Consider the following 56,580-nt stretch of genomic DNA (forward strand, 5'->3'; position numbering starts at 1 on the left):
AACCCACGCTCCAGTTCCAACCACCAACCCTCTCAGGCCAGTAGCCAAACGCCACCAACGTATCCCTTCCTAGCCTATTCACAATCCTCAAAGAACAAAGCCTTCGTTGCGGTCTTACCCGCTCCGTCGGGCGCCGCCTCGTCAGCGGTGAACGGGCTTTTAGGCCCCAGCCCGGGGGCTGTCAACGGCCACCAAACGCCCTCCCGAATTTCTCAAAAGCCAATGAAATAAAAGGGGTTTTTGGCGAGAAGGGGATTCCGCACCTGCGAAATCGGCAAAAAATCTGGAAAGCAGCCCGGCCATGCACAGAACGCATGGACCGGGCCGTTGCCATGCAATCAGGCCGCGGCGGCAAGGCCGCCAGCGATCGCCAGCCCCTCGTCATCGACGGTCACGTTGACGATCTCGCCATCGCGGATCGCGCCTTCGAGCAGCCTGGTTGCCAGCTTGTTCTGCAAGGCGCGCTGGATCACCCGCTTGAGCGGCCGCGCCCCGTAGACCGGATCATACCCCTCATTCGCCAGCCAGTCGCGCGCTGGCTGGTCGAGATGCAGGGTGATTTTCCGGTCGGCCAGCAAGGCTTCCAGGTGACGGAGCTGGATCTCGACGATCCGCGCCATATCCACGCGCTGGAGCCGGCGGAACAGGATCACCTCGTCGAGCCGGTTCAGGAATTCCGGCCGGAAATGCTGGCGCACGATCCGCATCACCTGGGGTTCGGCCAGTACGACATCCTCGCCTTCAGGCTGGGCGGCCAGCACCTCGCTGCCGAGATTCGAGGTGAGAACGATGATCGTGTTCTTGAAGTCGACCGTGCGGCCCTGACCGTCGGTCAGGCGGCCATCGTCGAGCACCTGCAACAGGACGTTGAAGACGTCTTCATGCGCCTTCTCGACCTCGTCGAACAGGATCACCTGGTAGGGCCGGCGCCGCACCGCTTCGGTCAGCACCCCGCCTTCCTCGTAGCCGACATAGCCCGGCGGGGCGCCGATGAGCCGGGAGACCGCGTGCTTCTCCATGAATTCGCTCATGTCGATCCGCACCATGGCGCGTTCGTCATCGAACAGGAATTCGGCCAGCGCCTTGCAAGTTTCGGTCTTGCCGACGCCGGTCGGGCCGAGGAACAGAAAGGAGCCGATCGGCCGGTTCGGGTCCTGCAATCCGGCCCGCGCGCGTCGCACGGCATCCGAAACCGCCCGTAATGCGGCTTCCTGCCCCACCACGCGCTGGCGCAGCTCATCTTCCATGCGAATGAGCTTGGCGCGCTCGCCTTCCAGCATCCGGTCGACCGGGATGCCGGTCCAGCGGGCGACGACCTGGGCGATCTGCGCCTCCGTCACCGCCTCGTTGACCATGGCGCCCTCGGCCGGCTCCGCGGCGAGCTTGCGCTCGATATCGGGGATCACGCCATACATCAGCTCAGACGCCCGGGTCAGGTTGCCGGAGCGCTGCGCCATTTCCGCCTCGCCGCGCGCCTGGTCGAGCTGTTCCTTCAGCTTTTGGGTGGCGTTCAGCCGGTCCTTCTCGGCCTTCCACGACGCCGTCATCGCGTCGGATTTCTCCTCGAGCTCGGCGATCTCGCCCTCGAGCCGGTCCAGCCGCTCACGGGACGCGGGATCCTGTTCCTTGCGCAGCGCTTCCCGCTCGATCTTGAGCTGCATCAGCCGCCGGTCGAGCTCATCGAGCGCCTCGGGCTTGGAATCCACCTGCATCCGCAGCCGCGAGGCGGCCTCGTCGACAAGGTCGATCGCCTTGTCCGGCAGGAAGCGGTCGGTGATGTAGCGGTTCGACAAGGTCGCCGCCGCGACCAGCGCCGAATCCGAAATCCGCACGCCATGATGCAGCTCGTATTTCTCCTTGATCCCGCGCAGGATCGAGATCGTGTCCTCGACGCTCGGCTCATCGACGAAGACCGGCTGGAACCGCCGGGCCAGCGCCGCGTCCTTCTCGATGTATTTCCGATATTCGTCGAGCGTCGTCGCGCCGACGCAGTGCAGCGCGCCGCGGGCAAGCTCGGGCTTGATCAGGTTCGAGGCGTCCATCGCGCCATCCGCGCGACCGGCACCGACCAGCGTGTGCATCTCGTCGATGAACAGGATGATCTCGCCGTTCGAGCCTTCGATCTCCTTCAGCACGGCTTTCAGCCGCTCCTCGAACTCGCCGCGATATTTCGCGCCCGCGACCATGGCGCCGAGATCGAGCGCGAGCAGCCGCTTGCCCTTCAGCGCCTCGGGCACGTCGCCATTGACGATGCGCAGTGCCAGCCCTTCGACGATCGCGGTCTTGCCCACGCCGGGCTCGCCGATCAGCACCGGGTTGTTCTTGGTCCGCCGTGCCAGAACCTGAATTGCGCGGCGGATTTCCTCGTCCCGCCCGATCACCGGGTCGAGTTTCTGGGCGCGCGCGGCCTCGGTCACGTCACGGGCGTATTTCTTGAGCGCGTCGAAAGTCTGCTCGGCATTCGCGCTGGTGACGGTGCGACCCTTGCGGATATCGGCCACCGCCTTTTCCAGCGCCTGCGCCGAGGCGCCGGCGCCGCTCAGCGCCCGCCCCGCCGGCGTGCTGCTGGCGGCAAGCGCGACCAGAACCCGGTCTTGCGCCACATATTCGTCGCCAGCCTTCTGCGCCATCTGCTGCGCCGCATCGAGCACGCGCACGAGATCCGGCGTGATCTGCGGCTGCCCGGCACCCGCACCCTGCACTTTCGGCAGCTTGCCGATCGCGGCATCGACAGCAAGGCGCACCGCCGCCGCATCGCCGCCGGCGGCGCGGATCAGCCCGCTCGCCGCCCCTTCCTCATCGTCGAGAAACGCCTTGAGCAGATGCTCGGGGGTGATCTGCTGGTGATATTCGCGCACCGCGATGGTTTGCGCGGCCTGCACGAAACCGCGGGCACGTTCGGTGAATTTTTCAAAATCCATTGTATTCGATCCCTTTCATCAGGCGACCTGGCCGGATCATCCCTCACGAGGCGATGATCCAACCTTGTCTGGTGGACATGGTTGCTGCATTGATCCTGCTCAAGAGGAACCGCACCCATGACCATGCTCGTCGACCAACTCTTCCGCTATCCGGTCAAGGGGCTGACCGGCGAGGCGCTGGCCGGGGCCGATCTCGAAACCGGGCGGGCGATCGCCTGGGACCGCGCCTTCGCGCTGGCGCAGGGCGATTGCGGTTTCGATCCGGCAGCGCCGGACTGGCGCCCGAAGACGGAGTTCCTCTGCCTTGCCCGCAATCCCAACGCCATCGGCATCGACTGCCGGTTCAACGACGCCACTTGCATGCTCACCCTCATCGCGCCGGATGGCGCCGCGATCGACGCCTCGCCGCTGACCGAGGCCGGACGGGATGCGCTTGGCGCGTTCCTCGCCGCTGCGCTGCCGGCGGAAATGCGCGGGACGCCGCGGTTCCACCATGTCTCCGGCCACAGCTTCTCGGATCATCGCAATCAGGTGATCAGCCTGATCGGCCTGTCCAGCCTGCGGGCGCTGGAGGCGGCGACGGGTGCGCCGCGACACAGGCTGCGGTTTCGCGCGAATGTCTATTTCGAGGGGGCCGAACCTTGGGCCGAACTCGGCTGGGTCGGCCGCACGCTCGCGATCGGCGCGGTGCGGCTGCGCGTGACCGCCCGGATCGACCGCTGCGCGGCCACCACGATCAACCCCGAAACCCGGGCGCGCGACGCCAATCCGGTCAAGGAGTTGATGACGCATTTTGGTCATGTCGATTGCGGAATTTATGCCGAAATCGTCCATCCCGGCCGGATCGCGCCCGGCGATCCGATCATTCTCCTGCCATGAGCATGTCGCGACGGGTGACGCGGGCTGAAAAATCGGCTTAACGTCCCGAAATGCTGACCGACTTACCGAATATGCTGACCCTCTCGCGCATCGCGGCGATCCCGCTGCTCGTCGTGCTGGTCGCGATCGGCTCGCCGCTCGCCGATCTGCTGGCCGCGCTGCTGTTCGTCGCCGCCGGAATCACCGACTGGCTCGATGGCCGTCTGGCCCGCAGCCGCCGGCAACTCTCCGATCTCGGGCGGATGCTGGACCCGATCGCGGACAAGCTGCTGGTCGGCGCGACGCTGATGCTGCTGGTCGGGTTCCACCGGCTGACCGCATACGGGATCTACCCGGCGATCGTGATCATGCTGCGCGAGATCCTGGTTTCGGGGCTGCGGGAATATCTGGCGGGGATCAAGGTCGGCATGCCGGTCACCCGGCTGGCGAAATGGAAGACGGCAACGCAGATGGTGGCCCTCGGGGTTCTGCTGCTCGGCGATTCCGGGGCGGCGCAACTCGGCATTTCGTGGCTTCCGGCCGGCATCATCGGCGGCGCGCTGCTCTGGATCGCCGGCGGCCTGACGCTGATCACCGGCTGGGATTATCTGAATGCGGGCCTGCGGCATATCACCCAGCCCGGCACAACCGGCTGACAGGCGCGGACATGCCCCCCCTCCCCTTGCGCGGCCCACAGGGCGCGCCGGTTCTCGCCCTTGTCGGCTGGTCGGGCAGCGGCAAGACGACGCTGCTGGCCGCGGCGCTGCCGCTGCTCATCGATGCAGGGCTGCGCGTATCGACGCTGAAACACGCCCATCACAAGGTCGACCCCGACCAGCAGGGCAAGGACAGTTTCCGCCATCGCGCGGCCGGCGCGCATGAGACGATGCTCGCCACCTCGGAACGCTTTGTGCTGTTCCACGATCATCACGCCGGCACCGACGAGCCGGACCTGCCCTCCCTGCTGGCCAGGATGGCGCCGGCCGATCTTTTCATCGCCGAGGGCTTCAAGTCCGCCAGCGTTGCCAAGATCGAGGTTCACCGCCCGGCACTCGGCAAGCCCGCGCTCTGGCCTGAGTTCAGGGATATTGTGGCGGTGGCCAGCGACGACCCGCTGGAGGCTGGCGGCTTGCCGGTTCTGCCGCTCAACCGCCCGGCGGCGGTTGCGGAGTTCATCCTCCGCTGGCACGCGGATGCGATTGCTTGAGGTTCACCGCCAATCCGGCGCATAACCATCCGGAACATTTTCAAGGAAGAAAGATGCGGTCATTTGTCCGTTCCGCCCCGCCCCGTATGGCCTTGCCAGGCCCGACCGGCCTGCGCCGCGCGGCGATGGCCGTGGCCTCGGGTGGGATTGTGCTGCTCCTCTCCGGCTGTGCCGGGGTCGGCAATTATCTGAGCAGCACGCTGAATCCCTTCGGCGACCCGAACGCGCCGGCCGGCGATGCGGTCAACATGCAGCGCGCGCGGGGCGATAATGTCGCCGTCCAGCCGTTGCGCCCCGAACCCGGCGATGTCTGGCCCGGCAAGGCCGCGCCCATTCCCACCCTGGGCGAGATTCAGAAACACATGAACGTGCCTCTTGGCGCGGCGTATCGGGGCCTCTACAGCGCGCCATCGGCGGGCTCACCGCAGGCGACCTACTCGGTGCCGCCGGGGGCGAAGGCGCGGGGGCTGCCCTCGGACCGCCAGGGCGGCGAGGCGACGGATCTGGTCGGCAGCGCGGCGGCGACGTTGCACACCTCGCCACAGTCGGGCGAGGCGGGGAAGCTGGTGCCGCGCGCGCCGGCGGTGCCGGAATCCCGCGCGCGCGCGGCAAAGCCGATCATGCCGGATGCCGGCCTGCCCGTCGGGCAGACGGTGATGGGACCGCGCGGGCCGCTCGGCATTGTCAGCACGCCAAGCAACGGGCGCTACCAGACCGTGGCGCCGATTGCCGGCAAGGGGGGGGGCATCCTGATTTCCAATGGCAACGGGACGGCAACGCTGGTGCAGGCGAATGGCCAGGTCGTCACTGTCCAGACCCGATGACGCCAGCGACGCGCACTACAATATAAGAGAGATGAAGATCCTGTATTTCGCATGGCTCCGCGAGCGCATCGGCCTCGCCGAGGAAGAGATCGACCTTCCCGCGGAGGTGGCGACCGTCGGCGAGCTGGCCGAGTATCTGGCCGGCCGCGGCCCCGCGCATGCCCGCGCCTTCGCCGCGCGGCAGGCGATCAAGGCGGCGGTCGACCAGCGCTTCGTGCCGCCGGAAACGCCGCTGGCCGGCGCGACCGAGATTGCCTTCTTTCCCCCGTTCACCGGCGGCTGAGCCCGAAGCCCGTGCCGCGCATCCTCGTTTCGCTGGCGGATTTCGACATTGCCGCCGAACTTGAACGCCTGCAGGCGGATGCCGGTGCGGTGGCCAGTTTCGTGGGCGTGGTGCGCGGCCAGGTGGACGGACGCCCCCTCGCGGCACTGACCCTCGAACATTACCCGGGGATGACCGAGGCTGCCCTGACCGGGATTGCCGAGATGGCGATGGCGCGGTGGACGCTGACCGATTGCACCATCATTCACCGGGTCGGCCGGCTTGAGCCCGGCGCGCGGATCGTCCTTGCCGCGGCTGCCAGCGCGCATCGGGCGGACGCAATTGCAGCGACCGCTTTTCTCATCGACTGGCTGAAGACCGACGCGCCGTTCTGGAAGCGCGAGGATTTCGCCGACGGCGCATCGCAATGGGTCGATGCGCGCGACGACGACATTCTATCACGCAACCGCTGGTAGTCTGACCGCCCGACCCGGGCTGACGCTGCACTTGACAGCAATTTGTTCGCTCAGCGCACAAAAATCGTGTGTGATGGCGCATAAACCCTGTGGTTTGTGCGATACGGTGTCAGAAAAATTTCCAGAATGTCACGTTTAATCTATTTTCATGGCACTGAGTTTATTATTCAATCGATTGCCAGTTCCTTAAAATTATTTTATTGACGGCCTCCTCTTGTGGTTGTATTGAATTTCCAAGTTAACTGGGGGTTGCAATGAAACTTCTCATTTTTGGAAATCCGGTCGACAATCGGGACATCCTGACGACCTTCTTCCGCTCGAAGCTGGTGGTCGTGGACGAGACGTCCGATCTTGAAGAAGCTCTGGATCTCACACGATTCTATGAATACGACGCGGTCGTGCTGCGGGTGACCGACACGAGGCCGGCAGAAATCGAGCTCATCCGGCGGTTGCATCTCAGCGGCCTGCGCTGCCCGATCCTCGCGGTTTCACAACTTCTGAGTGAAGCAACCAGGTTGCGCATTCTCGAAGCAGGTGTCGATGACCTGATCGTCAACGCGATCTCGCATGAGGAAACCTTCCTCCGCGTGCAAAACCAGGTTCGCCGCAGCAGAGGCTTCCAGAGCCCGTCCCTCGCTGTCGGCAATATCGAGATCAACATGAACGCGAAGAAAATCTTCGTCGGTCAGGATGAGATCAGCCTCACCAAGAAGGAATACCAGATCGTCGAGATCCTTGCGCTGCGCAAAGGCTGCGTTCTGAGCAAGGAGGCGATCCTCGATCACCTCTATGGTGGGCTCGATGAACCGAACCCCAAGATCATCGATGTGTTCATCTGCAAGATCCGCAAGAAGCTGATCTCGGCCGGCGCCGACGACCTGATCCAGACCAACTGGGGTCGTGGCTACATGATCGTCGATCGCCGGGAAGCCGAAGCGCGGATTACCGAAACCCCCATGACCTCACGCGTGCCGTTTTCCCCACGGGAACGGAGCATCGCGGGGTGAAGCCGGGATAAACCTGCCTTGCCCGCCTTATTCGGCGGGTTCGGCAGGCTCCGTCTGGCCGTGAATTTCAGCCATCTTGCTTTCGACGTGACGTGAAAACACGAATTCCGCGGGGCGCTGCTTGTCGAGCGGGATATCAGCCGCCATCGGGCCTTCGGTGCGAATGCCCTGGATGGCCAGCTTGGCAAGTTTCCAGGGCCGCTTGACGGAATCGACCACCGAGGTCGCCTCAAAGCCGGAATGCACCATGCAGTCGGCGCATTTTTCGTAATTGCCGACCCCGTACTTGTCCCAGTCGGTGGTTTCCATCAATTCCTTGTAGGTCTTGGCGTAGCCTTCGCCAAGCAGGTAGCACGGACGCTGCCAGCCGAACACGTTACGGGTCGGGTTGCCCCAAGGCGTGCACTTGTAGGTCTGGTTGCCGGCCAGGAAGTCGAGGAAAAGCGGAGACTGGTTGAATTTCCAGTGAACGCCGCGCGCCTTGCGCTCCTTGCCATAACGGAAGATCGCCCGGAACAGTTCCTTGGTGCGCTGCCGGTTGAGGAAATGTTCCTGATCCGGGGCGCGCTCATAGGCATAGCCGGGCGATGTCATCACACCATCGACCCCGATCTCGTTCACGGTATCGAGGAATGACGCCACACGAGCGGGATCGGCGCCATCGAAAAGCGTGCAGTTGATGGAAACGCGGAAACCCTTCGCCTTGGCGAGTTTGATTGCCGCAACAGCGCGCTCATACACGCCTTCCTGGCTCACCGCGTGATCGTGCATCTCGCGGTCGCCATCGAGATGGATATCCCAGCAGAAATTGGGATGCGGCTTGTACTGGTCGATCTTCTTCTCAAGAAGAAGAGCGTTGGTGCAGAGATAGATGAACTTGTCCCGTGCGAGAATCTTCTCGACGATCTCGGGCATCTCGCGGTGCAGCAGCGGCTCGCCGCCGGCAATCGCGACAACCGGCGCGCCGCATTCATCGACCGCCTCGAGCGCATCGGCGACCGACAGCCGCTGATTGAGGATCGGCGCGGGATAATCGATCTTGCCGCATCCCGCGCAGGCGAGGTTGCAACGGAACAGCGGCTCGAGCATCAGCACGAGCGGATAACGCTTGTTCCCGGTCAGGTGCTGCTTCAGCACATAGGCTCCGACCTTGATTGCCTGTTTCAGCGGCACGCCCATCTGTAACTCCTGCTAATGATCACCCGACCGGGACGCCGATCAGGCGTCGCTTACTTCGGCGGGAAGCTTGAACCTTACGTCTTCCGGCGTGCCGGCGAGCGTGTCGATCTCGATCGGGCCGAACTTTCTCAGCCCGTCGATCACACCCTTGACGAGAACCTCGGGGGCCGAGGCGCCGGCCGTCAGGCCGACCGTCCGCGCCCCCTCGAACCACGAGGGATCGAGATGGCTGGCATCGTCGATCAGGTAGGAGGGACGCCCGAGTTCGGCGCCGATTTCCCGAAGCCGGTTGGAATTCGAGGAATTGCGGCTGCCGACCACCAGAATGACGTCGACGAGCTCGGCGAGATGGCGCACCGCCTCCTGGCGGTTCTGCGTCGCGTAGCAGATATCGCGCACATCGGGGCCGACAATGCCGGGAAAGCGTTCCACGAGAGCGGCGATGATGCCCCGCGTGTCATCGACCGAAAGCGTGGTCTGGGTGATATAGGAGAGCTTGTCCGGATCCGCGACTTCCAGCGAGGCGACATCCTCGACGGTCTGGACGAGATAGACCTTGCCGTCGATCTGGCCGATCGTGCCCTCGACCTCGGCATGGCCGGCATGTCCGATCAGGACGATTTCCCGCCCCTGCCCGGCATAGCGCCGCCCCTCGGAATGCACCTTGGCGACCAGCGGGCAGGTCGCGTCGATCACCGGCAGGGAGCGGTCGGCAGCATCCTTCTGCACCTTGCGCGCGACGCCATGCGCCGAGAACACGGTGATCGCCCCGTCCGGCACTTCGGCGATCTCGTCGACGAAAACCGCGCCTCGCGCGCGGAGATCTTCGACGACATGGCGGTTGTGAACGATTTCGTGGCGGACATAGATCGGCGGGCCGAACTTCACGAGGGCACGCTCGACGATCTCGATCGCCCGCTCGACGCCGGCGCAGAACCCGCGGGGCTGCGCCAGCACCACCTTCATGGCGGGCGTGGCGGCCGCAGGATCGGCACGGTCGGTCGTGGTGAGAGACAGATCCATCGTCCGTCGCCTTTCAGAACTCTGAATGTCGCAGTACGGACCGTCTGCCCCGGGCACACGTATCCACCCGCCAATTAGGGTATCCTGCGGCAGTTTCGCAAGGGATGGCGCGGACAGGGCACGCCGTCCGCCGACACTGTTGCGCGCTTGCATCGCAAGATGCCAATCTGTCGCTCGGATCGCGGGTCACGTTCATGAGACTTTTCATGACGGCCGCATCGCCCCCATCTGCCAATCAGGGGTCTATCGCTTCCCGCGATCACCGTATAAAGGGCGCTTCGCCGGAACGATCCGGACGCAAGGGTCGCAACGACGCAGAGTATAAGGAACCAGCATCATGGCTTACCGCTCCAGCGAGACTCCCGCACAACGCCTGGGAGAGACCGCCTGATGCCGCCGCAGACCCCCTTGCTCGATCGCGTGCGGGTTCCGAGCGACATGCGCAACCTCTCGGCCGAGCAGCTGCGCCAGCTCGCCGATGAACTGCGCGCGGAGACGATCGACACGGTTTCCGTCACCGGCGGCCATCTCGGCGCGTCGCTCGGCGTCGTCGAGCTGACCGTGGCGATCCATGCCGTGTTCGAAACTCCGCGGGACAGGCTGATCTGGGATGTCGGCCACCAGACCTATCCGCACAAGATCCTCACCGGACGGCGCGACCGGATCCGCACCCTGCGCCAGCCGGGCGGGCTCTCCGGCTTCACCCGCCGCTCGGAAAGCGAATACGACCCGTTCGGCGCCGCCCATTCCTCGACCTCGATCTCCGCCGGGCTCGGCATGGCCGTGGCGCGCGACATCAAGGGCGAAACCCCGAAGCGGAACGTGATCGCGGTGATCGGCGACGGCGCGATGTCGGCCGGCATGGCCTATGAGGCGATGAACAATGCCGGGGCGAGCAAGTCCCGCATGATCGTCGTGCTCAACGACAACGACATGTCGATTGCCCCGCCCGTCGGCGCCATGAGCGCCTATCTGTCGCGGCTGATCTCCTCGCGCAGCTTCCTCTCGATCCGCGATTTCGCCGCACGGATGGCGAAGCACTTCCCCCGCACGATCGAGCGGACCGCGAAACGCGCCGAGGAATATGCCCGCGGCATCCTGACCGGCGGAACGCTGTTCGAGGAGCTGGGCTTCTATTATGTCGGCCCGATCGACGGCCATAATCTCGACCACCTGCTGCCCGTGCTGCGCAACCTGCGCGACAGCGAGGGCGACGAGCCGATCCTGCTGCACGTCGTCACCCAAAAGGGCAAGGGCTATGCGCCGGCCGAGGCCTCGGCGGACAAATATCATGGCGTGTCGAAGTTCAACGTCGTCACCGGCGAGCAGGCCAAGGCGCCGCCGGGTCCGCCGTCTTATACGAAGGTATTCGCGCAGGCGCTGATCGCGGAAGCGGAACGCAATCCCTCGGTCGTCGCGGTGAATGCCGCCATGCCGAGCGGCACCGGGCTCGACGCCTTCGCCAAGCGGTTTCCCGATCGCTGTTTCGATGTCGGCATTGCCGAGCAGCATGCCGTGACCTTCGCCGCCGGGCTGGCGACCGAGGGCATGGCGCCGTTCTGCGCGATCTATTCCACCTTCCTCCAGCGTGCCTATGACCAGGTGGTGCATGATGTCGCCATCCAGTCGTTGCCGGTGCGCTTCGCCATGGACCGGGCGGGGCTGGTCGGCGCCGATGGCGCAACCCATGCCGGCGTCTACGACCTTGCCTATCTCGGCTGCCTGCCGGGCATGGTGATCATGGCGCCGTCGGACGAGGCGGAACTCGTCCACTGCGTCGCCACGGCCACCGCGATCGACGACCGTCCCTCCGCCTTCCGCTATCCGCGCGGCGAGGGAACCGGAATCGCCCTGCCGGAACGCGGCGTGCCGTGGGAGATCGGCAAGGGACGGATCGTTCGCGAGGGCAGCAGCGTCGCCGTGCTGGCGCTCGGCCCGCGACTGGGCGATGCGCTGCGCGCGGCCGACGAGCTTGCCGCGAACGGCTTCACGGCGACAATCGCCGATGCCCGCTTCATGAAGCCGCTCGATACCGCGCTGATCGACCAGCTAGCCCGCCATCACGAAGTGTTGATCACGATCGAGGATGGCGCCAGCGGCGGCTTCGGGGCCGCGGTCGCCCATCATCTCGCCTGGTCGGGCGCTTTCGATTCCGGGCTGCGCTTCCGGCCGATGGTGCTGCCGGACCGCTTCATCGACCATAACACACCCGCGGCCCAGCTGATCGATGCGGGCCTGACCGCGAAGGATATCGTGGCGCACGCGCTGGGCGCGCTCGGCCGCGGCGCCGTGCCCAAAAATGCCCAAGGTTCCGTCGCAATTCCGGCACGGTGAACACTATATCTCAGGGCATGAAACGTCGTGGTCTCCTGGCGGCTGCAGCCGCCACCTCAATCGGCCTCGCCCTGCCCCAGGCGCGCGCGGCCACGCCGCCGGAAGCGCTGCCGGTCGACTCGCTCGATTCGGCGCTGATCGCGGTGATGAAGGCAGCCAGCGCCGGCAAGAGCTTCGCCGCGCGCTATGCCATGCTCAAGCCGGTGGTGGAGGCGAGCTTCGATCTCGAGCTGATCCTCCAGAATTCCGCCGGCCTGCTCTGGCCGCAAATTCCAGCCGCCCAGAAAACCGAGCTCGGCAAGCTGTTCCGGCAATACACGATCGCGACCTATGTCAGTAATTTCAACGCCTATGGCGGGCAGCATTTCACCACCGATCCGGACATCCGCCGCGCCGGCGACAGCCGGATCGTGTCCACCACCCTGAACGAGCAGGACGGCAAGGCGGTCAAGCTCGCCTACGTGATGCGCGAGGCCAGCGGCGCCTGGAAGATCACCGACGTGCTCTTCGAGGGCACGATCAGCAAGGTTGCCGCACAGCGCTCCGATTTCAGCGGACTGATCGACCCTGGCAACGCCGCGCGGCTGATCGAGGCGCTGAAGAAAAAGATCGCGATGCTGTCCGGCGGGGCGATAAGCGACTGACATGGCCGCGATCCTGCCCGTCTTCGCCGAGGCGCTCTGCGCGGTCGGTCTGATCCAGCAGGCGATCGGCGCCTGCCTCGTCAGCCCGCAGCGGGGTTCTGCGACGATCCCGGACCAGGCGCCGCCGGTTACCGTGTTCAAGCCGTTGCACGGGGTCGAGCCGCTGCTCGATACCGCGCTCGAATCCTTCTTCCTGCTCGATTATCCGCACTTCCAGCTGGTCTTCGGCGCCGCCGACCCGGACGATCCGGCGATTGCCATCGTCGCCCGGCTGCGGCAGCGCTATCCGCAGGTGGATGTGGCGGTGGTGACCGGCCCCCATCGCGAGGGGCGCAATCGCAAGGTTGCCAATCTGATCGCGATGCGCGGCGCGGCGCGCCACGATGTGTTCGTGGTCTCCGATGCCGACATACACGTGGCGCCGGATTTCCTCGCCGCGATCGTCACAACGCTGGCACGGCCGGAGGTCGGACTCGTCACCACGTTCTATACCGGCCTGCCCGCGACCGACACACTCGCCGGCCGACTTGGGGCGATGCAGATCAATCATGGATTTCTGCCCGGCGCCGCCATCGCCCGCGCCCTCGGCCGGCAGGACTGCCTCGGCGCCACCATGGCGTTGCGGCGGCGCGATCTCGACGCGATCGGCGGCTTCGCGGCGCTGCTCGACCATCTCGCCGACGACAATGTGCTCGGCCAGCGGATCCGCGCGATCGGCAAACAGGTGGCCCTTGCCCCGGCGATACCGGCAACCTCGGTGCCGGAGATCACGCTCCGCGCACTGCTGCGCCACGAGTTGCGCTGGGCCAGGACCGTCCGCGCGCTGGTGCCGCTCAGCTATGCGGGGATCGTGACGCAATTTCCGCTGTTCTGGGCGCTGTTCGCCCTGTTGCTGAGCGGTGGCGCCATCTGGGCCTGGATCTGCCTTGCCCTTGCCGCCGGGCTGCGCCATGGCATTGCCCGCCTGTTCGAGCGGCGCCTCGGGTTTGGCGGGGGGAGCGGCGGCGTGCCGTTGCTGATGACCCCACCGCCGCCCTGGCTTTTCCTCTTGCGCGACACGGCTTCGGCCGCCATTTTCGCGCTGAGTTTCTGGAGCGACACGGTGGAGTGGCGTGGCCAGACGCTGCAGGCCGATTCCGGCCGCAGCACTGGTGGGAACGGAATTGGTGCCGTCCCGCGGCACATGAGTTAGGACCGAAGCAATGATGAAGACCCTGTTCCTGCAACCGCCCTCCTTCGACGGGTTCGACGGCGGCGCCGGCTCCCGCTACCAGGCCCGACGGGAGATCCGCTCGTTCTGGTTTCCGACCTGGCTTGCCCAGCCGGCAGCCCTGATCCCCGGCTCGAAGCTGATCGACGCGCCGCCGGCCGGCCAGACGATGAAGGACGTGATGCCGCACGCCCGCGCCGCCGAGCTGGTCATCATCCACACCTCCACCCCCTCCTTTGCCAACGACGTGAAGGTCGCCGCGCAGATCCGGGCGGAAAATCCCGGCGTGAAGATCGGCTTCATCGGCGCGAAGGTCGCGGTGCAGGCCGGCGAAAGCCTCGAACGCGCGACCCCGGTGGATTTCGTCGCCCGCAACGAGTTCGACTTCACGATCAAGGAGATCGCCGAGGGAAAGCCGTTCGCCGAGGTCGACGGCATTTCCTGGCGCAACGAGGAAGGCGAGATCGTCCACAACAAGGACCGCGCCATCCTCGAGGACATGGACAGCCTCCCCTTCGTCGCGGATGTCTATCAGCGCGACCTGAAGATCGAGGATTACTTCATCGGCTATCTGATGCACCCTTATGTCTCGCTGTATACGGGGCGGGGCTGCAAGTCGCGCTGCACCTTCTGCCTCTGGCCGCAAACGGTGGGCGGGCATCGCTACCGCACCCGTTCGGTCGAGCACGTGATCGCCGAAGTGAAGCAGATTCAGCGCGATTTCCCGCAGATGCGCGAGCTGTTCTTCGACGACGATACGTTCACCGACAACCTGCCCCGCGCCGAGGCGATCGCGCGTGAACTCGGCAAGCTCGGCGTCACCTGGTCATGCAACGCCAAGGCGAACGTTCCCCGCGACACGCTGAAGGTGCTGCGCGACAACGGGCTGCGCCTGCTGCTCGTCGGCTATGAAAGCGGCAACCAGCAGATCCTTCACAACATCAAGAAGGGCATGCGGGTCGAGGTCGCGAAGCAGTTCACGAGGGATTGCCACGATCTCGGCATCAAGATCCACGGCACCTTCATTCTGGGCCTGCCCGGCGAAACCCAGGAGACCATTCGCGAGACGATCGATTTCGCGAAGGAGATCAACCCGCACACCATCCAGGTGTCGCTCGCGGCCCCCTATCCGGGAACCTTCCTCTACGACCAGGCGGTCGAGAACGGCTGGCTCGATGCCACGCATGCCGAACTGATCGACGATCACGGCATCCAGATCGCGCCGCTGCATTATCCTCACCTGACGCATACCGAAATCTTCGACAGCGTCGAAACCTTCTACCGGCAGTTCTATTTCCGGGTGCCGAAAATCGCCTCGATCGTGGGCGAGATGGTGCGCAGCCCGCAGATGATGAAGCGCCGGCTGCGCGAGGGCGTTGAATTCTTCCAGTTCCTGCGCGAACGCCACGCCGCCTGATCGCCAGAGGCGTCCGCGGCCATGCGGAGGGACGCCGAGGTCATTTTCTCGGCCGATGATTTCGGGCTGACCGAAACCGTCAACGAGGCTGTCGAGCGCGCCCATCGCGAGGGCGTGCTGAGCCAGGCCAGCCTCATGGTAGCCGCCCCGGCGGCGGCAGACGCGGTGGCCCGGGCGCGACGCCTGCCCGGGCTGAATGTCGGGCTGCATCTGGTCCTGGTCGAGGGCGCCTCGATCCTCGGTCATGCCGCTTTGCCGACCATCACCGGGGCGGATGGCCGCTTCGGCTCGGATCAGGTGGCCCGCGGCTTCCGCTACTTCTTCTCGGCCGCGGCGCGGCGCGAGCTGGCGGCCGAAATCCGCGCGCAGTTCGAGGCCTTCGCCGCCACCGGCCTGCCCCTGCACCACGCCGACAGTCACAAGCACATGCACATGCATCCGACCGTCGCGGCGCTGATGATCCGCATCGGCCGGGAGTTCGGCCTGACCCGGATCCGGATTCCGGCGGAACCGCCCGCCGTTCTGGCGTCATGTGGTGACCGGCCCGGATTTGCCGCCCATGCTCTTCATGCGTGGTCGCGGGTGCTGCGCACCCAGGCGCGGCGCGCCGGGCTGGCAAGTCCGGACCATGTTCTCGGCCTCCGCCATTCGGGCCACATGACACTGGAGCGGGTGCGCGCCTATCTCGAAGCGCTGCCACCAGGGCAAACCGAAATCTATTTTCATCCCGCAACGCAGCACTGCGCTACCCTCGCTCATTTGATGCCGGATTACGAACACGCGGCGGAATTTGACGCGCTGCTCCGGCTGCGCACGGGGTATCCGGCCTGGTTAAAACGCGATATAAGATGAGTAGAATTTAATTTTGCAATGTGACATTGAAAGGGGCTCCTTGATCGGAAAAACACCTCCTTGTTGATTGACTGGTAATTTTTTAAAACTAACTGTTTGTGAGCGCAGCAGGATACGGAGCATAACGTGTCATCTTCAATATCTTATGGAACTGTTTCAATAACGACCGGCTTGAATGGAACGACCAATCTTTTCTCTGTCGACCAGTCGATCCAGTCGATCGTTCAGCAGCAGCTGAACAACAACATAAACAATATCGTTACCCTGCAATCGGCCTATTCCGGGGCGAGTGTTACGCCCCTGTCCCTGAACAGCGCTGGCACCACGGCTTCACCCCTTCCGCCGGCACCGACCAGCACGAATTTCTATATCGATACCCTGATTACCGGCACGGTCACAGGTGGGGGCAGCATATTGTCTCTTCCCAATGGCCAGACTAACGGGGCCCCGACCAATGGCGGCATCAAAGGCATTGTCGCCGGCTTCAGCGGCAATGAAACCATCACCGGCGGCTCCGGGTATAACGCTCTCATCGTCACCGGCAACACAACCAACCTGACCTTCGACCCGCAGGGCGGCTCGGGCATCGACACCATTTATGCCGGCGGGGGCAACAACAATTTCACCCTCGACGGTTATTGGTACGATGTTGTCGCACCGAGCGGCAACAACACCATCACGGCGGCTCCGAATGTCAATGGCAGCGCAAGCTACGACCACATCACGACCACCGGCGGCAACAACACGCTCAATCTGAATGCCGGCTTGGACACAGTTGTGTCCGGCGGCAACGACACGATCAATGTGGGAACCGCGAAGGCCGCCATCACGGCTACGGGCAAGGCCCTGGTCAAGCTGAAGCGGGTGGATACCGGATATAACTCGGTCAACGCCTCCGGCGCGACAACGGTGTGGGCGAATGGCACGCACGATTCAGCCACGATCAGCGGGCAAGGTGGCCTCTGGTCCGATGGCAGCGCCAACACGATTACCGATTCGGGCACCGGCCAGGCCCTGATTACCGGCAAGAACAACTCGATCACCGCCAGCGCCGCCGCCCCTGTCGCCATTTTCGGGCAGAACAACGCGGAAACCGCTACGGGGTCGAATGTTCTCCTAGCCTACGGGTCGAATAACACTGTCTACGCCACCGGCGCTGATACCGTCGTTGCCGACGGCAGCAACAATACGATCACTGCGTCGGGAACGAGTGACATCTTCGTCAACGGCTCGCAAAACGCGGCGATCACCACGAGCAACAGCAACAGCTTCGTCTTTATGGCGAGCACGACAGGCGCGGGTAACTCTGCAACGCTTGGCGGCACATCCTATGCGCTTGCGGCTGGCAACAGTTCCATTGTCAGCGCCGGGCAGAATTTTACCCTCTATGTCAGCGGCAACAATAGCGAGACGTTGAACGGCGGCTCAAAGGCTTTCCTGTTAGGTGGCAACGAGACGATCACTGCGACCGGAACGAGCGCGGCCAGCGTCTATGGCGGCGTGGGGACGCTGGATTTCATCGGCGGCAATGGCCAGGGCGTGATCACCCGCGGCACCGGAAGCGTCACCGCCCTTGGCGGGTCGGGCGGGCTGGTGGCCTTTGGCGGCTCGAGCGGCAACAACTCGCTGACCGGCTCCACCGGCTCGGTGACGCTGTATGGCGGCGGTAGCGGCGACACGCTGACCGGCGGTTCGGGGACCAATTACCTCTTTGCCGGCGCCGGGAACGAAACGCTCGTCGGCGGCGCGAAGGCAACCGCGAACTACTTCACGTTCGACAGCGGATCTGCCAACAAGTCTGACCTGATCAGCAATTTCCGGAGCGGTACCGACAAAATCAACCTCTCCGGCAATGTCTCCGTCAGCAGCCAGTCCGTCGTCTCGGGCGGCCTCAACCTGCTTCTGAACGACGGAACCCAGATTCTCGTCAGCGGGCTCAGCAACAAGCTCAGCGCCAATCTTTCCGGATCGACCACCACTCTTTCCTGATCCCGGCACGGTCGCCCTCCCGCCCGGAGGGCGACCGCTCTTACGAGAAAACCGGCGATGGGGCGCCCGCGCCTGCCCCGCGCTCGGGCGGTTATCCACCTTATCCACCTTTTCCACAGCCCTGTGGCCCGCATCGCGTGCTGTCGCGCGCCGGGATGACGCGCTAAGAGCGGCAGATGGACATCTCCGAGCTTGCCCGGCCGGGCGCCGCGCCGAAACTACCCCCTGCCAATCTCGAGGCCGAACAAGCCCTGCTCGGCGCCCTGCTGGCCAACAACAAGGCCTATGAGCGGGTTTCGGAATTTCTCGCTCCGGAGCATTTCGCCGATGCGGTGCATGGGCGGATTTACGAGGCGATCGCCCGGCGGATCGAGGCCGGGCAGGTCGCCGATCCGGTCACGCTGCGGGCGACCTTCGAACACTCCGGCCTGCTCGACGATGTCGGCGGCACCGCCTATCTCGGCCAGTTGCTCACCGCGATGGTCGGCATCATCAATGCCGGCGATTATGGTCGGATCATCTACGATGCCTGGATCCGCCGGCAACTGATCGAGCTCGGCGAACTCACGGTCAATCGCGGCTTCGGGTCGGACCCCGAGCTCGACGGCACAGCGCAGATCGAGGCGGCGGAGCAGGCGCTGTTCGACCTCGCCACCAAGGGCGGCAGCGAGGGTGCCGCGATGACCTTCGAGGCCGCGCTGGCGATGGCGATCGACACTGCCGCCAAGGCCTTCGAGCGTGACGGCAAGGTCTCGGGCCTGACCACAGGCCTTACGGATCTCGACGCCCGGACCGGCGGGCTGCACCCGTCGGACCTGCTGATCCTCGCCGGCCGTCCCGGCATGGGCAAGACGGCGCTCGCCACAAAAATCGCCTTCGGCGCCGCCCAGGCCCTGCTGAGCGAGGCTCGCGCCGAAAACCCGAACGCCGAGGCGAAGCAATGCGTCGCGGTCTTCTCGCTCGAAATGAGCTCCGAACAGCTCGCCACCCGCCTTCTCGCCGAGGAGGCGCGCGTCTCCTCCGACCGCATCCGCCGCGGCGAGATCGGCCAGAAGGATTTCGACAATTTCGTCGCGGTGTCGCGCCGCATCGCCCGGCTACCGCTGATCATCGACGACACGCCGGCGATCACCCTCTCGGCGCTGCGCACCCGCTGCCGCCGGCTGCGGCGCACGCGCGGCCTCGCGCTCATCGTGGTCGACTATCTCCAGCTCATGCGCCCGGCCGCCGGCACCAGGCCGGACAACCGCGTGCTGGAAATCAGCCAGATCACCCAGGGGCTGAAGGCCATCGCCAAGGAACTCGCGGTGCCGGTCATAGCACTCTCGCAGCTCTCCCGCGCGGTGGAATCCCGCGAGGACAAGCGCCCGCAGCTTTCCGACCTCCGCGAATCCGGCACGATCGAGCAGGACGCCGACGCGGTGATGTTCGTCTATCGCGACGAATACTACCTCCAGGCCCGGATGCCGAAGCAGATGGCGTATGATTCCGAGGACAAGTTCCAGGACGCGCTGGCTAAATGGCAGCAGGACATGGAGACGGTGCACAACCGCGCCGAGCTGATCCTCGCCAAGCAGCGCCACGGCCCGACCGGCAAGATCGACCTGTTCTTCGAGGCCGAATTCACTCGATTCGCCGACCTCGACACCCAACATGAATGAGCGGTGAACGAACCGAAGGAGCGCGTGCGATGGCGACATCCGGCGGCAATGCCTGCGCCGGCCTGCCCGAGGCCGATCTTGCACGGATCGCGCAGGCGGCGTCGCGCTATGTCGCGGCGCACGGGCTGTTTGCCCGCCTGCTGAACCGGATCGGCCGCGGCACGGTAGGGGCGGCGGAGCGCGCGCTGAACCTGTTCCTGCCGAACAGCCGCCGGGCGATCGAGGACTACGCCTCCGAAGCCCTGTGGTCGCTGCTCGCCGCCTCGCGCGCCGGGCTCGCGCCACGCCGCGCGGGGCCGGCTTCCGAGCGGGTCTATCGCGGCGCCGTTGCGGCGAGCGGGGCAATCTCGGGGCTTGCCGGCGGCCCGCTCGCGCTGGCCGACATCCCGTTCACCATGGCGATGATGTTCCGCGCCATCGCCGAGATCGCCCGCAGCCACGGTGAGGATATCGACGATTTCGAGACGCGGCGCGCCTGCCTCGAAGTGTTCGGCTTCGGCACGATCCGCGGCGAGGAGGGCGAGGTCGAGGCCAGCTACTGGGCGGTGCGCGGCGCACTGACCCACGCGCCGCTTGCGCTGTTCCTGCGCACGATCGCCGCGCGGTTTTCCGTCATGCTATCCGAACAGGCGATGGCGGCGCTGGTGCCACTGGTCGGCGCCCTTTCGGGGGCGGGCGCCAACTACCTTTTCATGAGCCATTTCCAGACCATGGCGCAGGTTCACTTCACGATCCGCGACCTCGAGCGCCGGCACGATCCCGAGCAGGTGCGCGCCTGTTTCGACGCGCATGTCGCCCGGCTGCGGGAGCGCCGGCAACTGTTCCGCACCGCCGCATGAACCACCCGACCCTGACAATCGACCCCGGCGCCGTCGCCGCCAACTGGCAAGCTCTGGCCGACCGCCATGCGGGCGAGGTCGCCGGCGTGGTGAAGGCGGATGCCTACGGACTCGGCGCGGCGCTGATCGCCCCTGCACTTGCCGCGGCAGGCTGCCGCAGCTTTTTTGTTGCCACGCTCGATGAGGCGCTTTCGCTGCGCGCCCTGTTGCCGGCGGCGCGGATCGCGGTTCTCAACGGCTGCCCGCCCGGCGAGGAGCGCACGATGCACGCGCATCAGCTGATCCCGGTGCTCGGCTCGCTCGCTTCCTGCGCGCGCTGGCGCGAGGCGGCCGGCGATGACGGCGCGCCGCCTTCGTTCCTGCATGTCGATACCGGGATGAACCGGCTTGGCCTCGATCGTGACGAGGCGGCCCATCTCATCGCCCGTCCGGACCGTCTCGACGGGCTGGGACTGACGCATGTGATGACGCATCTCATCGCCGCCGAGGCGCCGGATGCGGCGGAAAACGTGGCACAGCAACGGCGTTTCGCTGCCTTCGCCGCGCAATTCCCCTGGCTGCGAACCAGCCTTGCCAATTCCTCCGGCCTGTTTCTCGGACCCGCATTCGGCTCCGACCTCGCCCGGCCCGGCTACGCGCTCTATGGCGGCAACCCGACACCGACGGCAGCGAATCCGATGCGCCCGACCATCACCCTCGCCGCGCCGGTCCTGCAAATCCGCGCGATCGCGTCGGGCGAGACCGTCGGCTACAACGGCACCTGGCGGGCGGCACGGCCCTCGCGCATCGCGACAATCGGCGTCGGCTATGCCGATGGGCTGCCGCGGTCGCTGTCGAACCGGCTGACGGCGCGCTGGCGGGGAAAGCTCATCCCGGTCGCGGGCAGGCTATCGATGGACCTGACGACGTTCGACGTCACCGATCATCCCGCCCTCGCCCCCGGCGACGTCATCGAGGTGATCGGTCCGGGCCATGACATCGATGCCATCGCCGCCGAAGCCGGCACGATCGGCTACGAGATTTTGACCTCGCTTGGCCCGCGCTATCGGCGGGTGGTGAAATCGGTATAATCCCGCGCATGAATCTCGTGCTCGACCCGATTGCCGCACTCGGCCGCCTTGCGCTCGGCTTCGTGACCACGCTCGGCGAACTCGCGCTCTTCGCCGTCGCCGGCCTGTCCGGCCTGGTGCGTCCGCCCTTCCATCTGCGGAATTTCGGCCGCGCGCTCATGGAAATCGGCTATTCGAGCCTGCCGGTCGTCGCTCTCACCGCGGTGTTCACCGGGATGGTGCTGGCGCTGCAGAGCTATGTCGGCTTCTCCCGGTTCGACAGTTCGAGCGTGATCGCGAGCGTGGTGGTGCTGTCCCTCACCCGCGAACTCGGCCCGGTGCTGGCCGGCCTGATGGTCGCCGGCAGGGCGGGCTCGGCGATCGCCGCGGAGATGGGCACGATGCGCGTGACCGACCAGATCGACGCGCTGACCACGCTCGCCACCGATCCGATGCGCTACCTCGTCACCCCGCGCCTGCTCGCCGGGGTGATCGCCCTGCCGCTGCTGGTGGTGATCGCCGATATTCTCGGCGTGGCCGGCGGCTTCCTTGTCTCCACCGTCAGGCTCGGCTTCGAGCCCAACGCCTATCTGCGCGACACGGTGAACTACCTGCACAGCAACGATGTCGTCTCCGGCCTGGTGAAGGCGGCAGTGTTCGGTTTCGTGATCGCGCTGATGGGATGCTTTCACGGCTACCGCTCGCGCGGCGGCGCGCAGGGCGTTGGCGGTGCGACCACGGCGGCGGTGGTCTCCGCCTCGGTGCTGATCCTGGCACTGGACTACCTCATGACCCAGGCGTTCTTCTCGTGAGCGGCGGCGGGACAACCGAGCCGAAGATCCGCATCCGCGGGCTGCGCAAGAGTTTCGGCGCAAAGCGCGTGCTGGACGGCGTGGATCTCGACGTGATGCCGAAGACCAGCACGGTCGTGATCGGTGGATCGGGCACCGGCAAGTCGGTTCTGCTCAAATGCATTCTCGGCCTGATCCCGCCAGATGAGGGTGAAATCTGGATCGATGGGGAAAACCTGCTCACCGCGCGGCCGGCGCGCGCCCGCGCGCTGCGCGACCAGATCGGCATGCTGTTCCAGAACGGCGCGCTGTTCGATAGCCGGCCGGTCTGGGAAAACGTCGCGTTCGGGCTGCTGGCACGCGGCCGCGTCACCCGCGCCGAGGCGCGCGGGATGGCCGGAGGCATTCTTGCACAGGTCGGGCTCGATTCGAGCGTCGGCGAGCTTTCACCTTCCGAACTCTCGGGCGGGATGCAGAAGCGCGTGGCACTGGCGCGGGCGATCGCGGCCGAGCCGTCGATCATGTTCTTTGACGAGCCGACGACGGGACTCGACCCCATCATGGGCGCGGTGATCGATGGGTTGATCGTCGATTGCGTGAAGCGCCTGGGCTCGACCTCGATCACCATCACCCACGACATGGCGAGCGCGCAGCGAATCGGCGATCGCATCGCCATGCTGCAGGATGGCAGGATCGTCTGGGAGGGCGACGCCGCGCGGGTGATGAACAGCGGCAACGAGATGGTGGACCAGTTCACCCACGGCCGCCGCGAAGGACCGATCCGGATGGCGCTGCGCCGCTGAAACGCATCTCGTCTGGCGGATCCAGCCGCCCTCGACGACGTCCCGCATGATGCTCCGTTTATCAATATCGTAGGCCACCACATCCGATCGGATCGGCCGATGGCGCAAAACTCGTCCAATGAAAAAGCCTCGGGTTTATGGCCCGAGGCTTCTGAAATATCGCGATTCCGAGCAACATCCGACATATCAGAACCGGATGTTGCTCTAAAAACTTCAGTTGATGACCGACCCACCAACGAATTTCGTAAGCTGGCTGGCGTTGTAACCAACCATCGTTATCTGCGAACCATCCGACAGCATGACAGCGGCGGCGCCGGTCGGATAGATGCTGGCAGTGATATTGTTGACGGAGCTGATGACCACACCGTTGCGTGCAACCACCTGGTCCGTGGCCATGTTGAAGTTTTCGAGGACCGAACTTCCGCCACCGGCCGTGGAATTGGAGACAAAATATGTGTTGGTCGCACCCGTAACTGTCGAGCCGTAAATTGTCGAAGAGCTTGAGGATGTGAAGAAATATTGAGCGCCCGCGCCGGCAGACGAAATCACGTCGTTACCGGAACCCGCAGCGAACAGGTTGTTATTGGTGGCTTGAGAGGCGCCCAGCGTCTCATTGCCGACGCCGGCAAAGAGGTCGTTGTTATTGGACGTCGAGAATGTCGCGTTGTAGCCGGCAGCGAGGGTGTCGCCGTTACCACCACCAACCAGCGTAAACGATCCATTGCCAGCGACCAGTTGGTTGTTACCGGCCGTGCCGCCGTAAAGTAGACCGCCGGCATTGCCGCCGAAGGCCGTCACTGAGCCGCGCTGCCCAAGAACGACCACAGAGCCTGTTCCATTGTTGATGAAGTCGACAGAGCCGGCATACCCATTGGGGATGCCGACCCGAACCGTTGCTGAGCCGGTCGCATTCACCGTGTCGTTGCCGTTCAGCACTCTGACGAGATCGTTGCCGCCGGACAGTGAAATCTGGTTGTCGCCAGCAGCATTGATCGTCGTATTGCCACCCAAACCGTAGATCGTATTAGTCCCGGCCCCGCTACCGCCAGTCGTGATCAGGGCAGCAGTCTGCGACCCGATAAAGTAGGTGCTTGCCTGGCCATTGCCGGTTACCGAAATCGTGCCCGGCGCCTGCAAGATTACGTTGCTCGTGCTCGACGGCACCGTGACGGCAACATTGACGCTACCAGGCGAAGTTACGCCTGTTCCGCTGGTATTGGTGACTTCATAAATCCCGCCGGTAGACTGTGAGCCTGCGGTGCTGAAAGTCTGGGGGATCACGGCATCGAAATCGATCAGGTCGACAGTGCCCTGAGCCGCCGCGCTAAAATCCGCGTTGAGCAAGGATTGGAGAGATGCAACCTGCGATGGGGTAAGATTGCTGGTCGGAATCGTCACAATTCCAGTCAGCTTTTGATTATTAACACCACCACCAATTGAAATACTCTGACTCATACCGAAAGCTCCTGAAAATCGTCCTTAACCAATGGTTACCAAATATCCTGTTCAGGGTTTCCGAGCAAGAGAATAGATAGGAAGTTATAATATCAAAAACGATACTTATATTATAAAAGAAACTCAAAATCAGTGAATTTCTCATATTAGGATTTTTGTCTGACCTCCCAATCAAAAATCTGTCTCAATAATCTATATTGATTGTTTTTTTAGATTATTTCTCTTATTTTAACTAACGCAGCCGCATTGTCGAATTTGTCTTATTATTTATTTTTCTCTGTCTCGGCTGCGGTAGCCCCTGAAATCTCCGGTGGGGAATTTCAGGGGCCGGTCAGCTCCGCAGACGGCCGGTCAGGATTTTGCGCCGGTCATCCGTAATGTGCCGGATTCCGGCCGCTACGCGATCGTGAGGATGATCTTGCCGATATGCGTGCTGTCTTCCATCAGCTGGTGGGCGCGCGCGACCTCACGCCAGGGCAGCGTCTGCGCAATCACCGGCTGGATCTGCCGCGACTCCAGCCACGGCCACACGGTCTGGCGCAAGGCGCTGGCGATTGCCCCCTTCTCCGCGGTGCTGCGCGGGCGCATCGTCGATCCCGTCACGGTAAGGCGATTGACCATGATGGGGAGCAGGTCGATGTCGTGCGCCACGCTGCCGCCCATGAAGGCGATCTGCACCAGGCGACCCGACCGCCGCAACGCACGCAGGTTCCGGCTGGCATAGGGCGCCCCGACCATGTCGAGCACCACGTCGACACCGCGCCCATCGGTCAGGCGTTTGATCTCGTCAAGGAAATCCTGCTCGCGATACTGGATTGCCGCGGTCGCGCCGAGTCCCACACAGGCCTCGCACTTCGCGGCCGAACCGGCCGTGACATAGACGGTCGCACCGTGCTGCCGGGCCATCTGGATCGCGGCGACACCGATTCCCGATGTCCCGCCATGGATCAGGACCGATTCGCCCGGCGCCAGCCGCCCGAGGTCGAACAGGTTGGCCCAGACGGTGAAATAGGTCTCCGGCAACGAGGCCGCCTCGATCGCGCTGAACCCTTCCGGCCAAGGCAGGCACTGCGCCGCCGGAACCGCGACGTATTCCGCATAGGCGCCGCCATTGCACAAGGCTGTCACCCTGTCACCGACCGCCCAGCGGTCAACGCCGGTGCCGCAGGCGGCGATCGTCCCGGCGGCCTCAAGCCCGAGGATCGGGCTCGCGCCCGGCGGCGGCGGATAGGCGCCCTTGCGCTGCTGGATATCCGGCCGGTTCACCCCGGCAGCGGCGACCCGGATCAGAACCTCGCCCTCGCGCGGCGCCGGGACGGGGCCGGTCGCGAACGACAAGACCTCGGGACCGCCGGGTTGCTCGAACGTGACATGCTCCATGGTCGCGGGATGGCTCATCGGATGTCTCCTTGATTGGCGGCTGGATTTCGGGGGCATGGCACGGCGTCGGCGGCGCCTATCCGGCCATGTCTCTCACCTATATATATGAGCCATGATCGATCAACCGCATCGCCCTGCTTGCGCGTGACCCGCCCGCTCTCCCGCCGCGGCGTGATTGCCGGCATCGGCCTTGCGGGATTTGGCCTCCGGCCGGCGGTGGCGGCAAAGCCGCTTGTGGCCAACGGGACACGCCGCCGCCTGCTGATCGGCACGCTGTTCCCCGAAACCGGCCCGCAGACGCTGCTCGGCGATGAGGCGTGGCGCGGCGTGGCACTCGCCATTGATGCCGCCCGCACCAGGATCGACGCGGATATCGAAGTGATACGAGCCAATGCGGCTGACCCCGACGCTTCCATCCAGGCCATGATCCGCAAGGCCGGAAAGGCTCCGTCGATCGACATGATCCTTGGCAGCCAATCCTCCACCGCGTCCTTCGCCGCGACCGCCGCCGCCGAGCTCGCCGGGATTCCCTATGTCGAACTCGACGCACCCGCCGCCGGCATCACCATGCGCAATTTCCGGATCTTGCGGCGGACTTGCACAACAACCGCGGCCTTCACCGCGGCCACCGAAGCGGCGATTGCGCGGATCCTGGCGCCCGGGTGGAACACCACCGCCGCGCGCCTGCGCATTGCCCTGCTGTTCGATATCGGCGCCACCGACGGCTCCTTTGCCGGTATCCTGCTCGCGGGCTTGCGGCAGGAGGGCCTCCCGGTGACGCTCAGCATGGCCCATGCCACGACCGCACCTGATCTCGACGAGGAGGTGGGGCGCATGCGGGATGCCCGGATCGACCTGCTGATCCATGCCGGGCGGACCGATCATGTCCTGCTGCTCTACCAGGCGATGCAGGAGGCGCGCTGGCGTCCCCGCATGATCATCGGCACGGGGCCAGGCTACGGGCTTGCCGAAATCGGCCAGACCCTTGGCGGGGCGATCGACAATACGATGGTGATCGGCAACCCGCTCTACGGCCCGGCCGCCGCCGGAATCGCTGCTGCCTATCAGGCGCGCTACGCCGCCCCGCCGCGCGGCGCCGCCAGCCTGACCACCCATGTCGGCACGACAATCGCCATCGAGGCCTGGCGACGGCGGCAAAAGCTGCCAGCGGCGCTCTCGGCCATCAACCTGCCGCGCGGAAGCCTGCCAAACGGCTGGGGCATCAAATTCGATTCGCGCGGCCAGAACCAGGCAAGCTTCGTCACGCTGCAGCAATGGCGCAACGGCGCGCTCGTGACCATCGATCCGAAAATCCCCGGCGCGGCAAAGCCGGTCCTCACGTTCTAGAGCACTTTCCGATCCTTCCGGATCGGATGTAGTGCTCTATCTTTTTGATAAATAGAGCATCTTTATCCGATCAGATGATTCCATCTGATCGGATGATGCTCTAGAGCACGTCACCCGACCCGGATGGATCGGACGACGCGCTCTATCCCGTTGATAATGAAAGCATCTTTATCCGATCAGATGATCCCATCTGATCGGTTGATGTTCTAGGATCCCGGTGCGACCGGCGGCTGCGCCGCGAAATAGGCCGCAACAGCCTTGATCTGGGCCGGGCTGAGCATGTCGGCGATGTTCTGCATGAGATGCGTGTTGCCCTCGTGCCGGGCGCCGCCCTGCCATGCCTTCAATTGCGCCTCGAGATAGTTCACCGGCTGACCGGCGAGCCGGGGGAATTCCGGCTCCAGGCCCCGCCCGCCAGCGCCGTGGCAGGAATCGCAGGCCGGGATCGCGTGGTCGGTACCGGCGCCGACGCCGTGGATCGCGAGGGTCTCGCCGACATTGTCCTTCGGGGCCGCCGGCAGCGAGGCCGGTGCGACCACCGGCAGGCCGTGATAATATTCGGCAATCGCCTTGCGCTGGGCCGCGTTCAGCCCCCCCGCGAAGCTGCTCATCATGCCGTTTCGCCTTGTGCCGTGCTTGAAGGCGTAAAGCTGTTGTTCGAGGTAGTTCACGGGTTGCCCGGCGAGTGCCGGAAACCCGGCCGCCGGATTGCCCATGCCGTTCTGGGCGTGGCAGCCGGCGCATTGCGCCGCCTCGGGCGGCGGGGCGGCCTGAGCCACCCCGAAACCGGCCAACAATGCGATTACCGCCAGCACACCACTTTTCCGAATCATGTCCATCCAGTCCTGAATTACCGATATCGTATGCTTTTCGTAGTCTTAAACCGTTGGCGCGCCGCGTTCCATACGGCAAGCGGGCGGAACCGATGCCGGCACCTTCCCATCAACGCGGACGAGGGAAAAATCGGTGCATCCCGGCCCATCGATCTGCCCGGCCATCGCCCCGCCCGCGCCGTCGATGCGGCCGCGCAGCCCCACCCAGACGAAATGTTGCGGCCGAAGCAGCCACATTGTCGGCCTCAAGGCAAGATGGCCGGACGCCGCGTCATAACGGCCGGCCATGGAGAAGCAGCCCGGCGGCACGTGAGGATTGCCTACGAGAGCATGGAAAAAGAACAGCGCCCGAACCTTGCCGGGCCCGGCCGGCGTAATCGTCAGGTCCAGCGCCGTGTTGCCCTGCGCGCAATGATAATGGCCCGACCACCTGCCGGTCGGCGCGGCGAGGATGCGGCCGGGCCCGATGGTTCCGGCCAGCGCGCCGGCAAGGACAACAGCCCGCAACACGACATGGCGGCGGCGGATCACGACGGCGCGCCCGCAATCGTGGCCCGGACGATCGACGGGGTAAGCACCTGCGGCAGAACCACCGGTGCGGCGTGTCCGGGTGGGTAATAGACATAGATCGGCACGCCATCCCGCCCGTGCGCGGCAAGGAAGCGGGTGATCGCGGGATCGCGCCGGGTCCAGTCGCCGACCATGAGCGTCACGTGCCGTGCCGCGAACAGGCGCTGCATCGCGCGCGGCGCCAGCGCCACCCGCTCGTTCACCTGGCAGGTGATGCACCAGGCGGCCGTCATGTCGACGAACACGGGCTGACCAACCTGGCGCAGCGCCGCGAGCTTCGCCGGGGAATAAGGCACGGCGCTGCGCGGCACAGCACCGGCCAGCGCGGCAGACCCTGTCGCATCGGCGGGTACGACCTGGGGCAGGAGCAGCACCGCCCCGATCACCGCGAGAACCGCGAACCCACGGAGGAGAAGTCCCTGGAAGCGCAGCAGCCAGAGCGCGAAGCCGATCAGCAGCGCGCCGGCGCCGACGATCAGCACGCCTGACGATCCGGCCTCGACCGACATCACCCAGAGCAGCCAGACCGCGGTGCCGAACATCGGGAACGCAAGGACCTGCCGCAGGGTCACCATCCACGGTCCGGGCCGCGGCAAAATCCGGCCGATCGCGGGGGCTGCCGCCAGCACCACGAAGGGCAGGCCGATGCCAAGCCCGAGGGACGCGAATATGCTCAGCCCGAGGATAACGGGTGCGGCCAGCGCCGCGGCCAGCGCGCCGCCCATGAACGGCGCCGTGCACGGCGTGGCAACCGCGACGGCGAGCAGCCCGGTTGCGAAACTGCCGAGCACGCCGCCATGGCGCGCCATCCCGGCGCCGAGGCGCTCGAGCCCGGAAATCTCGAACAGGCCGGCAAAGTTCAGCCCGATCGCAAAGACGATCCAGGCCATCACGGCGATGAAGACCGGCGACTGGAACTGGAAGCCCCACCCCAGCGCCTCGCCGCCGGCGCGCAAGGCCAGCAGCCCGCTGCCGAGCAGCAGCATCGCGGCGACGGTGCCTGCCGCATAGGCCAGCGCCTCGCGCCGGGCGAGCGGGCGGTCGTCATGGCCGAGCCGGGCCAGGGCCAGCGCCTTGATCGCCAGCACCGGAAACACGCAGGGCATCAGGTTGAGGATCAGCCCGGCCAGCACCGCAGCACCGAGCCAGACGATCCAGGGCGTGCCGGCAAGCGGCGGCGGTGCAGCGCCCGGCGCGGCGTGCAGCGTCAGCGCCTGCATCCGGCCCGAGGGATCGGTGATCTCGATCACGCCGGCGGCCGCGGTCATCGGCGGATGCGCGGGTTTGAGCCGGAGGGTGAAGCCGTTGCGCACGAAACCGAGGCGCTGCGGCGCCGCGTTGACGATGACGGTGGAATCGTAGGGATAGAAATGCGCGCGCTTCACCACGCCGCGGCCAAGGCCGACGCCGGTGACGGCGAGGGTGCCATCCGGCGCGATGCGCGCGCGATAGGGCAAGGGACGCGGCAGCGCCGCATGCGCGGCACGGAACAGCGCAGCCTCGGCCGACGGACCACCTGCAAGGGCGAGATGGAAACTGCCGTGCTCGGGCACGCAGAGCTTGGGATTGCAGACCAGCCAGTCGGCCTTCGCGTCGATCGCCGAAACACCCGCTCGCGGCAGCGTCACGGTAAAGGGCAGCAGCACCGTGCCGCTCTCGATATAATCGCCAACCCCGCCGCCGGCGACCAGCCAGTGCGGCGGCGGAAAGGCGAACGGGCCGGACTTCGCCCCCGCCGGTGCGGCGATCGACACGGTTGGGGCCTGCCCTGCATCGCCCGGATCGGACCAGTAGATGTGCCAGTCCGGCTTCAGCTGGAACAGCAGGCCGAGCGTGATCGTCCCGGAAGTCGGCGCGTTCGTGGCGGAGACGAGCGTGACCTCGGCGCGCGGCGAGGTAATCACGTTGCTGCGCGCCGCCCGCGCCGGGGCGATGGCTGCAAGGGCCAGAAACAGGCCGGCCAGAACGGGCAGAAGGCGTCTCATCGGCGCAATATCGCATATCGGGCGGTTCGGTGCTAACCGCCCGCCTCATGGACGAACTGCCGGTTGCCGCCATCCTGCCCGATCTCCGCGCGAGCCTCGCGCGATCGGCCAATGCAATCCTCGTCGCCCCGCCCGGCGCGGGCAAGACCAGCCTGGTGCCGCAGGCGCTGCTGGCGGCGGACTGGCTGGGCGGACAAAAGATCGTGATGCTCGAACCAAGGCGGCTCGCCGCCCGCGCCGCGGCGGAACGGATCGCGCAGCTGATCGGCGAGGCGCCGGGCGGCACGGTCGGCTATCGCACGCGGCTTGAGTCCGTGACCGGCCCGACGACGCGGATCGAGGTGATCACCGAGGGGCTGCTGACCCGCCGGCTGCTGACCGATCCCGGGCTCGATGGCATCGGTTGCGTGATTTTCGACGAGATTCACGAGCGCAGCCTCGAAGCCGATCTCGCCCTCGCCCTCACGCTCGACCTGCAGCGTGGTCTGCGGCCGGAGCTGCGGATCCTTGCAATGTCCGCCACCGCCGACATCGCGACCCTGACCGCGCTGCTGGACGCGCCGGTGATCGAGAGCGCGGGACGGGTCTATCCGGTGACGACCGAATTCGCCGCGCGCGACCTTGCCGATGCGCGGGATCTGCCGGCGGCACTGGCCCGCGCGGTGCGCGGCGCGCTGGCAGCGCATCGGGGCGACATTCTCGCCTTCCTGCCCGGTGTTGGCGAAATCCGCCGCGCCGCCGCGGCGCTGGAGGGCGCGCCGGCCGCGATCCTGCCGCTCTATGGCGACCTGCCGCCGGCGGAACAGGCACGGGTGCTGGCCCCTTCGAGCCAGCGGCGCGTCATTCTCGCGACCAGCATCGCGGAAACGTCGCTCACCGTGCCGGGGGTGCGCGTGGTGGTGGATGGCGGGTTCCGCAGGGCGCCGGAATTCGATACCGGCCGGGCGCTCACCCGCCTCGTCACGCGGCGGATCAGCCGGGCGGCGTCCACCCAGCGCGCCGGGCGCGCCGGGCGCGAGGCGCCGGGGGTCGCGATCCGGCTATGGACCGAGGCGCTGCATCGCGGCCTGCCGGAATTCGACCCGCCGGAAATCGCCGCCGCCGAGCTTTCCGGGCTGGTGCTGGCCTGCGTCGCCTGGGGTGCGGACGCGGCGGCGCTGCCCTTTCCCGAGCCGCCGCCGCCCGGCGCGCTGGCGCAGGCGCGCACCCTGCTCACCGATCTCGGCGCGCTCGATGCCACAGGGCGGATCAGCGCGGTCGGGCGGCGGATGGCCGAACTCGGCGCCGCCCCGCGCCTTGCGGCGATGATGCTGGCTGCCGATGGCGCGGCGGAGGCGGCGCTGGCCGCCGACCTCGCGGCCCTGCTCGAGGAGCGCGACCCGCTGCGCGAGGCGGGCAGCGCCGATATCGCGCTCCGGCTCGACGCGATCGCCGGGCGCGGCGGCGGCGATCGCGGGGCGATCGCGCGGATCCGCCAGGCGGCGGGCACCTATCGCGCGCGGCTCGGCCTGCGGCGGGATACGCAAGCGGGCGGCGATCCCGCCATGCTGATCGCCGCCGGCTTTCCCGACCGGATCGGCGTGCGCCGCGGCGAGCCGGGCAGTTTCCGGCTCAGCGAGGGGGGCGGCGCCAAACTCGATCCGGCCGACCCGCTGGCGCGCGCGCAGATGCTCGCCGTCGCCGCGCTGGGTGGGCGGGGCGCGCCGAAGATCGGGCTCGCGGCACCGATCAGCGTCGAGACGATCGAGGAGCGACTCGCCGCCCGCATCGTCACCACGCGGGAGATCGGGCTCGATGGCACCGGCGGCACGGTGATGGCGCGGGAGCGACGACGCTTCGGCGCGCTGGTGCTCGCCGAGCGCAGCACGCCGGCATCGCCCGCGGAGATCGAGGCGGCATTGCGCGCGGCAATTCGCGAGAAGCCGGGCCTGCTCGGCTGGAGCGACGGGGTGCGGCAGTTGCAGGCCCGCGTGGCGCTGATGCGGGAGATCGAGCCGGAGGGCTGGCCCGACCTGTCCGACGAGGCGTTGCGGGCGGATTTCGAGACCTGGCTGTTTCCCTATCTCGCCGGGATGAGCCGGCTGAAGGAGGCGGCGGCGCTCGACCTGCTCGCCATCCTGCATGACCATCTCGGCCATGAGCGCGTCCGCGCGCTGGATTCGGCCCTGCCGCCGCGGATCGAGGCGCCGGGAGGTGAAGTGCCGATCGACTATACCGTCCCGGTGCCGGTGGCGGCGGCGCGGGCGCAGGCCTTCTACGGCAGCGACGCGACGCCGCGCCTCGCCGGCGGAGCGGTGAAATTGCAGATCGCGCTGCTCTCGCCGGCCGGGCGGCCGATCGCGGTGACCGGGGATCTCGCCGATTTCTGGCGGCGCGGCTGGGCGGATGCGCGCAAGGACATGCGCGGCCGTTACCCCAAGCATGAGTGGCCGGAAGAGCCGTGGCGCGCACCGGCAAGGCCGCGCGGGCGGCGATAGGCACCTGCCGCCGAGGAACAGGAGAGGCGGCTGGCGCGGCGCCGGAACGGCGGTTAGGATTTCAATCTCACCTCTCGGGGCATCGGTCATGCGCTTTTGCCGGGTGCGGCGATCTGGGCTGAAGCTGGCGATCGGGATTCTGCTTGCCGCCATGACGTGCGCGCGAGCGGCGGCGCCGGCGCGGCGTCCCGCCTTCCCGCTCGCCAGCGAGGCCGCGATCTTCAACCATGTCGGCCACCGCTTCACCGTGTTCCGCTTCCGCGACGATCCGCTGATCGTCGTGATCGACTGCCCGGACCTCGAAGCGCAGGGGCTGATGTTCGACCGTATCGCAGCACTGATCGAGAAGGCCGCGACGCCGCGGGACAGGGTGCTGGACGAGGCGGCCTTCCACCGGGCGCTGGCGGCGGCGAACCTGTCGGTGGCGACGTATTATTACGGTAACGACTATCCGGCTGCGGCCTTGCGCCGCTTCTACCGCCTTGCCGGGGCCGAGCGCGTGACGCTGACGAAGCAGGAACGCCGGCTGGAGCAGATCGCGCGGGAGGAGGGCTTTCTCCGGCCGGGGGCCAACGGCGCGGTGATTTCGATTCCCCAGGCGGCGGGAAGCCGGCGCGTCGGCTGGCAGACCCGCGCGGTCATTCTCCGCCACGAACTGGCGCATGGCGCCTATTTCACCCTTCCGGCCTATCGCGCCTATGTCCACCATTTCTACGATACCGCCATGACCGCGCGGGAGCAGGCGGCCTTTCGCGGGTTTCTGGTCGCCTCCGGCTACGATCCCGCCGATCGCGACCTGATCGTGAACGAGACGATCGCCTACATGGTCTTCACCCGCGATCCGAATTTTTTCGCAGCTGCGACCGTGGGGCTGAGCGCGGCGCGGCTGGCCTCGCTGCGGCGTCGGTTTGTCGGCGGCATGCCACATTTCTGGCTCCGCCGGATGGCCAGCGCCCCCCTGCCCGCGCATCACGCGCCCCCCTTGCCGGGCGCGTCCGGAACAGGCAGTTTCCGTGACCGATAATCAATCAACCGACGGGGAAGGACCGGGAATTTCATGAACGGCGCGGAAAGTCTTGTGCATACGCTGATTGCGTGCGGCATCGATACGGTTTTTGCCAACCCCGGCACCAGCGAGATGCATTTCGTCGCGGCGCTGGACCGGATTCCCGGGATCAACTGCGTTCTCTGCCTCGATGAGACGGTGGTGTCCGGCGCCGCCGACATGTACTGGCGCACCAAGGGGCGGCCGGCGGCGACGCTGCTGCATTGCGGCCCCGGCCTCGCCAACGCGCTCGCCAACCTGCACAACGCCCGGCGCGGCCGCTCGGGCATCGTCAACATCGTGGGCGACCAGGCGACCTATCACCGCCCGCTGGACGCACCGCTGACCGCCGATACCGAAGGCTGGGCGCGGCCGGTCTCCGGCTGGGTGCGGACGGCGATGACCGCCGAGGCGGTCGGGCGGGACGCCGCCGACGCGGTGGCCGCCGCACGCACCGGCACGATCGCGACGCTGATCCTGCCGGCGGATACGGCCTGGACCGAGGGCGGTGTGGTCGGGACGCCGCAGCCGGTTCCGCCGCGCCCCTCCGCCGAGACCGCCGCCATCGATGCCGCCGCCGACGTGCTGCGCTCGGGCGAGACGGCGCTGATGCTGCTCGGCGGGCGGACGCTGACCGACGCCACGCTGCGGATCGTCACCGCCATCGCGCAGACGACCGGCGCGAAGATGCTGGCCGAGATGTTCAACGCGCGGATGGAGCGCGGCCAGGGGCGGCCGCCGATCGAGCGCATCCCCTACCAGATCGACGCCGCGGTGCACTCGCTGGAGGGCATCCGCCACCTGATCCTGGTCGAGGCGAAGCCGCCGGTCGGGTTCTTCGCCTATCCGGGCAAGAAGGGCCGGCTCTGGCCGGATGACTGCACGGTGCATACGCTGGCGGATATCGGCCAGGATGGTGCTGCGGCGTTGCAGGCACTGGCCGAGCGCGTCGGCGCCGGCACGCCGGACATCGCGGTCACGCCGCGCCCCGCACCGGCGACCGAGGCGATCGCGCCGGAGACGGTGGCGACCTCGCTCGCCGCCCTGCTGCCGGATGACAGTATCGTGGTCGATGAGGGGATTTCCTTCGGCCGCGGCTTCTCCCGCTTTACCCATGGCGCCGCCCCGCATCTGTGGCTGCAGGTGCCGGGCGGAGCGATCGGCGGCGGCCTGCCGGGCGCGGTGGGTGCTGCGATCGGCTCCGGCCGGCGGGTGCTCGCGATCCAGGCGGACGGCTCGGCGATGTACAGCATCACCGCGCTGTGGACGATGGCGCGCTGCAATCTCGACGTGACCGTGGTGATCCTGGCCAACCGGAAATACGCGATCCTGCTGCACGAATACGCCAATGTCGGCGCCAATCCCGGGCGGACCGCGATGGACATGCTCGATCTCGGCCATCCGGATATCGACTTCGTGCGCCTTGCCGAGGGCATGGGGGTTGCCGCGGCGCAGGCGGACAGCATGGAAAAGCTCAATGCGCTGATGGCGGCGAGCTTCGAGCGCAAGGGACCGTTCCTGATCGAACTGCTGACCTGAGGCGTTCATAACCGGCGGCATCTGACCGCCGGGCGGGCGGTCCGTCCTGACACAAGACGACTACACAGGACGCAGCATGGCGAGTTCCACGGTTCAAGGTCGGTCAAATTCCCGCTGGTGGGCGGCGGCACGACGACGACTGGCCGCGATCACCGTCGATGCGCCGATGCATGTCCGGGCCCTGGTGCGGACCGACGAGATCTGGCTCGCGGCGATTGCCGTCGTGGTCGGCGTTTTCTCGGGGTTCTGCGTCTTCCTGATGGATTTCCTGAGCCACCACTTCCATTTCTGGTTCTTCGCCCTGCCGAAGCTCGGCGAGGGCCTCTCGCAGCAGACGCATATCGACCCGATGCGCGCGATCTTCGTGCCGATCCTGGGCGGCGCGGCACTGGGGTCGGTCGCTTGGATTCTCGGCAAGTATCGCATCACCAACATCGTCGACCCGGTCGAGGCGAATGCGCTTTACGGCGGCAAGATGTCGCTGCGCGATTCCTTCATCGTGGCGATGCAGACCTCGTTTTCCAACGGCGTCGGCGGCTCGGTGGGCCAGGAAGCCGGCTATGCGCAGTTCGGCGGCGGCATCGCCTCATGGATCGGCCAGCATCTGCGGCTGCGGCGCAACGACCTGCGCGTGCTGGTGGGCTGCGGCGCCGGGGCGGCGATCGGCGGCGCGTTCAACGCCCCGCTCTGCGGCGCGTTCTATGGAATCGAACTCGTCATCGGCACCTATTCCCTGCCGACCCTGACCATGGTCGTCATCGCCTCGCTCTCCGGCACGCTGACCACGGAACTGCTGATGGATGGCGGCGTGCGGCCGCTCGATGTCGTGCTGCCGACCCATACGCCGGGCTATGCCTACCCGCTCGCGGTGCTGCTCGGCATCATCGCGGGGTTTGTCGGCATCGCGATCATGCGGACGGTGACCTCGCTGGAAGCGGTGTTCCGGCGCACCGGCGTGCCGGTCTGGCTTCGGCCGATGATCGGCGGCGTCGTTGTCGGGCTGCTGGGCAGCATCACGCCCAAGGTGATGGCCTCGGGCAATTCATCGCTGCACACCCAGCTCGCCGTGATCTATCCGTTCATGCTCGCGGTGGCGCTGCTGGTGATGAAATCGACCGCCTCGGCCTTCTCCATCGCGACCGGCTTCCGCGGCGGCCTGTTCTTCGCCGCGCTGTTCATGGGATCGCTGCTCGGCCGCGCCTATGGCGATGTCGCGGTGTTGCTGCCCGTGGCGCATGGCGTGCCGATCGGCTTCTATGCCGTGGTCGGCATGGCGGCGCTGGCCACCGCGATCGTCAGCGGCACCATGACGATGACCTTCCTCACCCTCGAGAGCACCAACAATTTCAGCATCACCATCGCCGTCCTGATGGCCGCGATCGCCGCATCGCTCACGGTTCGCCGCTTTTTCGGCTATTCGTTCACCACCTGGCGCTTCCATCTGCGCGGCGAGACGATCCGCAGCGCTGTCGATATTGGCTGGATCCACAATCTGACGGTCGGGCGGATGATGCGCCGCAACCAGTACGTCACCCAGGAGACCAGCGAAATCGTTGAGTTCAAGGCCGAGTTCCCGCTCGGCCGGACGCAGTATGTCGTCGTGCTCGACGAGAACCAGCGCTATGCCGGGCTTGCCTATCCCTCGGAGGTGCACGCGCCGGATGCCGCGGCCGAGGAGTCGATCCAGCCCCTCGTTCGCCATCGTGACGATTTTCTCACGCCGCAGGCGACGGTGAAGGAAGCGATCCGGGCCTTCGAGAAGGCGGAATGCGATGTTCTGGCGGTGATCGACGGCGAAGAGAGCCGTCAGGTGCTCGGCGTCCTCACCGAACAATATGCCCTCCGCCGCTACAGCGAGGAGCTGGATCAGCGGCGGCGGGAGCTTTCGGGCGAATAGGCGCCGCGCTCAGAAATCGGAGCAGCGGCCGTTGCGTTCCCAATCGCCATAACGGGTCGGTTCGGGGCCTTTCGGGCCGCCGATTTCCTTCGGCCAGGGCTTTGCCGCAGCGGTATCCGGGGTTGCCGCCGGAGCGTCGCTCGCGGTCGCGGTGGTGGTGCCGGCAGGTTCGGCCTGGGTGCTTTCGGTCTGATCGGTCATGAGCCGGATTTGGCCCCTTCCGCGTTACCCGGCAAGGGGGACTTGCCACCATTCGATTCCAGCACCGCCGCCTCGCGCAGCCGCTGCTCGGCAAGCGGCCGCCAGGGCGCCGTGGCCGGTGCTGCGGCCATGGCCTTGCGGAACAGCGCCGCGGCATCCGGCGTGACATGGCCCACGGCCTCGCTCTCCGCCTCGGCCGTCTCGGCGGCGAGGGTGGGATCGAACTTCATGGCGAGCGCCATTTTCCAGGCCTGCACCGCGGGAGCAAGCTTGTTCTGGCTCACCAGCGCCTGGCCGAGCAGCAGATATCCCTGCCGCGCCTCCGGACTGCCGGGCGGCAGGCTGGCGAGTTTCTGCCTGAGTTGCTCGATCAGCGCATTGTCCCGCTTCGCGGCTTGATCGCGCTGGCGGATCACGCTGGCATGCGGCTCCGAGGGCACGAGAGGCAGCCCCGAGGGGATGAACAGCGCCACCGCCGCGACCGGTATGGCGACGAAGGTCGCGATCAACACACCGCGCGCGGCGCGGTTGGCTTCCGGCTCGGGAATCTGGTCGGCGGCGAGGAGCCGGCGCTGCACTTCGAGCCGCGCCGCCTTGTATTCCTCCTCCGGCAGACGGCCTTCCTCACGATCCCGGTCGATTTCCTCGAGCTGGGAGCGATGCAGGGCCATGGCGGTCTCCCGCCGGTAACGGATCGTGCCCTGGCGCAGCCACACGACCAGGAGCGGCGCGATCGCCACGGCGGCCAGCACCGCCATCCAGAGCCAGATCAAGACAGGAGTTCCTTCAGCCGGTCAGTTTCTTCCGGCGATAATGGCGGGGGGGTTGCCCGCCGGCGGCGGCGCGCGACCAGCAGCACCGCAAGCCCGATGATCGCGGCAATGCCCGGCGAGAGCCAGAGCAGCCAGGTTTCCGGGCGGAACGGCGGCTTGAGCAGCACATAGATGCCGTAACGCTTGACCATGAACGCGATGATCTGGCGATTGCTGTCCCCCGCGGCGACGCGGTGGCGGATGATGGTGCGGAACTGCTTGGCCAGCCCGGCCCGCGAATTCTCGACTGTTTCGTTCTGGCAGACCAGGCAGCGCAGCTTGTTGCCGATCGCCTCGGCGCGTTCCTCCTGGGCGAAGGTGAGCTTCACGCCGTCGCGGGTGATGCTGGTCGGGTGATCGCCGCCCGCCGATGGCGCCGGCGCCGGCGCGGCGGGAGATGCCATCGCCGTGCCGCAGGCAAGAGCCAGTCCGGCGACGAGCAGGACGAGCCAGCGCCTCATGCCAGCCTCCGCAGCGCGGGGCGGAGCTGATCGTCGATCACCTCGGGCACCAGCGGCGCCGCGACATGCCACACCACCTTTCCGCCCGGGGCGATCAGGAAACTCTCCGGCACGCCATAGACGCCCCAGTTGATCGCCGTCCGCCCCGAGGGATCGGCCGCGAGGCGGGCATAGGGGTTGCCGTATTTCGCAAGGTAGAGGCCGATGGCCTCGGGCTTGTCCTGATAGGCGATCCCCCAGATGTCGACGCCGGATTTCGCCAGCCGGTCGAGATAGGGAGCCTCGCCGGCGCAGGGAACGCACCAGGAGGCGAAGAAATTCACCAGAACCGGGCGCGTCTGCGCGGCGAGCAGCTTCTTGTCGAACCCCTCCTTGCCATCCACCCCGGTCAGGGTGAAATCCGGCACGTCGTGCCCGACCAGCGGGTTGTCGAAGGCCTGCGGGTTGTAGCTGCCGGTCTGCATCCGGCGGAGCAGTTCATAGAAGCCGACCCCGCCCACGCCCACGACGAGCAGCGGCAGTCCGAACATCATGCGGCGCGACAGGCTCATCGGTCGGGATCAGACCGTGGCCGAGCCGGAAGGCCGACGCAGCCGGCTTCGCACCGGCGCACCGACGCGGAACCGCCGGTCGGTCAGCGAGATCGCGCCGCCAAGCGCCATGATGAGGCCGCCGAGCCAGATTTCCGGCGCGAGCGGATGGATGTTGAAGCGGAATTCGCCGCCGCCGCTGTTGTTGTCACCGGCGAAGGTGGCGAAGAGATTGCGAACGCCGTTGCTGCGGATCGCAGCGGCCACCGTCTTGACCTTCTGGTCGGTGAAATACCGCGTCTCGGGGTGCAGGATCTGGACCAGATGCCCGTTGCGCGACACCTCGATCGTCGCGTCGCGGGCGCTGTAGTTCGGCCCGGTTGCCGGCTTGATCGCGATCAGCTTCCAGTTGTAGCCGCCAAGATCGATCGACTGGCCGGGGTTGAGCACGCGGATCGTATGCGTCTGCAACGACATGCCGGCGATGCCGAGCACGGCGATCCCGAAGCCGAGATGCCCGAGCGAGGCGCCGATGGCGGCCCGCGGGATGGTGAACAGCCGCATGAAGGACTGGCCAAGCGGAATCCGGAACAGGCGGACCCGCTCCGCGAGATCGACCAGCGCGCCCATCACCACCCAGACCGCGCCAGCGAGCCCGAGCGCCGCGACGAAATGCCCGCGCAGGATGAAGGCGCCGAAGACGACGAGTGCGAGAACCGCCACGAACCACAGCTTGGTCAGCGCCGGCAGCAGCGCCGCGCGCTTCCACGACAGCATCGGCCCGACCGCCATCGCCAGGATCAGCGGCGCGGTGAGCGGCAGGACGGCCTGGTCGTAGAACGGCGCGCCCACCGAGATCTGCCGGTTGAACAGCAGCGCGAGAAAAGGCGGATACATCGTGCCGGTGAAGACGACGGCGGCGATGATGCAGAGGAATATGTTGTTCAGGATCAGCGCGCCCTCGCGCGAGACCGGCGCGAAAACCCCGCTCGCCGCCAGAACCGGCGCGCGGAAGGCAAACAGCAGCAGCGAGCCGCCGATGGTCAGCGCGAGCAGCACGAGGATGAACAGCCCCTGATCCGGCGAGGCGGAAAACGCGTGCACCGAGTTGAGCAGGCCCGAGCGGACGAGGAAGGTGCCGCACAGGCTGAGCGAGAAGGTGGCGATGGCGAGCAGCACCGACCAGGTCTTCAGCGCCTCGCGCTTCTCCACCACGATGGCGGAATGGATCAGCGCCGTGCCGGTCAGCCAGGGCAGCAAGGCAACGTTCTCGACCGGATCCCAGAACCAGAACCCGCCCCAGCCCAGCGTGTAATACGACCAGAGCGAGCCGAAGCAGATGCCGCAGGTCAGGAACAGCCAGGAGACAAGCGCCCAGGGCCGCACCCAGCGCCCCCAGGCGGCATCGACCCGCCCTTCGATCAGGGCGGCAACGGCGAAGGCGAAGGCAATCGAGAAGCCGACATAGCCGGTGTAGAGAATCGGCGGATGCACGGCGAGGCCGGGATCCTGCAGGATCGGGTTGACGCCCGCGCCATGCAGCGGCGGCGGCCAGATCCGCGCGAACGGGTTGGAGACGGCGATAACGAAAGCCATGAACCCGCCGGACACGAGGCCGAGCACACCGAGCACGCGCGAGCGCAGGCTGGTGGGTATGCTGTTGCCGAAAATGCCGACGGTCGCGCCACACAGCGAGAGGATCAGGCACCAGAGCAGGATCGACCCGTCATGGTTTCCCCAGGTACCGGTGATCCGGTAGAAGAGCGGCGTCGTCGATGATGAATATTCCGCGACATTGCGTACCGTGAAGTCCGACACCACGCCGGCCCAGACCAGCGCGAGGAAGGACAGGCCCAGCATGACGAACTGGCCGATCGCCAGCGCGGGTGCGGCACGAAGGATCTGCCGGTCGCGCAGCATTGGCCCGGCGATGCCGACCACAGATTGCGCAACGGCGATGGCCAGAGCCAGCGCAAGCGCGAAATTGCCGAGGGTGGGGATCATTGTGCGGCTCCTGCGGTCGGCTCAGCCATTGCTGGACGCCTCGATCTGGGCGGGCGACTTGTCGTCCCAGGCGCCGGCATCGGGCGGCGGGCCGAATTTCGGGTTCCACTTGCCGGCCTTGCGCAGCGCCATCTCGACATCGCGGGGCATGTAATCGGCACCGTGCTTGGCGAGCACGGTGGAGGCGAGGAATTCACGATCGCCCTCGCTCATCGCGCCGATCGTGACCACGCCCTGCCCCTGGCGGAACAGTCCGGGCAGCACGCCGGTATAGACCACCGGGATCGAGGCGCTGCCATCGGTGATGCGGAACGTGGTATAGGGCGCGCCGTTGCGGGTGCCCATCACCACGGTGTTCGCCTGCACGATGCCGCCGAGGCGGAATACCTGCCCGGCCGGCGGATGGCGCGCGGCGACCTGCTGCGGCGACATGAAGAACGAGAGGCTGGAGCGGAAGGCGACCAGCATCAGCGCCACCGCGGTGGACAGACCGAGACCGCAGGCGACCACGATCCAGAGACGGCGTTTCTTGCGGCTCATCATGACGCGGCACTCCCCGACTCGCCACGCCCGCGCGGCTCCACCGCAGCCAGCCTGCGCCTTGCCGCGCGGTAGCGGAAGAACGTGGTCAGGGAGAGAATGCCGATGATCGCAAGGGCGGCGCCATAGCTGCCGACCACGTAAGGCAGGGTGTTCTTCACCATCGTATCAGTTCCCCGAGCGCTCCGCGCGTGCGAGCAGCAGCGCCCGCGCGCGGTTTTCCATGATACCGCTCGAAATGCGTGCGAGGGACATGGCAATGAAGGCGAGATAGAAGCCCAAGGTGGAAATCAGCAGCGGATACAGCATCGTGACGTAGATCTTGGATGGGCCTGTGAGAGTGATCGAGTTGCCCTGGTGGAGCGAATTCCACCAGTACACGCTGAACACGATGATGGGCAGGTTGATCGCGCCGACAAGGCCGAGGATCGCGGCGGCGCGATATCCGTGCTGCGGATTGTCGAACGCGCGGATCAGCGCCATGTGGCCGAGATAGAGAAAGAACAGGATCAGCACCGAGGTCAGCCGCGCATCCCACACCCAGTAGGTGCCCCATTCCGGCTCGCCCCAGAGCGATCCGGTAATCAGGCAGAGCCCGGTAAAGCCGGCGCCGACCGGCCCCATCTCCTTCGCCGCGATATCGGCCAGCGGATGCCGCCAGACGATCGAGAGCAGCGAGCAGATGGCCAGCGCCGCATAGCCGTTCATCGCCACCCAGGCCGCGGGAACGTGGACATACATGATGCGCGAGGCGATGCCCTGCTGCCAGTCCGCCGGGGCGAAGGCGAACCCCCAGACCAGCCCGACGGTGCAGACGATCAGCGCCGACCAGCCGATCCAGGGGATCAGCGGCTGGACCAGGCGCTGGAAACGCCCCGGATTGGCGAAACGGTGCAGCCAGGCACCTGATTTCGATGTCGGGGCGGCGATCATGGCGGCCTGCGCGTCGGCCGCGTAATCCGTGGCGGGTGAACGGTCCATCAACAGATTGTCTAATACGAATTCTTGTTTTTGACAGCCCCCACCCGGACGCGGAGCCGCCCCTGCCGATCACATCTTGGCGCAGCACGATCAGCCATTATGCTGGCGTCAGTGAAACCGCCCGCAAGGAGCCATCGCAATGCAGTTCGTCCTCGTCGCCCATGATCGCAAAGACAGCCTCGCCCTGCGCAAGCAGGTCCGCCCCGATCACCTCGCCTATCTCGACAGCATCAAGTCGAGCATCCTCTATGGCGGCCCGATGCTGGATGCCGACGGCAATCCCTGCGGCTCGATGATCGTCTACGAGGTGGCGGACCGCGCGGCGGCGGAAACGCTGGTCGCCAACGACCCCTACAGCAAGGCCGGGCTGTTCGGCGCGGTCGAGATCCAGGGCTTCCGCACCGTGCTGCGCGACGGCACGCTGACGCCGTGAACTACTGGCTGGTCAAGTCCGAGCCGGACGCGTTTTCCTGGGACCAGCAGGTGGCCAACGGCGTCGAACCCTGGACCGGCGTGCGCAACCACGCCGCCAGGAACAACCTGAAGGCGATGCGCGTGGGCGACCGCGCCTTCTTCTATCACTCCAATATCGGTCGCGAGATCGTCGGCGTGGTGGAGGTGGTGCGGGAAGCCTATCCGGACCCGACCGCCGAATCCGGCGACTGGGTGGCGGTCGATGTGAAGGCCGTCGCCCCGATGCCGCATCCGGTCGGCCTCGCCGCGATCAAGGCCGATCCGGCGCTGGCCGATCTCGCACTGGTCCGCCTCTCGCGCCTGTCGGTCGGCCCGGTCAGCCCGGAACACTGGGCGTATCTCTGCGCCATGGGCGGGTTGCGGCTGTAGAGTAGTTTCCGATCCTTTCGGATCGGATGATGCTCTAGCCGCGCAGGAAAGGCTCGAGCGCCGCGAGCACCTCCCGCGGCTTCTCGGCGTGGAGCCAGTGGCCGGCATCGGCGATCGTCTCGATCCGCGCCTGCGGGAAGCGGGCGCGGATCGCCCCATGCGCCGTCGGCGGGACATAGGACGATGTCGCCCCCGCGACGACCAGCGCCGGGCCGTCGTAGCGCGCACCCGGCGCCGGATCGGCCCAGCCGACCAGATCGTTCATCGCGCCGGCGATCTCCTCAAGGCCGAGGCGCCAGCGCGGTGCGGCGCCAAACACGAGATTGTGCAGCAGGAACCCCCGCAAGGCCGGGGTCGGCACGCTGGCGGCGAGCACGGCGTCGGCCTCCTGCCGGGTCAGGCCGGGATGCAGTGCCAGTCCGCGCATCGCCCGGACATAACCCAGATGCTCGTGGCCATAGGCGACCGGCGCGATGTCGAGCACGGCGAGGCGGGTGACGCGGGCAGGATGGGTGAGCGCCAGCATCATCACGATCTTGCCGCCCATCGAATGCCCGACGAAGCCGGCCGCGGCGATGCCCAGCGACTCCATCGTCTCGGCCACATCCTCCGCCATGACGGGGTAGCGCATGTCAGCATCGTGCGGACTGTCGCCATGGTTGCGGGCATCGAGCGTGGTGACGCGGAACCGCGCCGCGAGCCCGCGGGCGATGACGCCGAGATTGCGCCCGGCGCCGAACAGCCCGTGCAGGAGAATGACGTCCGGGCCGCTGCCCGTCGTTGAGGCGTGGAGAATCATTTCGGTTTGTCGATCCCTTGGCTTCGGCTAGGGTTGGCCGATGCAGGCGGAAAATCAACCCGGGGCGGATGCGGCTCGGCTCGAACGGCTGGTGGCGCGGCAGGCGGAGAAGCGGCATCTCGCCGCAATCTGGGCGGCACGGGCAGGGCTTGCCGCCGGCATGACCGTGCTCGATATCGGCGCGGGCACCGGCGCCCTCGCCCTCGAGTATGCCGCTCTCGGCGCGCGCGTGCTGGCGATGGACCCGGATTCCGCGTCCCTCGCTCATGCCGCGGCCGAGGCGGTGCGGCGCGGCCTTGCCCTGGAGACGATGGTGGGCCGGGCCGAGACGCTGGCAGCGCTGCACGTGGCGCCGGACCGGGTCATGCTGACCGATGCGCTGCATCACATGCACGAGAGGGACACGGCGCTGCGCGCGATCCGCGCCGCAATGAAACCCTCCGGCGCGCTGTTCATCGCCGAATACGACCCTGCCGGGCCCGGCGCGGTCGGCGCGCCGATGGCGCGGCGGATGGCGCCGGCGGAGGCTCAGGCACTCCTAGCCGCCGCCGGGTTTTCCGCGGCCGCCGCCGAAGCCGGACCGGACGAGCACTACACGATCCTCGCCGTGCCGTGACTGGCGGCATCGCGCGCGGAGGGGCGGCGCTCGCCGTGGCGGCCGGTCTTGCGGCAGCGCTTTTGCTCCTCGTGCCGCAGGGAATCGAGCCCTTGCTGGGCCTTCTGGCGCTCGGCCTTGCCGGTGGGGCGGCACTCGCCTGGCCGGAGGGGGCGATGGCCGCCTGGCTGCTCCTGGTCGCGACCACGCCGGAGATGTGGCTTTCCGACATGATCGGCCATCACGAGACGATCATCGCCCTGCTCAAGGTCGCGGGGCTGGCGATCATCGGGCTGGCCGCCCTGCGCCGCGGGAGCAGGTTCGACCGCTACAATCCCGGCTACGCCTTCGTGTTCATGTTCATCGGCGGCTTCATGCACGGAATGTGGCCGGGGCTGACGCCGCTCGCCGCGCTGCGGTCGCTGGTCGGCTCGGCGGCGCCGTTCGCCGCCGGCTTCATGCGGACGGAGGCGCGGATGCGCGCGGCGATCATCCGCAGCACCATCATCGGCCCGGCGGTGACGGTGGGGTTCGGCCTGCTGCTCCACGCGGCGGGGGTGCGCGCACTTTACGGCGTTCAGCTCGGTGCGATCCGGCTGCAGGCATCGAGTTCGCCGGCCTTTCTCGGCGGCTTCGCGATGATCGCCATCTATGCCGGGCTGGTCGCCTTCGCCGGCAGCGGCCGACGGCGGGAATGGGGCTGGATCGGCGCGAATTTCCTGATCCTGCTGGCCAGCGGTGCGCGCGCGCCGCTCGCACTCGCCAGCAGCGCCACGCTCGCCACCTTGCTCGCGGTGGACGCGCCGGAATTCGGCATGCGGGCCCGGCTCAGCCTGCTGGCGATCGGCGGTGCTGCGTTCGGCGGCGTGCTTCTCGCCGGGCCGGCGCTGCATTTCGTCCGCGTGATCGACCTCGTTCATCTCGGCGATGCCGGCAGCCTGTCCAACCGCAACCTGATCTGGCCCTATTTCGAGGCGGCGCTGGCGCGCTCGCCCTGGCTCGGCTGGGGGGTGGGCGCGGGCAAGGTGATCGTGCCGCTGCATTCGTCGATCGGCCGGTTCCTTGGCACCAACGCGGCGCATGACGAATATCTGCGCATCGCCTGCGAGGGCGGCGTGCCCGGCGCGCTGCTGCTGTTCGGCCTGCTCGGCCTGTGGCTGTTTCGGGGCAGCGCTGCGCTGCCGGTGGGGCAGCGACGGCTGATCCGCCTTGTATTTCTCGCCTTCGCAGTGCAATCTCTGACGGATAATACTTTGATCGCAACGACCAGCCTGACGTTCTTCACATGGGCGCGGGCGGTGTTCATCAATCCCGACGAAGGATCGTCCCCGGCATGACCATGCTCCCGCTTTCCCGCCGCGCGCTGCTGGCCGCGCCGGCGTTTCTCGGCCTGGCACCCTCCCTCGCCCACGCCGCCGGCCCGACGCCGCCGATCTGCATCGTGCTCGATTCGGGCGGCTCGCGCGTTTCGATCATCGACATGACAACGCGCAAGGTGATCCATACCGAGCCGACGCTGCGCGAGCCCGGCCACTGGACGCTGACGCCGGACCGCAAGACGCTGATGATCGCCGATGCCGCGGGCAATGCGGTGTTCTTCTTCGACCCCGCCACCGGGCGCGAACGCGGCCACAAGCTGATCCCCGATCCCTACCAGCTCTGGTTCAGCCCGGATGGCAACTTCCTCACCGTGAACTGCCTGCGGCTCAACCATGTCGACATCTACCATGCCGACACGCTGACCCTCGCCCACCGCTTCCGCGCCGGCTCGATGCCGAGCCATCTCAGCTACACGCCGGATTCGCGCACCGTCTTCGTCTCGATGCAGGATTCCGGCACGCTGGTCGCGATCGACCTCGCCACCATGCGCGTCCGCTGGACGGCGCCGGTCGGCAAGACGCCCGCCGGGGTGATGTGGCATGACGGCGTGGTCCTGGTTGCCATCATGGGCAGCGATCATGTCGCCGTGGTCGATCCGGCGACTGGCCGGGTGATGCGCACCGTGCTGACCGACAAGGGCGCGCACAACATCTTCCTCACGCCGGACCGCAGCGAGTTCTACGTCACCAACCGCGTCGCCGGTTCGCTCACCGTGCTGGACGCGAAGAGCCTCGGCTTCAAGCGGCGGATTCCGATGCCGGGCGGGCCGGACGATCTCTGTTTCGCACCGGACGGGCGGCTGTGGATCGCGCTGCGCTTCGCCTCCCGCGTCGCCGTGCTGGAGCCGGCGAGCGGTGCTGTTGACCACATCACGGTCGGCCGCTCGCCGCACGGGATTTATCTCTCGACCCTGCTGACCGACACCGCCGCCCGCACGGCGATGCGCCTGGCCTGAGCATGCTGCCGGCCCATCCGTTCAACGATCTTGCCGGCTGGGTGGAGCAGGTGGCGGTGCTGCCGCTGCTCTACCGGTTCGGGCTGATGCAGTGGAGCGAACTCTCCTTCGGCTGGACTCTGGTCGCGATCTATGGCGTGACGCAGATGCTGCTGGCCTATGCGGTCTGCGTGCCGCTGGAGCGGGCGATGCCGATCGAGCGGTGGGACAGCCGGCGGGCGGTGCTGGTCGACGTGTTCTACACGTTTCTCGCCCGCGTCGGCGTGCTGCCGGTGATGACCTTCGTGCTGTTCTACGCGGCGCAGGTGCGGCTGGATGGGTTTCTCGCCGATCACGGCTATGTGCCGCCGATGCTGGAGACGATCTTCCCGCCGCTGTTCGGCCATCCGGTGATCACCTTCGCGGTCTATGCGCTGATCCTCGACTTCGCCGATTACTGGCGGCACCGTCTCTCGCATCGCTTCCGCCTCTGGTATGCGCTGCACGCGGTGCATCACGCCCAGCGGCAGATGACCTTCTGGTCCGACGACCGCAACCATGTGCTCGACGAGGTGATCGGCTTCCTCTGGTTCATGGCGGTGGGGCTGCTGGTCGGGATTCCGCCGCTGCAATTCCCGCTGCTGGTGCTGATCCTGCGATTCGTCGAGAGTTTCAGCCACGCCAATATCCGCCTCTCCTTCGGCCGGATTGGCGAGCGGCTGCTGGTCTCGCCGCGGTTTCACCGCGCGCATCACGGCATTCTCGCCGCCGGCGAACGCTCGATCAATTACGGCGCGGTGTTCCCGTTCTGGGACATGCTGTTCGGCACCGCCGATTTCTCGAAGGATTTCGCGCCGACCGGCGACCCCGAAGCGCCCGAGGCGATGGCGAGCGGCGGATGGGTCGCCCAGCAATGGTCCGGGCTCGTGCATATGGTCCGCTCGATCTGACGCGATTTTTCGCTTCCGCCCGGCGCCGATAAGGCGTTTCCTGCGCTGGCCATGCCGATCCTGTGCCGCGACTGCGATACGATTTCCGAGGCCGCCGGCGCCTGCCCGCATTGCGAGGGGCGGCGCCTCGTCGCGCATGACGAGATCGCGACCCTCGCCATCGCCCATATCGACTGCGACGCCTTCTATGCGAGCGTGGAGAAGCGCGACCGGCCGGAGCTCGCCGACCGGCCGGTGATCGTCGGCGGCGGGGCGCGCGGCGTGGTGGCGGCCTGCTGCTACATCGCCCGCCTCTCGGGCGTGCGCTCGGCGATGCCGATGTTCAAGGCGAGGAAACTCTGCCCGGACGCGGTGGTGATCGCGCCGGAGATGCGGAAATACGCGTCGGCGGCAGCCGAGATCCGCGCGCTGATGTCCACGCTGACGCCGCTGGTGCAGCCACTCTCGATCGACGAGGCGGCGCTCGATCTCTCCGGCACGGCGGCATTGCACAAGGCGCCGCCTGCCGTCGTTCTCAGCCGCTTCGCCCGGCAGGTCGAGGCGGAGATCGGCGTGACGGTGTCGATCGGCCTGGCGCCGAACCGGCTGCTGGCGAAACTCGCCGCCGAGCGGGACAAGCCGCGCGGCTTCGCCGTGCTGGGTGCGGAGGCCGCCGCGGTGCTGGCGCCGGAGCCGGTCGGCATTCTGCCCGGCGTGGGCCCGGCGCTGGCGCGGAAACTGGCTGGCATGGGGATCACCCGCGTCGGCCAGCTCGCCGCCCTGGATGACCGCGCAGCCCGCACCCGGCTCGGCGAGGACGGGCCGATGCTGACCGCGCGCGCCCGCGGCATCGATCCCCGGCCGATCGACCCCGCGCGGGCAACGAAATCGATCAGTGCGGAGACGACCTTCGCCGCGGATATCGACGATGCGGCCGCCCTCGCCCGCGCCCTGTTTCCGCTCTGCGAGAAACTTGCCCGGCGGCTGCGCGCCGAAGGCTTCGCCGCTGCCGGGCTCGTGCTCAAGCTTAAGACCGCCCGGTTCGAGACGCATACCCATGCGGTGCGGCTGACCGCCCCCACGCAGCTGGCCGAGACGATCTTCGAGGCGGCGAAGCCGGTGCTGATGCGTGCCGCCGGACCGCGCTACCGGCTGATCGGGATCGGCGCGGCCCGGCTCGCCGCCGCCGCGGAGGCCGATCGCGGCGATCTGGTCGACCGGGAAACGCCGCGCCGCGCCGCCCGCGAGGACGCCGTCGAGCGGTTGCGGGCGAAATTCGGCACCGGCATCATCCGCCGCGGCGGATAGGCACGACAGGCGCACGCGGCGCTTGCCCGCTTCTGTGCGAAGCCGATAGGCTGGCCACAGGAGGATCGCTGATGAGGAGATTGAGGGTTCCGGCCGCCTGCATCGCGGCGCTGTCGATCGCCACCGCCGGGAGCGCCATCGCGGCACCGCGGACGATCGTCGAACATGTCGGCCGGTTCGACGCGATCGCCCTGCACGGCCGGTTCCGGCTCGACTTCACCGCCGGCGCCACGCAATCGGTGCGGCTGACGGGCGATCCCTATCTGGTCGAAAACCTCGCCGTGAGCGTGCAGCGCGGCGTGCTGGTGATCGACCGTCCGGCCGCGCTGGACCTGCCGCAGAAGGAGACCGTGCGGGTGACGATCACCGCGCCCTCGCTGGCCGGGCTGACCACGAAAGGGTTCGTCCGCGCGGATCTGCAGGGGCTTTCGGGACGCCGGTTCGACTTCACCAACGATGGCGCTGCGGCCGCCACCCTGTCGGGGCAGGTCGGGCGGTTCAGCATGGTATCGCGCGGGGTCGCCTCGATCGATGCAAGCCTGCTGCACGCCGCCGGGGCGCGCATCGCGGCGCGGGGCCAGGCCAACCTGGTCGTCTATGCCAGCAAGAACGCCGATGTGACGATGTATGGCGAAGGGCGGGTCGTGGTTCTCGGCCACCCGAAGGTGCATACCTTCAAGTCGCTGGCCTACGGGGTCATCACCCAGCGCTGAGAGACGGCCAGAGCATCATCCGATCCGAAAGGATCGGAAAGTGCTCTAGGAGAAACACGGGCAACAAAAAAGGCGCCGTTCGCACGGCGCCTTTTCCGAGACAGGCGGGTTCAGGCCGCCTTCAGGTTCTCGGCGGACATCTTGCCTTCGCGGCCCTTGCGGACTTCGAACTCAAGGCGCTGACCCTCGTCGATCCGGCCAAGGCCGGCACGCTCGACGGCGGAAATATGCACGAACACGTCCTTCGACCCGTCATCCGGCTGGATGAAGCCATAGCCCTTGGTTGCGTTGAACCACTTAACAGTACCTGTCGACATCGCGACTCTCCAAACAAACGGCAGCCCGCGATATGCGGGCCAGCTAACTCTTCAACTTGGGGAGGTGTCGAAGGCGGTAACGCCGAAACGCACGCAGCAACCAGAACCGAAAAGCGCCGTGATCTCTTTATACAGGTTTTTCGACCCGAGGGCCAGCATGGATTTGGACACCCGACGCCAGAAACCAACCCCTTGATATCGCGACGGCCAGCATCCGCTGACCCGGGCCGTGCGGGTCAGGAGCGGAAGGCGACGATCCGCCCCGCGGGCGACCCCGTCACCGCGCCGTCGCGCATCGCTACCTGACCGCGGATGATCGTCATCACCGGCCAGCCGGTGACGCGCTCGCCCTCGAACGGCGACCAGCCGCAAGGGCTGGCGAGCCAGCCCGCCTCGATGCGCTGCTGGCGGCGCAGGTCGACCAGGGTGAAATCGGCGTCATAGCCCGCGGCGATCCGCCCCTTGCCGACCGCGCCATAGATCCGCGCCGGCCCCGCCGCCATCAGATCGACCAGCCGGGTGAGCGTCAGCCGTCCCTGCGCCACCTGGTCGAGCATCACCGGCACCAGCGTCTGCACCCCGGTCAGCCCGGCCGCGGTTTCGGGCCAGGGGCGCTCCTTCGCGGCACGCGGATGCGGCGCGTGATCGGACCCGATCGTGTCCACCAGCCCATCCGCCACCGCGCGCCACGCCGCCTCGACATGGCGCCGATCGCGGATCGGCGGGTTCATCACCGCATAGGCGCCGAGCCGGTCATAGGCGTCGGGCGCCATCTGGGTCAGGTGATTGACCAGCACCTCGACGCTGGCGATGTCGCGGAAATCGCGCAGATAGGCGAATTCCTCCTCGGTCGAGACATGCAGGATATGCGCCGGGCGGAAGGTGCGGCGGGCCAGCGCCATGATCCGCCGCGTCCCCAGCGCCGCGCATTCCGGATCGCGCCAGACCGCGTGGTTGGCATAGGCCATGCCGGTGGAAAATTCGCCGCGCCGCGCCTGCAGGCGGAATTCATCCTCGGAGTGGAAGGCGATCCGCCGCCGTCCGGCGCGCATCACGCGCTCGATCGAGGCATCGTCCTCGACCAGCAGGTTGCCGGTCGAGGAACCGGCGAACACCTTGATCGCGCAGATGCCCGGCTCGGCCTCAAGGGCGGCGAGGTCGCCGATATTGTCCTTCGTCGCGCCGACATAGAGGCCGACATCGCACCACGCCCGCCCGGCGAGCGAGTCCCGTTTCGCCGCCAGCGCCGCCTGTCCGGTGGCCGGTGTGCCGGTGTTCGGCATGTCGAAGATCGCGGTGATGCCGCCGAGCACGGCGCCGCGCGTGCCGGTTTCCATCGTCTCGACCGCCGGCAGCTCGCCGCTCCCGGAATCGCGGAAATGCACATGCGGGTCGATCAGCCCCGGTAGCACGTGCAGGCCGCGCGCATCGATCGTCTCGGCCGCATCCCCGGTCGCGGCGAGGGTGGCGATCCGGCCATCCCGCACGCCGATCCGCCCCGTCGCCTCGCCCCAGGGCAGGATCAGGGTGCCGTTCTCGATGATCAGGTCGTAGCGCTCGGTCATGCCCGTTCTCCCAGTATTTCGAACACATCGCCATCGACGGCGCCGCCCAGCCCGTGACGATGATGCCACAAGGCGAGGAACAGCAGCCGCCAGCATGCCACGCCGGCCCGGCGGTCGGCCGCGCGGCCGAACAGGTCGCGCACCCGCGCCGGATCCGCAACCTCGGCAATGACCGGCGCGCGCGCGACCAGCTCGCCGAGGCGCTGGCCCTGCCCGGCGATCCAGGCGGCGACCGGCACATCGAACCCCTGCTTGCGGGCGAAGGGACGCGCCGCCGGCAGGTTCGCCTCCAGCCATTTGCGCAGCAGATATTTGCCAAGCCCCCGGCGCGCCCGCAGCCGGTCCGGCAGGGCGAAGGCGAAACGCGCCACCTCGCGGTCGAGGAAGGGCGTGCGGCCCTCCACGCCATGCGCCATCAGGCAGCGGTCGAGCTTGAGCAGCAGATCGTCGGGCAGCCAGGTCGCCACATCCTCGCGCTGGGCGCGGGCGAGGAAGCTGCCCTCCGCCGCCTGCCGCGCCTGCTTCAGGCCGGCGCGCCAGCCCTCGCCGCGATCGCGCAGCAGGTCGAGCCCGTCGAACGCGCCGCGGGCGCGCATCGGCCGGGCGAAGGGCCAGGGCCGCGCCGCCGCGCGGTAGCGGCCGTAGCCGGCGAACATCTCGTCCCCGCCCTCGCCGGACAGCACGACCTTGACGCTCCCGCGCGCATGGCGGGCGAGGAACCAGGTGGGGATGATCGCATAATCGGCGGCCGGATCGTCCATCGCGGCGACGATCGCGGGCAGGTGCCGCCAGGTCATCGCCTCGGTGATCTCGATCCGCTCGTGCCGGGCGCCGACGGCGCGGGCGGTCGCCTCGGCATCGTCGCGCTCGTCGGCCACCGTGTCGCGGTCGAAGCCGGCGGTGAAGGCGAGCACGGGCGTCTCGTTCAGCCGCGCCATCAGGGCGAGGATCGCGGCACTGTCGATCCCGCCCGAGAGGAACATGCCATACGGCACGTCGCTGCGCTGGTGCAGCTCGACCGATTGCGCCAGCACGGCATCGAGCGCGACGAGGGCCGCATCCTCGTCGCGCGGCGCCTCGCCCGGCTCGATCGGCTTATGGCCAAGCAGTTCCGCCTCGGCGCCATCGCGCAGGGTGAGCAGCGCGCCGGGCGGCACCCGCTCGATCCCGGAAAAAACGGTCGCGGTGCCGGTGGTGAATTGCAGTTGCAGCAGCTCGACGAGGCGCGCGGTGTCGATCCGCCGCGTCGCGAGCCCGGCCGCGAGCAGCGCCTGCGGCTCGGAGGCGAAGGCGGTGCCCGGCTCGGCGGCGCAGCGATAGAGCGGCTTGATGCCGAACGGATCGCGCGCCAGCATCACCACGCCGCGCTCGGAATCATCGATCGCGAGCGCATACATCCCGCGCAGCAGCGGCAGGAAATCCGCCTCGGCGCGGGCGAGATGCAGCGGCGGCTCGCAATCGCTGCCGGTGCGGAAGGGAATCTGCGGCAGGGCGGCGCGCAATTCGCGGTTGTTGTAGATCTCGCCATTGCCGATCAGCGCGGCACCGGCGCCGAACAGCGGCTGGTCGCCGGTCGCGAGATCGACGATGGCGAGGCGGGTATGCACCAGCGCCGCCCGCTCGCTGACATGGGTGCCCGCGCCATCCGGCCCGCGATGGGCCAGCGCGCGGGCAAGTGCCGCGAGGGTTTCCGGAGCGATCCGCGCCCCCGGCTTCAGCGCGAGTCCCGCAATGCCGCACATCAGCGCCGCACTCCGGAGAGATAGCCACGCCAGGTTTCCATCACGACCGGGGCGGCGAACTCCGCCTCGAACCGCGCCCGTCCGGCGGCGGCGAGATCGGCGCGGCGGGCCGGATCGGCGAGCTGGGCAGATATCGCGGCGGACAGGGATTGCGTGTCGCCGAGCGGCACCAGCACACCATCCACCCCGTCGCGGATGATTTCGCGCGGCCCCTCGGCGGCAACCGCCACCACCGGCGTCGCGGCGGAGAACGCCTCCAGCACCATGTTGCCCAGCGGCTCGTGGCGCGAGGACGAGACGAACAGGTCGGCCGCCCGCAGCAGCGCGCCGACATCGCGCCGCCAGCCGGCGAGATGGACCCGCCCGCCAAGCCCGCGCGCGGCGATCAGCCCCTCCAGCGCGGCGCGTTCCGGCCCCTCGCCGGCGATCACCAGATGCGCGCCGGGGACCGGCTCGATCGCGCGGATCAGATCGTCGAATCCCTTGACCTCGTGCAGCCGGCCGAGGGCAAGAACCAGCGGTGCCCCCGCCGGCACGCCGAGCCCCTCGCGCGCGGCCGGCGTCTCGGCGGCGAAATCGGCCACGAAATTGGGCAGGTAGGCGATGCGCTCGCGCGGCCAGCCCTGCGCGCCGATCCAGCGCACGATATCGCGCGTGTTGCCGACCAGATGATCGCAGCGGCGGAAATATTTCAGCGGATAGTAGCCGCCGAGCCGGCCGACCAGCGCCCAGTCGCCGCGCGGCGCGTGAAAGGCGGCGCGGCTCATCCAGGCCATCGCCACCTCGGCGCCGAAGCCGCGCAGCGCCGCCCCCGCACGCGGGCGGGTGAGACAATCGAGCGGCCCGCCATAGCGCAGCCCGACCGGGTCGAGCCCTGCCGCGCGCAGCAGGTTCATCCGCGCCGGATCGGGGCGGATCACCGGCAGCACCGCCGCGCCGGCCTCGTGCAGCGCCAGCGTCATCCGCTCGAAAAAGAGTTCGGCGCCGCCATTCGCGGCTCCGGCCATCAGCTGGGCGATCCTCATGCCGCCGCCGCCCGCGCCGCGAGGTCGCGCGCCGCCGCGATCACTGCATCCACACCCAATCCCTCCATCGGCGCCTCGCCCTCGGGGCCCGGCGCGGCGACGAAGCCGGCGCAACGGCCGGCGGGCGCATATTCCGAGGCGCGGGAGCGGCCGAACAGGCCGAGCGTCGGCGTGCCGGCGGCCGCGGCGAGGTGCATAAGCCCGGAATCATTGCCCACGAACAGGGCGCAGCGGGCGAGGCAAGCGGCGGCCTCCACCACCGAAACCCGGCCGACCAGGTCGATCGCGCCGGGCAGCGCCGCGAGCACGGCGGCCGCACGCGCCGCCTCGGCCTCGCCCGGGCCGCCAAAGACCGCGATTCGCCGATAGTCCAGCGCGCGTGCCAGGGCGACGAAGCGTTCGGCCGGCCAGATCTTGCCGTCCCAGTTCGCGGTCGGGCCGAGGCCGAGCACCGGCGCGCCCTCGGGCAGCAATCGGGCCGCAACGGCGCGGTCCTCCGCCGCGGTCCAGACCACCGGCAGCGGCGCCGGATCGAACCCGCTGGAGGCGCCGATCTGCCGGTAGCGCCGGCCGGGCCGCCGGCCGCCACGCACCACGATCCGCCGCCCGGCGCGCAGCGTGTAGGCCAGCGCCGAGCCGCGAAAATCCACCACCACCGCCCAGCGATCGCGCACCAGCCGGCTCCAGAGCGAGAGCCAGTGACGATCCTGCCGCTGCTTCTCGAAAATGATCAGCCGCTCCAGCCCGGGCAGCCGCGCGAACACGCCGGAGGCAGCGGCGCCGCAGGCCACCGTCAGCCTCGCGCCCGGATGATCGCGCCGGATGCGCTCCATCACACCCGAGGCGATCACCGCGTCGCCGATGCGCGATGAGGTTATGAAAAGGATTCTCATGCTGTCGAGGCTGTAGCACGGCTTGCCGCCGCACGGCCAAGGGGCCACATCCCGGTCATGACGACGATCGCATATCTTCCCGCGCGCGGCGTGATCGGGATCGACGGGCCCGACCGCGTCGCCTTCCTCCAGGG

At 67.3% G+C, this 56,580-nt stretch carries 54 protein-coding genes (1 of these 54 only partly in view); 32 read left to right on the forward strand and 22 right to left on the reverse strand.

Annotation, left to right across the window (positions count from 1 at the left end; genetic code table 11):
• Window positions 1–338: 338 nt before the first annotated feature.
• Window positions 339–2,921: an ATP-dependent chaperone ClpB gene (gene clpB, locus B7Z76_RS09670; protein ID WP_286705348.1), complete on the reverse strand. Its 2,583-nt coding sequence runs from the start codon at window positions 2,919–2,921 to the stop codon at window positions 339–341.
• A gap of 117 nt (window positions 2,922–3,038) precedes the next feature.
• On the opposite strand from clpB, the gene B7Z76_RS09675 reads away from it, so the two are divergent.
• The 7 genes from B7Z76_RS09675 to B7Z76_RS09705 all read left to right on the forward strand — a co-directional run bounded on the left by B7Z76_RS09675 (window position 3,039) and on the right by B7Z76_RS09705 (window position 7,555).
• On the forward strand, window positions 3,039–3,800 hold the full coding sequence (locus B7Z76_RS09675; RefSeq protein WP_291343625.1) for an MOSC domain-containing protein: 762 nt from the start codon (window positions 3,039–3,041) through the stop codon (window positions 3,798–3,800).
• 50 nt (window positions 3,801–3,850) lie between these two features.
• Window positions 3,851–4,435, forward strand: a complete 585-nt coding sequence (pgsA, locus tag B7Z76_RS09680) for a CDP-diacylglycerol--glycerol-3-phosphate 3-phosphatidyltransferase (protein WP_174504074.1) — start codon at window positions 3,851–3,853, stop codon at window positions 4,433–4,435.
• 11 nt (window positions 4,436–4,446) lie between these two features.
• Window positions 4,447–4,986, forward strand: coding sequence for a molybdopterin-guanine dinucleotide biosynthesis protein B (gene mobB / locus B7Z76_RS09685; RefSeq protein WP_291343626.1), 540 nt, complete (start codon window positions 4,447–4,449; stop codon window positions 4,984–4,986).
• A gap of 53 nt (window positions 4,987–5,039) precedes the next feature.
• A complete protein-coding gene (locus tag B7Z76_RS09690) occupies window positions 5,040–5,810 on the forward strand; it encodes a hypothetical protein (protein ID WP_291343627.1) in 771 nt (256 codons plus the stop codon).
• Window positions 5,811–5,841: 31 nt separating this feature from the next.
• A complete protein-coding gene (gene moaD, locus B7Z76_RS09695) occupies window positions 5,842–6,093 on the forward strand; it encodes a molybdopterin converting factor subunit 1 (protein WP_174504893.1) in 252 nt (83 codons plus the stop codon).
• Window positions 6,094–6,104: 11 nt separating this feature from the next.
• Window positions 6,105–6,548 carry a molybdenum cofactor biosynthesis protein MoaE gene (locus B7Z76_RS09700; protein ID WP_291343628.1) on the forward strand — a complete coding sequence of 148 codons (444 nt, stop codon included), beginning with the start codon at window positions 6,105–6,107 and terminating at the stop codon, window positions 6,546–6,548.
• 254 nt (window positions 6,549–6,802) lie between these two features.
• The gene (locus B7Z76_RS09705; RefSeq protein WP_291343629.1) at window positions 6,803–7,555 is read left to right on the forward strand and encodes a response regulator transcription factor; all 753 of its coding nucleotides are present in this window, start codon (window positions 6,803–6,805) and stop codon (window positions 7,553–7,555) included.
• Between the two features lie 27 nt (window positions 7,556–7,582).
• Here B7Z76_RS09705 and hpnH read toward each other — a convergent pair whose 3' ends face one another.
• A complete protein-coding gene (gene hpnH, locus B7Z76_RS09710; RefSeq protein WP_174504071.1) occupies window positions 7,583–8,734 on the reverse strand; it encodes an adenosyl-hopene transferase HpnH in 1,152 nt (383 codons plus the stop codon).
• 39 nt (window positions 8,735–8,773) lie between these two features.
• Window positions 8,774–9,757, reverse strand: coding sequence for a 4-hydroxy-3-methylbut-2-enyl diphosphate reductase (gene ispH / locus B7Z76_RS09715; RefSeq protein WP_174504070.1), 984 nt, complete (start codon window positions 9,755–9,757; stop codon window positions 8,774–8,776).
• A gap of 390 nt (window positions 9,758–10,147) precedes the next feature.
• Here ispH and dxs point away from each other — a divergent pair, with 390 nt between their 5' ends.
• The 11 genes from dxs to B7Z76_RS09770 all read left to right on the forward strand — a co-directional run bounded on the left by dxs (window position 10,148) and on the right by B7Z76_RS09770 (window position 23,346).
• Window positions 10,148–12,091, forward strand: coding sequence for a 1-deoxy-D-xylulose-5-phosphate synthase (gene dxs / locus B7Z76_RS09720; RefSeq protein WP_174504069.1), 1,944 nt, complete (start codon window positions 10,148–10,150; stop codon window positions 12,089–12,091).
• 17 nt (window positions 12,092–12,108) lie between these two features.
• Window positions 12,109–12,735 carry an ABC transporter substrate-binding protein gene (locus tag B7Z76_RS09725; RefSeq protein WP_291343630.1) on the forward strand — a complete coding sequence of 209 codons (627 nt, stop codon included), beginning with the start codon at window positions 12,109–12,111 and terminating at the stop codon, window positions 12,733–12,735.
• 1 nt (window position 12,736) lies between these two features.
• A complete protein-coding gene (hpnI, locus tag B7Z76_RS09730; protein ID WP_174504067.1) occupies window positions 12,737–13,927 on the forward strand; it encodes a bacteriohopanetetrol glucosamine biosynthesis glycosyltransferase HpnI in 1,191 nt (396 codons plus the stop codon).
• A 10-nt stretch (window positions 13,928–13,937) separates the two neighbouring features.
• Window positions 13,938–15,362: a hopanoid biosynthesis associated radical SAM protein HpnJ gene (gene hpnJ, locus B7Z76_RS09735; protein ID WP_291343631.1), complete on the forward strand. Its 1,425-nt coding sequence runs from the start codon at window positions 13,938–13,940 to the stop codon at window positions 15,360–15,362.
• Window positions 15,363–15,383: 21 nt separating this feature from the next.
• Window positions 15,384–16,214 carry a hopanoid biosynthesis-associated protein HpnK gene (hpnK, locus tag B7Z76_RS09740; protein ID WP_174504065.1) on the forward strand — a complete coding sequence of 277 codons (831 nt, stop codon included), beginning with the start codon at window positions 15,384–15,386 and terminating at the stop codon, window positions 16,212–16,214.
• Window positions 16,215–16,385: 171 nt separating this feature from the next.
• Window positions 16,386–18,203 (forward strand): calcium-binding protein, encoded by a 1,818-nt coding sequence (locus tag B7Z76_RS09745; RefSeq protein WP_174504064.1) that lies wholly within the window; start codon window positions 16,386–16,388, stop codon window positions 18,201–18,203.
• 176 nt (window positions 18,204–18,379) lie between these two features.
• Window positions 18,380–19,864: a replicative DNA helicase gene (locus B7Z76_RS09750; protein WP_174504063.1), complete on the forward strand. Its 1,485-nt coding sequence runs from the start codon at window positions 18,380–18,382 to the stop codon at window positions 19,862–19,864.
• Window positions 19,865–19,893: 29 nt separating this feature from the next.
• Window positions 19,894–20,703 (forward strand): EcsC family protein, encoded by an 810-nt coding sequence (locus B7Z76_RS09755; protein ID WP_174504062.1) that lies wholly within the window; start codon window positions 19,894–19,896, stop codon window positions 20,701–20,703.
• Window positions 20,700–21,773 carry an alanine racemase gene (gene alr / locus B7Z76_RS09760; RefSeq protein ID WP_291343633.1) on the forward strand — a complete coding sequence of 358 codons (1,074 nt, stop codon included), beginning with the start codon at window positions 20,700–20,702 and terminating at the stop codon, window positions 21,771–21,773. Before B7Z76_RS09755 ends, alr begins: the two co-directional genes overlap by 4 nt.
• An 8-nt stretch (window positions 21,774–21,781) precedes the next feature.
• Entirely contained in the window at window positions 21,782–22,564 is a 783-nt protein-coding gene (locus B7Z76_RS09765; RefSeq protein ID WP_174504060.1) for an ABC transporter permease, read from the forward strand.
• On the forward strand, window positions 22,561–23,346 hold the full coding sequence (locus B7Z76_RS09770) for an ABC transporter ATP-binding protein (protein WP_291343635.1): 786 nt from the start codon (window positions 22,561–22,563) through the stop codon (window positions 23,344–23,346). The genes B7Z76_RS09765 and B7Z76_RS09770 overlap by 4 nt, the downstream gene beginning before the upstream one ends.
• A gap of 213 nt (window positions 23,347–23,559) precedes the next feature.
• Here B7Z76_RS09770 and B7Z76_RS09775 read toward each other — a convergent pair whose 3' ends face one another.
• A complete protein-coding gene (locus B7Z76_RS09775; RefSeq protein ID WP_291343637.1) occupies window positions 23,560–24,801 on the reverse strand; it encodes a hypothetical protein in 1,242 nt (413 codons plus the stop codon).
• A gap of 396 nt (window positions 24,802–25,197) precedes the next feature.
• Window positions 25,198–26,199, reverse strand: a complete 1,002-nt coding sequence (locus tag B7Z76_RS09780; protein WP_291343638.1) for an NAD(P)H-quinone oxidoreductase — start codon at window positions 26,197–26,199, stop codon at window positions 25,198–25,200.
• Window positions 26,200–26,325: 126 nt separating this feature from the next.
• Between B7Z76_RS09780 and B7Z76_RS09785 the strand changes: the two genes are divergently transcribed.
• A complete protein-coding gene (locus B7Z76_RS09785) occupies window positions 26,326–27,528 on the forward strand; it encodes an ABC transporter substrate-binding protein (RefSeq protein WP_236656523.1) in 1,203 nt (400 codons plus the stop codon).
• A 206-nt stretch (window positions 27,529–27,734) separates the two neighbouring features.
• Here B7Z76_RS09785 and B7Z76_RS09790 read toward each other — a convergent pair whose 3' ends face one another.
• The 3 genes from B7Z76_RS09790 to B7Z76_RS09800 are packed head-to-tail and all read right to left on the reverse strand — an operon-like array spanning window position 27,735 to window position 30,916.
• Window positions 27,735–28,361 carry a c-type cytochrome gene (locus tag B7Z76_RS09790; RefSeq protein WP_236656400.1) on the reverse strand — a complete coding sequence of 209 codons (627 nt, stop codon included), beginning with the start codon at window positions 28,359–28,361 and terminating at the stop codon, window positions 27,735–27,737.
• Between the two features lie 45 nt (window positions 28,362–28,406).
• Window positions 28,407–28,892: a hypothetical protein gene (locus B7Z76_RS09795; protein WP_236656399.1), complete on the reverse strand. Its 486-nt coding sequence runs from the start codon at window positions 28,890–28,892 to the stop codon at window positions 28,407–28,409.
• On the reverse strand, window positions 28,889–30,916 hold the full coding sequence (locus B7Z76_RS09800) for a protein-disulfide reductase DsbD (protein ID WP_174504053.1): 2,028 nt from the start codon (window positions 30,914–30,916) through the stop codon (window positions 28,889–28,891). The genes B7Z76_RS09795 and B7Z76_RS09800 overlap by 4 nt, the downstream gene beginning before the upstream one ends.
• 47 nt (window positions 30,917–30,963) lie before the next feature.
• Between B7Z76_RS09800 and hrpB the strand changes: the two genes are divergently transcribed.
• The 4 genes from hrpB to B7Z76_RS09820 all read left to right on the forward strand — a co-directional run bounded on the left by hrpB (window position 30,964) and on the right by B7Z76_RS09820 (window position 37,874).
• Entirely contained in the window at window positions 30,964–33,393 is a 2,430-nt protein-coding gene (gene hrpB, locus B7Z76_RS09805; protein ID WP_174504891.1) for an ATP-dependent helicase HrpB, read from the forward strand.
• Window positions 33,394–33,544: 151 nt separating this feature from the next.
• Window positions 33,545–34,417: a hypothetical protein gene (locus tag B7Z76_RS09810; RefSeq protein ID WP_291343642.1), complete on the forward strand. Its 873-nt coding sequence runs from the start codon at window positions 33,545–33,547 to the stop codon at window positions 34,415–34,417.
• A gap of 33 nt (window positions 34,418–34,450) precedes the next feature.
• Window positions 34,451–35,977 carry an acetolactate synthase large subunit gene (locus B7Z76_RS09815; RefSeq protein WP_174504052.1) on the forward strand — a complete coding sequence of 509 codons (1,527 nt, stop codon included), beginning with the start codon at window positions 34,451–34,453 and terminating at the stop codon, window positions 35,975–35,977.
• A 76-nt stretch (window positions 35,978–36,053) separates the two neighbouring features.
• Entirely contained in the window at window positions 36,054–37,874 is a 1,821-nt protein-coding gene (locus B7Z76_RS09820) for a chloride channel protein (protein ID WP_291343644.1), read from the forward strand.
• A gap of 9 nt (window positions 37,875–37,883) precedes the next feature.
• Here B7Z76_RS09820 and B7Z76_RS09825 read toward each other — a convergent pair whose 3' ends face one another.
• The 8 genes from B7Z76_RS09825 to B7Z76_RS09860 are packed head-to-tail and all read right to left on the reverse strand — an operon-like array spanning window position 37,884 to window position 43,403.
• A complete protein-coding gene (locus B7Z76_RS09825; protein WP_291343646.1) occupies window positions 37,884–38,075 on the reverse strand; it encodes a DUF1674 domain-containing protein in 192 nt (63 codons plus the stop codon).
• Window positions 38,072–38,848 (reverse strand): c-type cytochrome biogenesis protein CcmI, encoded by a 777-nt coding sequence (ccmI, locus tag B7Z76_RS09830; protein WP_291343648.1) that lies wholly within the window; start codon window positions 38,846–38,848, stop codon window positions 38,072–38,074. Before ccmI ends, B7Z76_RS09825 begins: the two co-directional genes overlap by 4 nt.
• Entirely contained in the window at window positions 38,845–39,348 is a 504-nt protein-coding gene (locus B7Z76_RS09835) for a cytochrome c-type biogenesis protein (protein WP_291343650.1), read from the reverse strand. Before B7Z76_RS09835 ends, ccmI begins: the two co-directional genes overlap by 4 nt.
• The gene (locus B7Z76_RS09840; protein WP_174504047.1) at window positions 39,345–39,899 is read right to left on the reverse strand and encodes a DsbE family thiol:disulfide interchange protein; all 555 of its coding nucleotides are present in this window, start codon (window positions 39,897–39,899) and stop codon (window positions 39,345–39,347) included. The genes B7Z76_RS09835 and B7Z76_RS09840 overlap by 4 nt, the downstream gene beginning before the upstream one ends.
• A 9-nt stretch (window positions 39,900–39,908) precedes the next feature.
• Window positions 39,909–41,882: a heme lyase CcmF/NrfE family subunit gene (locus tag B7Z76_RS09845; RefSeq protein WP_174504046.1), complete on the reverse strand. Its 1,974-nt coding sequence runs from the start codon at window positions 41,880–41,882 to the stop codon at window positions 39,909–39,911.
• Window positions 41,883–41,903: 21 nt separating this feature from the next.
• Window positions 41,904–42,425 (reverse strand): cytochrome c maturation protein CcmE, encoded by a 522-nt coding sequence (gene ccmE / locus B7Z76_RS09850; RefSeq protein WP_174504045.1) that lies wholly within the window; start codon window positions 42,423–42,425, stop codon window positions 41,904–41,906.
• Entirely contained in the window at window positions 42,422–42,586 is a 165-nt protein-coding gene (ccmD, locus tag B7Z76_RS09855; protein WP_174504044.1) for a heme exporter protein CcmD, read from the reverse strand. The genes ccmE and ccmD overlap by 4 nt, the downstream gene beginning before the upstream one ends.
• A gap of 4 nt (window positions 42,587–42,590) precedes the next feature.
• Window positions 42,591–43,403 (reverse strand): heme ABC transporter permease, encoded by an 813-nt coding sequence (locus B7Z76_RS09860; RefSeq protein ID WP_174504043.1) that lies wholly within the window; start codon window positions 43,401–43,403, stop codon window positions 42,591–42,593.
• Between the two features lie 139 nt (window positions 43,404–43,542).
• Between B7Z76_RS09860 and B7Z76_RS09865 the strand changes: the two genes are divergently transcribed.
• Both B7Z76_RS09865 and B7Z76_RS09870 read left to right on the forward strand, forming a co-directional pair.
• Entirely contained in the window at window positions 43,543–43,836 is a 294-nt protein-coding gene (locus B7Z76_RS09865) for a YciI family protein (protein WP_174504042.1), read from the forward strand.
• Window positions 43,833–44,246 (forward strand): EVE domain-containing protein, encoded by a 414-nt coding sequence (locus B7Z76_RS09870; RefSeq protein WP_174504041.1) that lies wholly within the window; start codon window positions 43,833–43,835, stop codon window positions 44,244–44,246. Before B7Z76_RS09865 ends, B7Z76_RS09870 begins: the two co-directional genes overlap by 4 nt.
• A 34-nt stretch (window positions 44,247–44,280) precedes the next feature.
• On the opposite strand, the gene B7Z76_RS09875 is transcribed toward B7Z76_RS09870, so the two are convergent.
• A complete protein-coding gene (locus B7Z76_RS09875) occupies window positions 44,281–45,045 on the reverse strand; it encodes an alpha/beta fold hydrolase (RefSeq protein WP_291343655.1) in 765 nt (254 codons plus the stop codon).
• A gap of 40 nt (window positions 45,046–45,085) precedes the next feature.
• Here B7Z76_RS09875 and B7Z76_RS09880 point away from each other — a divergent pair, with 40 nt between their 5' ends.
• The 6 genes from B7Z76_RS09880 (at window position 45,086) to B7Z76_RS09905 (ending at window position 50,904) form a co-directional block, all read left to right on the forward strand.
• Complete coding sequence (locus B7Z76_RS09880) at window positions 45,086–45,661, forward strand: class I SAM-dependent methyltransferase (RefSeq protein WP_174504039.1); 576 nt, start codon at window positions 45,086–45,088, stop codon at window positions 45,659–45,661.
• A complete protein-coding gene (locus tag B7Z76_RS09885) occupies window positions 45,658–46,977 on the forward strand; it encodes an O-antigen ligase (protein ID WP_291343658.1) in 1,320 nt (439 codons plus the stop codon). The genes B7Z76_RS09880 and B7Z76_RS09885 overlap by 4 nt, the downstream gene beginning before the upstream one ends.
• Window positions 46,974–47,975, forward strand: a complete 1,002-nt coding sequence (locus B7Z76_RS09890; protein ID WP_291343659.1) for a YncE family protein — start codon at window positions 46,974–46,976, stop codon at window positions 47,973–47,975. Before B7Z76_RS09885 ends, B7Z76_RS09890 begins: the two co-directional genes overlap by 4 nt.
• Window positions 47,976–47,977: 2 nt before the next feature.
• Window positions 47,978–48,904 (forward strand): sterol desaturase family protein, encoded by a 927-nt coding sequence (locus tag B7Z76_RS09895; protein ID WP_174504036.1) that lies wholly within the window; start codon window positions 47,978–47,980, stop codon window positions 48,902–48,904.
• 51 nt (window positions 48,905–48,955) lie between these two features.
• On the forward strand, window positions 48,956–50,191 hold the full coding sequence (locus B7Z76_RS09900; protein WP_291343660.1) for a DNA polymerase IV: 1,236 nt from the start codon (window positions 48,956–48,958) through the stop codon (window positions 50,189–50,191).
• A 71-nt stretch (window positions 50,192–50,262) separates the two neighbouring features.
• Window positions 50,263–50,904 (forward strand): GIN domain-containing protein, encoded by a 642-nt coding sequence (locus tag B7Z76_RS09905; protein WP_291343662.1) that lies wholly within the window; start codon window positions 50,263–50,265, stop codon window positions 50,902–50,904.
• Between the two features lie 110 nt (window positions 50,905–51,014).
• Here B7Z76_RS09905 and B7Z76_RS09910 read toward each other — a convergent pair whose 3' ends face one another.
• The 5 genes from B7Z76_RS09910 to B7Z76_RS09930 form a co-directional block, all read right to left on the reverse strand.
• Entirely contained in the window at window positions 51,015–51,221 is a 207-nt protein-coding gene (locus B7Z76_RS09910; RefSeq protein WP_007422074.1) for a cold-shock protein, read from the reverse strand.
• Window positions 51,222–51,457: 236 nt separating this feature from the next.
• Window positions 51,458–52,786, reverse strand: a complete 1,329-nt coding sequence (locus B7Z76_RS09915; protein ID WP_174504033.1) for a dihydroorotase — start codon at window positions 52,784–52,786, stop codon at window positions 51,458–51,460.
• The gene (asnB, locus tag B7Z76_RS09920) at window positions 52,783–54,528 is read right to left on the reverse strand and encodes an asparagine synthase (glutamine-hydrolyzing) (protein ID WP_291343669.1); all 1,746 of its coding nucleotides are present in this window, start codon (window positions 54,526–54,528) and stop codon (window positions 52,783–52,785) included. Before asnB ends, B7Z76_RS09915 begins: the two co-directional genes overlap by 4 nt.
• On the reverse strand, window positions 54,528–55,553 hold the full coding sequence (locus B7Z76_RS09925; RefSeq protein WP_291343671.1) for a glycosyltransferase: 1,026 nt from the start codon (window positions 55,551–55,553) through the stop codon (window positions 54,528–54,530). The genes asnB and B7Z76_RS09925 overlap by 1 nt, the downstream gene beginning before the upstream one ends.
• On the reverse strand, window positions 55,550–56,446 hold the full coding sequence (locus B7Z76_RS09930) for a glycosyltransferase family 9 protein (protein ID WP_291343672.1): 897 nt from the start codon (window positions 56,444–56,446) through the stop codon (window positions 55,550–55,552). The genes B7Z76_RS09925 and B7Z76_RS09930 overlap by 4 nt, the downstream gene beginning before the upstream one ends.
• Window positions 56,447–56,494: 48 nt before the next feature.
• Here B7Z76_RS09930 and B7Z76_RS09935 point away from each other — a divergent pair, with 48 nt between their 5' ends.
• Window positions 56,495–56,580 carry the 5' portion of a folate-binding protein YgfZ gene (locus tag B7Z76_RS09935; RefSeq protein ID WP_174504890.1) on the forward strand. 748 nt of this gene lie beyond the right edge of the window, so the window shows 86 of its 834 coding nt (coding positions 1–86); the start codon lies at window positions 56,495–56,497; its stop codon lies beyond the right edge, outside the window.

The organism is Acidiphilium sp. 20-67-58 (genome assembly GCF_002255515.1).
Lineage (GTDB): Bacteria > Pseudomonadota > Alphaproteobacteria > Acetobacterales > Acetobacteraceae > Acidiphilium.

Coding starts and splice junctions, on each gene's coding strand:
- B7Z76_RS09725 (WP_291343630.1), top strand. CDS start 12,109: ATGAAACGTCGTGGTCTCCTGGCGGCTGCAGCCGCCACCTCAATCGGC.
- B7Z76_RS09845 (WP_174504046.1), bottom strand. CDS start 41,882: ATGATCCCCACCCTCGGCAATTTCGCGCTTGCGCTGGCTCTGGCCATC.
- B7Z76_RS09690 (WP_291343627.1), top strand. CDS start 5,040: ATGCGGTCATTTGTCCGTTCCGCCCCGCCCCGTATGGCCTTGCCAGGC.
- B7Z76_RS09810 (WP_291343642.1), top strand. CDS start 33,545: ATGACGTGCGCGCGAGCGGCGGCGCCGGCGCGGCGTCCCGCCTTCCCG.
- B7Z76_RS09790 (WP_236656400.1), bottom strand. CDS start 28,361: ATGATTCGGAAAAGTGGTGTGCTGGCGGTAATCGCATTGTTGGCCGGT.
- pgsA (WP_174504074.1), top strand. CDS start 3,851: ATGCTGACCGACTTACCGAATATGCTGACCCTCTCGCGCATCGCGGCG.
- B7Z76_RS09705 (WP_291343629.1), top strand. CDS start 6,803: ATGAAACTTCTCATTTTTGGAAATCCGGTCGACAATCGGGACATCCTG.
- B7Z76_RS09895 (WP_174504036.1), top strand. CDS start 47,978: ATGCTGCCGGCCCATCCGTTCAACGATCTTGCCGGCTGGGTGGAGCAG.
- ispH (WP_174504070.1), bottom strand. CDS start 9,757: ATGGATCTGTCTCTCACCACGACCGACCGTGCCGATCCTGCGGCCGCC.
- alr (WP_291343633.1), top strand. CDS start 20,700: ATGAACCACCCGACCCTGACAATCGACCCCGGCGCCGTCGCCGCCAAC.
- B7Z76_RS09905 (WP_291343662.1), top strand. CDS start 50,263: ATGAGGAGATTGAGGGTTCCGGCCGCCTGCATCGCGGCGCTGTCGATC.
- B7Z76_RS09765 (WP_174504060.1), top strand. CDS start 21,782: ATGAATCTCGTGCTCGACCCGATTGCCGCACTCGGCCGCCTTGCGCTC.
- B7Z76_RS09825 (WP_291343646.1), bottom strand. CDS start 38,075: ATGACCGATCAGACCGAAAGCACCCAGGCCGAACCTGCCGGCACCACC.
- ccmD (WP_174504044.1), bottom strand. CDS start 42,586: ATGGTGAAGAACACCCTGCCTTACGTGGTCGGCAGCTATGGCGCCGCC.
- B7Z76_RS09750 (WP_174504063.1), top strand. CDS start 18,380: ATGGACATCTCCGAGCTTGCCCGGCCGGGCGCCGCGCCGAAACTACCC.
- hrpB (WP_174504891.1), top strand. CDS start 30,964: ATGGACGAACTGCCGGTTGCCGCCATCCTGCCCGATCTCCGCGCGAGC.
- B7Z76_RS09835 (WP_291343650.1), bottom strand. CDS start 39,348: ATGAGGCGCTGGCTCGTCCTGCTCGTCGCCGGACTGGCTCTTGCCTGC.
- B7Z76_RS09910 (WP_007422074.1), bottom strand. CDS start 51,221: ATGTCGACAGGTACTGTTAAGTGGTTCAACGCAACCAAGGGCTATGGC.
- B7Z76_RS09915 (WP_174504033.1), bottom strand. CDS start 52,786: ATGACCGAGCGCTACGACCTGATCATCGAGAACGGCACCCTGATCCTG.
- mobB (WP_291343626.1), top strand. CDS start 4,447: ATGCCCCCCCTCCCCTTGCGCGGCCCACAGGGCGCGCCGGTTCTCGCC.
- asnB (WP_291343669.1), bottom strand. CDS start 54,528: ATGTGCGGCATTGCGGGACTCGCGCTGAAGCCGGGGGCGCGGATCGCT.
- hpnJ (WP_291343631.1), top strand. CDS start 13,938: ATGATGAAGACCCTGTTCCTGCAACCGCCCTCCTTCGACGGGTTCGAC.
- moaD (WP_174504893.1), top strand. CDS start 5,842: ATGAAGATCCTGTATTTCGCATGGCTCCGCGAGCGCATCGGCCTCGCC.
- ccmE (WP_174504045.1), bottom strand. CDS start 42,425: ATGATGAGCCGCAAGAAACGCCGTCTCTGGATCGTGGTCGCCTGCGGT.
- hpnH (WP_174504071.1), bottom strand. CDS start 8,734: ATGGGCGTGCCGCTGAAACAGGCAATCAAGGTCGGAGCCTATGTGCTG.
- clpB (WP_286705348.1), bottom strand. CDS start 2,921: ATGGATTTTGAAAAATTCACCGAACGTGCCCGCGGTTTCGTGCAGGCC.
- B7Z76_RS09865 (WP_174504042.1), top strand. CDS start 43,543: ATGCAGTTCGTCCTCGTCGCCCATGATCGCAAAGACAGCCTCGCCCTG.
- B7Z76_RS09900 (WP_291343660.1), top strand. CDS start 48,956: ATGCCGATCCTGTGCCGCGACTGCGATACGATTTCCGAGGCCGCCGGC.
- hpnK (WP_174504065.1), top strand. CDS start 15,384: ATGCGGAGGGACGCCGAGGTCATTTTCTCGGCCGATGATTTCGGGCTG.
- B7Z76_RS09815 (WP_174504052.1), top strand. CDS start 34,451: ATGAACGGCGCGGAAAGTCTTGTGCATACGCTGATTGCGTGCGGCATC.
- B7Z76_RS09755 (WP_174504062.1), top strand. CDS start 19,894: ATGGCGACATCCGGCGGCAATGCCTGCGCCGGCCTGCCCGAGGCCGAT.
- B7Z76_RS09890 (WP_291343659.1), top strand. CDS start 46,974: ATGACCATGCTCCCGCTTTCCCGCCGCGCGCTGCTGGCCGCGCCGGCG.
- dxs (WP_174504069.1), top strand. CDS start 10,148: ATGCCGCCGCAGACCCCCTTGCTCGATCGCGTGCGGGTTCCGAGCGAC.
- B7Z76_RS09875 (WP_291343655.1), bottom strand. CDS start 45,045: ATGATTCTCCACGCCTCAACGACGGGCAGCGGCCCGGACGTCATTCTC.
- B7Z76_RS09840 (WP_174504047.1), bottom strand. CDS start 39,899: ATGAGCCTGTCGCGCCGCATGATGTTCGGACTGCCGCTGCTCGTCGTG.
- B7Z76_RS09880 (WP_174504039.1), top strand. CDS start 45,086: ATGCAGGCGGAAAATCAACCCGGGGCGGATGCGGCTCGGCTCGAACGG.
- B7Z76_RS09925 (WP_291343671.1), bottom strand. CDS start 55,553: ATGAGGATCGCCCAGCTGATGGCCGGAGCCGCGAATGGCGGCGCCGAA.
- B7Z76_RS09675 (WP_291343625.1), top strand. CDS start 3,039: ATGACCATGCTCGTCGACCAACTCTTCCGCTATCCGGTCAAGGGGCTG.
- B7Z76_RS09800 (WP_174504053.1), bottom strand. CDS start 30,916: ATGAGACGCCTTCTGCCCGTTCTGGCCGGCCTGTTTCTGGCCCTTGCA.
- B7Z76_RS09820 (WP_291343644.1), top strand. CDS start 36,054: ATGGCGAGTTCCACGGTTCAAGGTCGGTCAAATTCCCGCTGGTGGGCG.
- B7Z76_RS09930 (WP_291343672.1), bottom strand. CDS start 56,446: ATGAGAATCCTTTTCATAACCTCATCGCGCATCGGCGACGCGGTGATC.
- B7Z76_RS09780 (WP_291343638.1), bottom strand. CDS start 26,199: ATGAGCCATCCCGCGACCATGGAGCATGTCACGTTCGAGCAACCCGGC.
- B7Z76_RS09775 (WP_291343637.1), bottom strand. CDS start 24,801: ATGAGTCAGAGTATTTCAATTGGTGGTGGTGTTAATAATCAAAAGCTG.
- B7Z76_RS09860 (WP_174504043.1), bottom strand. CDS start 43,403: ATGGACCGTTCACCCGCCACGGATTACGCGGCCGACGCGCAGGCCGCC.
- hpnI (WP_174504067.1), top strand. CDS start 12,737: ATGGCCGCGATCCTGCCCGTCTTCGCCGAGGCGCTCTGCGCGGTCGGT.